The sequence below is a fragment of the Amycolatopsis sp. cmx-11-12 genome (genome assembly GCF_046269425.1).
GTDB lineage: Bacteria > Actinomycetota > Actinomycetes > Mycobacteriales > Pseudonocardiaceae > Amycolatopsis.
In genome coordinates this window covers 1-56,895 of record NZ_JADNQM010000008.1, presented here as the reverse complement: position 1 = coordinate 56,895, position 56,895 = coordinate 1, and the positions used below count along the sequence as shown (strand labels likewise).

Sequence of the window (56,895 nt, the reverse complement as noted above, 5' to 3'; positions counted from 1 at the left end):
CCAGCCCATGCGCTTCGCCCCGGACCGCAGCAGCGGCCAGTCCTCCACCGGCAGCAGGCTCGCCTCGTGCGCCCACGATTCGACCAGCAGCCGGGGTTTGCGCGCGGAATGGGACCAGGCCGCGTCGTCCACCAGTGTGGGCTCGTACGCGCCGAGACGCGAGAAGATCGGCATGTAGTGCGCGCGGACCGCGACGTTCACCGAATCCAGCTGTAGCAACTGGGTTCGCGACAGCACGCGTTGCAGATGCCGCCTGGTCACCGCGCCGCTGGGCCGCGCGTCGGCGAACCCTTGTGCGGCCAGGGCGATCCGGCGCGCGACCGGTCCGCTGATGGTCGTAGTGCTCATCGTCGGAATGGTGCCATCCGCCACCGACAGTTTCCGGCGACCCAGTAAGTTTCCCTGCATGGCCGCCGCCGAAGTCCGTCCCGCCGTCGTGTCCGACGCTCCCGAGATCGCCCGCATCCAGCGCGACACCTGGCGAAGCGCCTACACGGAACTGCTCGGCGAAGCAGCCGTCGCCGAGCTCGACGTCGTGGAGCTCGAAAAGACCTGGGCAGAGACGATCGAGTACCCGGGTACTCGCGTGTTCCTGGCCACCGAAGGCGAGTTCACTGTCGGCTTCTGTGTCGCGGGCAGGGCGCCGGAGAGCGAAGTGGCCGCCGCTGACGGATCGTTGCCCGACGACGCTTCGACGACCGGGCTCGTCGCCTCGCTGCTCGTCGAGCCGCGCTGGGGACGGCGCGGGCACGCGGGACGGCTGCTCGCGAACGCGTCCACCTGGCTGCGTGAGGACGGCGCCACGCGCGGGATCAGCTGGGTCGCCCAGACCGATCACGCGTCACTGGGCTTCTTCCGCCGCGCGGGCTGGTCCCCGGACGGAACCGTCCGCATCCTCGACACCGGAAGCACGAACGTGCGCGAAGTCCGGCTCACCGGCACCCTCGCCCTCGAGCTCACTCCCTGACTTCGCGAACACGACCCATCGCATCACCGAGTACATGAAGACGCCTTCGCACGCCCCGGCGATCAGCCGGGAGAGGCGATAGTCGACGCCCAACGCGGCAAGTCCCGCGCCGACGCCGAGCAGGAACGCCACGTAGTTGATGACGATCGCGACGACGTACAGCACCGCTTGCCTGCCCACGGGCGCGTGCGAGCGGAAATTCATGCTGCGGTTCAGCACGAAGCTCAGCCCGAACGCGACCCCGTACGCGAGCGTGATCGCCAGCCACACCGGCAGGCCGAGCCAGCCGCGGAGCAGGGTCAGCAGGAGCAGGTCGACCCCGAAGGTGAACCCGTTGATGAGCGCGAAACCGAGGAAACTCGGCGCCACCAGCCGGGAAAGCCCGAAGGGGAGGCGCCGGACCACGGCCGCGCAGAAGTCGGCGAAGCGATCCGCGAAACCTTTGCCGCGGACCGCGTCGTGCACGTCGGCCACGGCTCCAGCATGGCAGCGGCAGGTGGCCGTGAACCGACGAACAGGTGATCTTCTGGTGCGGCCCCGAAACCGGGAACGGGGGCTATCCCCAGTGCGTCCTGGTTTTCAGCTGATAGCTTGGAGAAGACGAAGATAACGGGGAGGCAACGATGGTGGGCTGGTTGCTCCTGTCGTTCGGCGTCGCCTTCGGCTCGGCGATCATTCCCATCTTCAGCATCGAGATGTTCCTCATCGGCCTGTGCGCGAGCCAGCCGACGCTGCCGTGGCTACTGCTCGGTGCCGTCGTCGCGGCCGGTCAGGTCGCCGGGAAGACGCTCTACTACCTCGCCGCGAAGGGCACGATCAAGCTGCCGAAACCCCTGCACGACCGCCTCCACCGGGAGCGGCCGCCCACGCCGCGCCGGGAAAGATGGCAGGCGCGCACCAAGAAGATGCGCGCCCGGCTCGACGCCCTTCGCGAACGCTGCCACCGGCATCCGCACTGGATGGCGGGCACGTACGGGGTGAGTTCGGTCGTCGGCCTGCCGCCGTACATGGCCACGAGCGTGCTCGCGGGGCTGGTGCGGATGCCGCTGGCGAGCTTCCTGGCCACCGGTTTCCTGGGCCGCTGGCTGCGGTTCAGCCTGCTGGCCGCCTCCCCCGCCCTGTTCGCCGGGTGGTTCCACTACTGACAACCCCGCAATTAGTCACCTACTTGCGTAAGGAAACCCCGCAAGTAGGTGACTAATTGCGTGGGGGGGGTTAGCGCGAGGTCGCTTCCAGTTCCACGGCGCGACGCATGGTCTCCCGGGCTCGTTTCCGGTCTCCGGCGATCTCGTAGGCGTAGGCCAGCCGGTACCAGACGCGCCAGTTCTCCTGGTCCGCCTCGACTTCGGCCCGGCGCTCGTCGAACCAGGAGTCCGCGGCGTCGCGATCCACCCGGCCCGAGGGACGACGGGGCAGGTCGGACACGTCGGGCAGGCCGCCTTCTTCGTCCAGCCGCCGCGAAAGCCGCTGGATCTGGACACCGGAGCGCCAGGTGGTCACGATGATCCAGATCCCGAGCAGCGGCAGCAGCAGGACGCCGATGCCGAAGATCACCGGCACCGTCTCGCCGGTGCGCAGCAACGCGATGCCCCGGCCGGCCAGCAGGACGACGTAGACCGCGAGCGCCGCCGTCATCACCAGCGCGAAATTGCGGGCCCTCACAGGTCGAGGATGTTCTCGAGACCGACCGTCAGGCCGGGTCGCGTGAGCACCGAGCGCACGCCGAGCAGCACACCCGGCATGAACGAGGTGCGGTGCAGCGAATCGTGCCGGATGGTGAGGGTCTCCCCCTCGCCGCCGAACAGGATCTCCTCGTGCGCCACCAGCCCGGGCAACCGGACGGAGTGCACGCGGACGTTCTCGACGAGCGCGCCGCGGGCACCGTCCACTTCGGACGTCGTCGCGTCTTCGCCCGGTTCGAGACCGGCCGCGGCACGGGCCTCGCCGATCAGCCGCGCGGTGTGCGCGGCGGTGCCGGAAGGCGCGTCGGCCTTGCGGTTGTGGTGCAGTTCGATGACCTCGGCCGAGTTGTAGAACCGCGCCGCCTGCTGGGCGAACCGCATCGCCAGCACCGCGCCGAGGGCGAAGTTCGGCGCGATGAGCACGCCAAGCGACGGGTCGGCGGCGAGCCACGTACGCAGCTTCTCCAGCCTGTCGTCGCTGAAGCCGGTGGTGCCGACGACCGCGTGGATCCCGTTGCCGGTCAGGAACTCCAGGTTGTCCATCACCGCGTCGGGATGAGTGAAGTCGACGACGACCTGTGCCTGCTTGAGCGCCGAGAAGTCGTCACCGGCGTCGAGCGCGGCGACGAGTTCCATGTCGGCGGCGCCGTTGACGGCGCCGACCACTTCCTGGCCCATCCGGCCGCGTGCGCCCAGCACGCCGACGCGAATTCCAGCGGTCATGATGCGATCACCTCGTGCAGATCGTCCGGAAGGTCGTCGGCGTGAGCGTACGGCCCGACCACCGCCGCCGCCGTCACGCCACCAGGGCGGTGCAGCAGAGTGCGAGCGAGCGCACAGACCTCTTCGGTGGTGACGGCGTCGATCCGCGCCACCGTGTCGTCGACGCCGAGGTACCGGCCGTAGTTCAGTTCGTTCTTGCCGATGCGCGACATCCGCGAAGAGGTGTCCTCCAGGCCGAGCACGAGTCCGCCCCGCAACTGCCCCTTCGCGCGCGCGACCTCGGCTTCGCTCAGCCCGTCCTTGCCGACGAGTTCGAGCACCTCGCGGATCACGCCGGCGACCTCGCCGAGCTTCTCCGGCTGGCAGCCCGCGTACACGGCCATGTGCCCGGCGTCGGCGTAGCTCGCGACGGACGAGTACACCTGGTACGCCAGCCCGCGCTTCTCGCGGACCTCCTGGAACAGGCGCGAACTCATCCCGCCGCCGAGGGCGGCGTTGAGCACCGACTGCGCGAACCGCCGGTCGTCGTGCCGTGACAGCGAACGCAGGCCGAGCATCACGTGCGCCTGCTCGGTGTCGTCGGTGTGCAGCGCGAGTTTCGGCACCATCGCGATCCGCGCCCGCCCGCCGCGCGGCGCCACGGGCGTCGCGGTCCCGGTCAGCCGGTTGCGCAAAGCCTTGCGCACCAGGCGAAGCACCTGGCCGTGCTCGATGTTCCCGGCGACGGCGAGCACCATCCGCGGCAGTGTGTAGCGGCGCCGGTAGAAGCCGCGCAGCGCCGACGCGGACATCTCGATGATGGACTTCTCGCTGCCGAGCACCGGACGGCCGAGCGCGTGATCGCCCAGGATCGCGCCGACGAACGTCTCGTGCAGCAGGTCTTCGGGATCGTCGTCGCGCATCGAGATCTCTTCGAGCACGACACTGCGCTCGGTCTCGACGTCCTTGTCCGTGCACAGGGCCTCGAACACGACGTCGGTGACGAGGTCCATCGCGAGCGGCAGGTCTTCGTCGAGCACCTGCGCGTAGTAGCAGGTGTGCTCCTTCGCGGTGAACGCGTTGAACTCCCCGCCGACCGCGTCGATCTCCTCGGCGATCTGGGTGGCGTCGCGGTTCGTGGTGCCCTTGAACAGCAGGTGTTCGAGGTAGTGCGCGGCGCCTTCGACCGACGACGGCTCGTCGCGCGATCCGACGCCGACCCACAGTCCGACCGTCGCCGACCGGGAGGCGGGAACGTGCTCGGTGATGACCCGGAGCCCCCCGGCGAGCACACTGCGCTTGACCACCGCACCGTCCGAAGTGGACTCCAGCGTGCGGGTGCTGCCGACGGGCTGTTCGTGCCCGGAGATCTGACGTGCCAACGGATCCCTTACTCACATGTCAGGAAAGGGTCGTTCAGGACGAAAATGTCCCGAACGACCCTTTCATGACGTTTCACACCGGTCTTGCCGGAACTGCTACGCGTCGGCCTTCGGAGCGTCGGCCTTGTCGTCCTCGGCGGGCTTGGCGTCCGCCGCGTCTTCTTCCTGGACCACGATCAGGCTGATCTTGCCGCGGTTGTCGATGTCGGCGATCTCGACGCGGAGCTTGTCGCCCACGTTGACCACGTCTTCGACCTTGGCGATCCGCTTGCCGTTGCCCAGCTTGGAGATGTGCACCAGGCCGTCCTTGCCCGGCAGCAGCGAGACGAACGCGCCGAACGCGGCCGTCTTCACCACGGTGCCGAGGAAGCGCTCGCCGACCTTGGGCAGCTGCGGGTTGGCGATGGCGTTGATCAGGTCGATCGCCGCCTCCGCCGACGGGCCGTCGGCCGCGCCCACGTAGATCGTGCCGTCGTCCTCGATGGAGATGTCGGCGCCGGTCTCCTCGGTGATCGAGTTGATCATCTTGCCCTTCGGGCCGATGACCTCGCCGATCTTGTCCACCGGGATCTTCACGCTGGTGACGCGCGGTGCGAACGGGCTCATCTCGTCCGGGCCGTCGATCGCCTCGGCGATGACCTCCAGGATGGTGAGGCGAGCGTCCTTCGCCTGCTTCAGCGCGGCCGCGAGGACCTCCGACGGGATGCCGTCGAGCTTCGTGTCGAGCTGCAGCGCGGTGATGATGTCCTTGGTGCCGGCGACCTTGAAGTCCATGTCGCCCATGGCGTCTTCGGCACCGAGGATGTCGGTCAGCGCGACGTAGCGGGTCTCACCGTCGACCTCGTCGGAGATGAGGCCCATGGCGATACCGGCGACCGGCGCCTTCAGCGGGACACCCGCGTTCAGCAGACCCATGGTCGACGCGCAGACCGAGCCCATCGAGGTGGAGCCGTTGGAGCCCAGCGCCTCGGAGACCTGGCGGATCGCGTACGGGAACTCGTCCCGCTTCGGCAGGACCGGGACCAGGGCGCGCTCGGCGAGCATGCCGTGGCCGATCTCGCGCCGCTTCGGCGAACCGACGCGGCCGGTCTCGCCGGTGGAGAACGGCGGGAAGTTGTAGTGGTGCAGGTACCGCTTGTGCGTCTCCGGGGAGAGCGAGTCGATCTGCTGCTCCATGCGGAGCATGTTCAGCGTGGTGACGCCCAGGATCTGCGTTTCCCCACGCTCAAAGAGGGCGGAACCGTGCGCCCGCGGGATCACGGCGACCTCGGCGGCGAGCGACCGGATGTCGGTCAGGCCGCGGCCGTCCATGCGGATCTTGTCCGTGAGGACGCGCTTGCGCATGATCTTCTTCGACAGGGCCTTGAACGCCGCGCCGATCTCCTTCTCGCGGCCCTGGAAGGCTTCGCCCTCGCCCAGGCCGATCTTCTCCAGCACCGCGGCTTTGACCTGGTCGGTCGCGTTGTCACGGTCCTGCTTGCCCGCGATGGTCAGGGCGTTGGCGAGGTCGTCGGTCGCGATGGCGGCGACGGCGTCGAACGCGTCCTGCTCGAAGGCGAGGAAGACGGGGAACTCACCGGTCGGCTTGGCGGCGACGTCGGCCAGCTGCTGCTGGGCCTCGCACAGCACCTTGATGAACGGCTTCGAGGCCTCGAGGCCCTCGGCGACGGCGATCTCGTCCGGCGACTTGCCGCCGTCGGCGATCAGGTCGAGCGTCTTGTCGGTGGCCTCGGCCTCGACCATCATGATCGCGACGTCGTCACCGACGATGCGGCCGGCGACCACCATGTTGAAGGTGGCGTCCTCGAGCTGCTTCCAGGTCGGGAACGCGACCCACTGGCCCTCGATCAGCGCGACGCGGACGCCGCCGACCGGGCCCGAGAACGGCAGGCCGGCGATCTGGGTCGAGGCCGAAGCCGCGTTGATCGCGAGCACGTCGTACGGGTCGTCCGGGTTGAGGCTCTGGACGGTGATGACGACCTGGATCTCGTTGCGGAGACCGTCGGTGAACGACGGGCGCAGCGGCCGGTCGATCAGGCGGCAGGTCAGGATCGCGTCGGTCGACGGACGGCCTTCACGACGGAAGAACGCGCCGGGGATGCGTCCGGCGGCGTACATCCGCTCCTCGACGTCCACGGTCAGCGGGAAGAAGTCGAAGTGGTCCTTCGGGTGCTTCGACGCGGTGGTCGCCGAGAGCAGCATGGTCTCTTCGTCGAGGTACGCGACGACGGCGCCGGCCGCCTGACGGGCCAGGCGGCCGGTCTCGAAGCGGACGGTGCGGGTGCCGAAACGGCCGTTGTCGATCACGGCTTCGGTTTCGTGCACGGTGACTCCGGTGGAGTCGGTCATAGGGTGTATCTCCTCTTTTGATCCTCTGTAACGGCGCGAGTCTCCCACCCTGGGACCTGTTTCGCCTGCGGACGCTCGAGGAGTGAGGCCGGTCTTCGATCGAAGCCCCCGGGCCGTTGCCCGGGAACCACTACCGAGGACCGGCGGACGGTTCCTCGTGCGCGCTCGCGCCTGTGTTCTTAGACCGAGGGGGAGCGACCGCTGTGGTCACTCCCCCTCGGGTTCAAGCTATCGGCGGAGGCCGAGACGCTGGATCAGCGCACGGTAACGCTCGATGTCCACCTTCATCACGTAGTTCAGCAGCCGGCGGCGGCGGCCGACCAGCAGCAGAAGCCCGCGACGGGAGTGGTGGTCGTGCTTGTGAGCCTTGAGGTGCTCGGTGAGGCCGACGATGCGCTTGGTCAGCAGCGCGACCTGGGCCTCGGGGGATCCGGTGTCCGAGTCGTGCACGCCGTACTCGGCAAGGATCGACTTCTTCTCTTCGGTGGACAAAGCCACAGTGGTGCTCCTAGATATTCTGTGCCGTGCGGCCCGGACGATGTCTTCACGCCGGGTGAGACGGTCACGGCCGCCACGGACTGCAGCCGGACCCAATCATCGAGGTTACCAGTCTCGTGATCAGCGGCTTCAGGCGCGGGCGTCGGCCAACTCGTACGACCGGATCACCCGGTAGTGCGAAACGTCCTGCTCACGGTCACTGCGGATCAGCACGGCTTCGGTGGCCGTCCAAGTTCTGCTGGTGAACCCGGCCAGCCGCTCCACCCACGCGCTCGCGGCTTCGGGCCGGTCGCGGGGGAAGCGGGCCAGTGTCAGGTGGGCCACGTACGGCCTGCCTTCGTTCTCCGCGCCGGCCTGCTTGGCCAGCTCGTGGAGCCCGGTTCCGAGAACACTCAACCACAGCACCCCGGGGAATGTCGCGGCCTTTTCCAGGGAGACGTCGATCGCGGACGCCCCCGCCAGCCGTCCGGCCAGCCAATCGCCTCGTTCTTCAGCGTCGTCCTCGCCGTGGAAACCGAGGGTGACATGCCAGTGTTCCCGCCGTGACCAGCGCAGATCGCCGTCTTCGGGAGTGCCCAGCGCCGTGGCGATCTCGTCGAGGACGTCGTCCGGCGGGACCAGGGCGCTGAAGAGGTTCATCAGGAGTTCTTGGCCGCCCGGCGCAGCAGGTCAGCCAGAGCGGGGAAATCGTCGTCGAGCACCTTCGCGGCTTCGTTGAGGTCTTCGTCCTCGCCGATGTCCCGCAGTGCGACGAGCACACCCTGGTCGTCGGCGACGGCGCCGACCGGGATGCTGTCGCGGCCCACCGTCGGCCGCGAGTCGCGGACGTCCTCGAGTGCCTCCTGCATGGCCTTGCGGTCGCCCGCGGCGACCGCCGGGACCAGCACCTTGCGCTCCAGCATGATCATCTTGGCGAGTACGACCGGGTTGCCGATCTTCGCGCGGCGGCCGCTCATCACCTGGCTGAGCATGGGCGCGCTGATCCCGAGGACCTCGGCGAGGAAGGCCTGGGAGATGTCGAACGCGACGACCAGTCTCCGCACGCGATCGCCGAGCGGCTCCCCGTACCACTCCCTCTGCAGCGCGATGTTCCGCTGGACGATCTTGTGGTCCTCCACCTGGTCCGCTCCCCTAACCCCATCGAACGCCTATGCGGTCCGTGACATCTTGCCACCGCGACACACCTTGACGGGCGTGTTTGCCGATTGTCGTCCGGCCGCGGCCGGGTGTCCGGTCAGCCCTGCTCGCCCAGCAGGTCCCTGGTACGGGCGACGTCCTCGTCGATCTGCTTCACCAGACCTTCCGACGTCGGGAACCGGACCTGGTCCCGCAGCTTGGCGACGAAATCGAGCGAGACGTGCTGCCCGTAGAAGTCTTCGTCGATGTCGAGGACGAAGGCCTCGACGGTGCGTTCCCGCCCCGAGAACGTCGGGTTCGTCCCGACCGAGACCGCGGCGCGCAGCCGTCGGCCAGGATCCGACGAACGGGTGAACCAAGCGCCGTAGACGCCGTCTGCGGGCACCGCCGCGAACCGCGGCGTCGACAGGTTCGCCGTCGGGTAACCGAGAACGTGCCCCCGGCCGTCGCCCCGGACGACGATGCCCTCCAGCCGGTGCGGCCTGCCGAGCGCTTCGGACGCCGCGACGACGTCCCCGGCGTCGATGCACGAGCGGACGTAGGTCGAGGAGAAGGTGATCTCGTTCTCCGACTGCTGCTGCGCGAGCAACCCCTGGAGTTCCGCGCCGTGCGCCACGAAACCGAACCGCTTCCCCAGCGTGCGCAGGAGGTTGACGTCACCGGCGGCCTTGGCGCCGAAGGTGAAGTTCTCCCCCACGATCACCGCGGCCGCGTGCAGCTTGTCCACCAGGACCTCGTGCACGAACTCGTGCGCCGTCAGCCGCGACAGTTCCAGCGTGAACGGCAGCACGCAGAAGACGTCCACACCCAGGCCCTCGACCAGTTCCGCCTTGCGGCGCAACGTGGTCAGCTGCGCGGGATGGCTGCCCGGCCGGATCACCTCCGACGGATGCGGGTCGAAGGTCAGCACCACGCTCGGCACACCGCGTTCGGCGGCGGCGCGGACCGTCCTCGAGATCAGCTCCTGATGTCCGCGGTGCACGCCGTCGAAGACGCCGATCGTCACCACGCACCGTCCCCAGCTCCCGGGAAGGTCACCCAAACCACGCCACCGCTGCACTTGTGCCCCGTCTCCTCCAGGCCCGCTTCGTGCACCACCCTAGGCCGTGTCCTGCAAGGCACGCTCGCGGGCTTCGCGCCCAGCTAGTGAGTGGTGAGGACGGTCAGTCCCCGGTGCCGACAGCGGTGCGCTGGTGGCGGTTTCGCGTGATCCGATGGGGATCACACGTGACTGGATGGAGAACACGCTGTTCTCCGTCCAGTCACGCGTGTTCTCCGTCCAGTCACGCGACACGGCCAGTCCCGTATCGCCTAGGCGGGCAGCAACACGACCACCGAACGGGCCAGTTCCCCTTCGTCGGCGGCGAGCGCGAGCACCCGGCCGTCCGGTCCGAACATCCCGTACGTGCCCTCGATCCCGGCCGAGGGCACCCTCTGTCCATATCGGACCGACTGCGCCATGCGGGCGTCCAGATCGCGGCGCGGGAACGCGGCGGCGACGGCGGCGTCGAGGTCCAGCGACAGTTCCGGCTTGTCCTCGAGCTGGTCGAGAGTGCGGGCCTTGGCGAGCGTGAACGGTCCGACCGTGGTGCGCCGCAACGCGAGCAGATGCCCGCCGACCTCCAGTCCCGCACCGAGGTCGCGGGCCAGTGCCCGGACGTAGGTCCCGGACGAACACTCGACGACGGCGTCGAGTTCGATCCGGCCCGCCTCGCGGCGGGTGGCGAGCAGATCGAAACGGTGCACGGTGACCGGACGCGGCGGGATCACGACCTCTTCACCGGCGCGGACACGGGCGTACGCGCGCTTCCCGTCGATCTTGACCGCGCTGACCGCGCTCGGCACCTGCTGGATGGCACCGCTCAGCGCGGCGATCCCGGCGGCGATCGCCTCGTCGGTGATCTTCTCGACGGCTTCCGGAGCGGCTTCGGCGATCGGCTCGCCCTCGGCGTCGTCGGTCGTGGTGGACAGTCCCAAGGAGAGGGTCGCGAGATAGGTCTTGCGGTCCAGTGCCAGATGGCCGAGGAGTTTCGTCGCGCGTTCGATGCCGAGCACCAGGACGCCGGTGGCCATCGGGTCCAATGTGCCGGCGTGCCCGACCTTGCGGGTGCCCATGAAGCGCCGGGCCCTGGCGACGACGTCGTGGGAGGTCATCCCGGACGGCTTGTCGACGATGACGAGGCCGGGCGGCGGGGCGGGACGTTTCTTGGCGGGGGTTTGATCGGAGCGCGACACGCGCCGAACCCTATCTTTCGGGTCTGTCCCTAGGACGAGACGGGCAGCGGCGCTTCGGCGTCCCAGCGACGGCGCCGGATCTGCACCGGGATCTCCTCGCCGCGCGCCTCGGCCTCGAACAGCACGGCGCGGGTGCGCCGCCACCACACGAGCATCCGGAAGGTGCCCAGCGCGAGCACCGCGATAATGGACAGCAGCGCCAGCCGGAACGCGCCGCCGGTCCACTCCAGCAGTACGCCGACCGCGAGCGCCGAGATCGTCGTGGCCACGAATCCGCCGACGTTCACCACACCGGTCGCGGTGCCGACGCGCGAGAGCGGGTTGTAGTCCCGCGCCAGCGCGAAGCCGATCATCGAGGCGGGGCCGCCGAGGGAAAGGAAGGCGAACGCGGGGACGAGGACCGCCATCGGAGTCGTCCCGCTCCAGCCGAGCAGGACCGCCCAGATCACCGCGGCGACACCGATGTACCCGCCGACCAGCGGCATCCGCAGCGACGGGCGCCGTCCGATCAGGCTGCCGACGAACGGGCCGCCGATCATCGAGCCGAACACGAACACGATCAGCAGCGAACTCGCGGTGGACTTCGGATAGCCCTGTCCCTGCACCAGGAACGGGACACCCCACAGCATGGTCAGCACGTTGGGCGCGAACATCGTGCTGAAGTGGACCCAGAACCCCAGCCTGGTCCCGGGGGTTCGCCACGCCTCGGCGACCTGGCGGCCCAGCAGCTTCGGGTGCACCCGTTCGCGCACGGGCACCGGCTCGCCGGGCGGGGTGTCCTTGACGCGAAGGGCGACGACGGCGGAGTACAGCGCGGTCACCAGGCCGACGGCGAGGAACGTCGGCGTCCAGCCGGGGCCGTCGAGCAGCAGGCCGAGCGGGACGGTCGCGGCGAGGTTGCCGACGTAACCGATGGCCGCGGTCAGCGCGACGAGCAGGGCGTACTGGCGGCCGGGGAAATGCGCGGCGATCAGCCGCATGATGCTCACGAACGTCAGCGCGTCGCCGAAGCCGACGACGGCGCGGGCGAGCAGGCCGAGCGGGTACGAATCGGCGACCGCGAGCAGGATCTGGCCGAGGCCGAGGAAGAACACGGCGGCGGTGAGCACGCGGCGCGGGCCGTAGCGGTCGACGAGGACGCCGGTGGGGATCTGCATCGCGGCGTAGACGCCGACCTGCAGGACGGTGAACGTGCCTAGAGCTGCCGCTCCGACGCCGAAACGGTCGGCGGCCTGGAGTCCGGCGACGCCGAACGACGTGCGGTGGAAGACGGCGAGGAGGTAGACGGTGACGGCGGCGAACCAGATGAACCAGGACCGGCGAGTGGCTCGGCCTGTCACAGTGTTTCCTCCTCGAGAACGGTTTCGGGCAAGAAGACGCCCCCGCTGCCGCCTCATATAGTTGTAGCTCCTAAGCAACGGCGAAACCTACCCGTTACATGGGTGCTTTTCGCCACAGCGCCGCCCGTCCACCCCCGCAATTAGTCACCTACTTGCGATGGTTCAGGGCCGCAAGTAGGTGACTAATTGCGGGGGTCGGTCAGGCCGTGCGGACGGCGCCTTCCACGGCCCACCGCCCCGACCGCCACCGCACCAGCAAGGTCGCCAGCCGCAGCACCATGAACAGCGAGAGCCCGGTCCAGATCCCGGCCAGTCCCCAGCCGAACGCGAGCGACAACCAGATCAGCGGCAGGAACCCCAGCGCCGCGCTCAGGAGGGTCGCGTTGCGCAGGAACGCGGCGTCGCCCGCGCCGAGCAGGACGCCGTCCAGCGCGAACACCACCCCGGCGATCGGTTGCAACGCGACGAAGAACCACCACGCGTGCGGGATCTCGCCGAGCACGCCTCCGTCCGAAGTGAACACTTGCGGCAGCACCCCGGCCAGCGACGCGAACACGACCCCGAGGAAGCAGCCGAACACCAGCCCGTAGCCGGTGATCTGGTTCGACACCCCCCGCGCCCGTTTGCTCGCACCGGCGCCGAGAGCGGCCCCCACGAGCGACTGCGCGGCGATCGCGAGCGAGTCCAGGACAAGCGCGAGGAACGTCCACAGCTGCAACACGACCTGGTGCGCGCCGACCGCCTCGGTGGACGTCCGCGCGGCGACCGCGGCGGCCGAGACGAAGCACGCCTGGAAGGCGAGACTGCGCAGGACCAGGTCCCGGCCGAGGCCGAGCTGGGCGCGCATCACCTTCGGCTCCGGGCGCAGCGGGACCCGTTCCCGCACCAGGGCCACGATGAACATCGACGCCGAAATCACCTGCGCGACGACGTTCGCGATCGCCGAGCCCTCCAGCCCCCAGTCCGCGCCGTACACCAGCACCGGGCACAGCACGGCCGAGATCCCGTTGCCCGCCAAGACATAACGCAGCGGTTTCGCGGAATCCTGCACGCCGCGCATCCAGCCGTTGCCCGCCATCGTGATCAGGATGAACGGCGTCCCGAACAGCGCGATCCGCAGCCAGGAGACGGCGGCGTCGGTGATCGCGGCGTCCCCGGAGAGGACCCGGGCGATGGGCGCGGCCAGCAGCTGTCCGGCGACGATCACCACCAGGCCGACGATCACCGCCAGCCAGGTCGCCTGGACACCTTCGCGGACCGCCTCGCCACGACGTCCGGCGCCGTGCAGCCGCGCCGTCCGCGACGTGGTGCCGTAGGAGAGGAACGTCAGCTGGCTCGAAACCTGCGACAGCACGACACCGCCGACGGCGAGCCCGGCCAGCGGCAACGCGCCGAGATGCCCGACGACGGCCGTGTCCACCAGGACGTACAGCGGCTCGGCGGCGAGCACGCCGAGCGCGGGCAGGGCGAGCCCGAGCACGCGTTTCGGCGGGAGGCGCTCGTCGGTTTCTGAAGCTTCAGGCACCACCGCAGACTAAAGGTCTGGTACGACAGTCCCATCCCCCGCTCAACGGAGGAACGGTTCGTAGCGTCGCTGCTGGCGTAGTGACTCGATCTGCCGCGTGGTGTCGAGCGCGACACTGACGAGGAAGACGAGGACCACCAGCAGGGTGACCCCGGCGACGGGAATCGTCGGGCTCGCGTCCAGCAGGGCCAAGCCGAGGGCCGGGATCAGCGCGACCACTCCGGAACAGAGCGCCCCGAAGGCGAGGATCCGGCGGTTCACGTAGTCGAGGTACTCGGCGGTCCACTGACCCGGCCGGATACCGGGGACGAAGCCGCCTGTCCGCACCAACTCGCCGGCCACCTTGTCCATGTCCTGCGACACGGCGGCCCTGATGAAGGCGAAGAGACACACCAGGACGAAGTAGACCGCGATCCGCCAGGGATCTCCCTCGTCGCGCAACCACCCCAGCCAGCTCACGCCGGGCCAGAGCACCGGCACGGACAGCAGCGCCGCGGCGAGGACGGCCGGGCTGTTCGCTTGGGGAAACCGAAGGGGAATGTAGGTCGGTGACCCGCCATAGACGCGCACGCCGATCATCCGCTTGGCGTACTGGATCGGGACGCGGCGCTGTCCCTGCGCGACGACGATCGTGATCACCGTGATCGACAGCGTCACCACGGCCATGACCACGATGGCGGTCCAGCCCGTCCTTTCGTACAGGCGCAGGAACTCCGGCGGCAGCACCGCCAGGACCTGTGCGAGCAGCAGGATCCGGACGCCGTCACCGAATCCCCGGTCGGTGATCACCTCGGTCAACCGCAGGACCAGCGCGGTGCCCGCGGTCAGGCACGCCACGGCGACGGCTCCACGTCCGTCGAGGACGTCCTGACCGCGGAACGTGAGCACACCGATGGCGCCCGCCAGCCCGAGTACGACGGTGAGCCGTCGCCGGTACCGCGTCAGCACCCTGGCGCCGGCTTCACCTTCGGCCCGGAGCGCGGCCAGCCGCGGGATCAGGACGATCAGGGCTCGCAGGAGACGCGGGGCGACCAGGCAGGGAAGGACGCCGAACGCGAACACCGGAAGCGTGAACAGGCCGCCGCCGGTGAGGAGGTCGAGGATCCAGCGCAGCGGATGATCGTCTTCCGGCGCGCGGACGGTCACGTAGGGAGCGGGCAGGCTCTGGCCAAGCCGGAACAGCACGATCACGCCCAGCGTGACCAGGATCCGGCGGCGGAGGGAGGCGTGAGCGTTCATCGTGGGGATCACGTTAGGAACCACGGATGAAATTCCGATGACACCGCCCACGCGGCCCGCCGGGGTCAGAGCAGCGGCGCCCTCGACAGTGCCGCCCTCAGCTTGTCGAGAACCTCGCCCGCCGTGCCCTCCGCGGTGCACCCGGCCGCCTGGCGATGACCGCCGCCGCCCAGTTCCCCGGCCGCGGCCGAGACGTCGACACCGCCCGCCGAGCGGAGGGAGACCGTCCACCGCTGCCGCGGCCCGACCGGTTCGGTTTCCTTGAGCACCACCGCGACCCCGGCCTCGCGAGTGGACCGGACGACGTCGATGACCGCTTCGACCTCCTCACCGCGCACGGTTCGCGCGGCGTCGAGCGTCACGACCGCGTACGCGAGCCCGAAGCCGCGCGCCTCGTCGGGTTCGAGCCGGGCCCCCGCGAGGACGTCGGAAAGCATCGGCAGCCACGCGAACGGGTGATCGTCGACGATCTCGCGGACCACCCTGTCCGGGTCGACACCGGCTTCGAGCAGCTTCGCGGCCATCAGGTGGGTGGACGGCCGGGCCCGGCGGAACCCGCTGGTGTCGGTGACGAGCCCCGCGTACAGGCAGCGCGCGATCGGCTCATCGATCTCGGAGCCGAGTTCTTGCAGCAACGCGAAAACGAGGACGGCGGTCGCCTCGGCGGTGACGTCGACGACGTGCTTGGTGCCGTAGAAGAGGTTGGACGCGTGGTGGTCGATCACCAGGACGTCACCCCCGGCCGCGCGGACGGCGTCCACGCGCGGCGCGAGTTTCCCGAGCCTGCCCGGTGTGGGTGTGTCGAGCGCGACCAGCAGCTGCTCACTCTCCGGAAGCTCGCTCGCGGGGACGAAGAGGCCGCCGGCGTCCAGGCCACGCAGGGTTTCGGGCATCTCCTCCGGCTCGCCTACCGAGACGCGGACCTTGACGCCTCCCCTCAGCTGAAGAGCCCTTCCGAGCGCCAGCGCGCTGCCCAGCGCGTCCGCGTCCGGTCGCACATGGCCGAGCAATGTCACGTCGTTCGCGCGCGCCAGCAGTGCGGCGGCGTCCTTGAGGTCCTGCGCCAAAGTGGTCGTCACAATCAGCCAAGCTACGCTCTGCGGGATGTCCGAGTACGCGATCCTGGTCTACCCGTCCGCCAACCGGGTGTACACCGATTCCACCCCGGCCCTGCTGCGGGCGGAGCTGGCGGTGTTCGGCCTGTCCGCTTTGGAGACCGAGATCTCCCGGATCGGGGAGACGGCACTCGGCGGCGTCGGCTACCTCACCTTCACCACGCCCGCCCCGCTGAGCGACCGCGATCTCGCGCTCCTGTCGAACCTTTCCGCGCTGTACGCGCTGTTCGAACTCGGCGACGGTGTCCTGAAGCCGGTCACGATCAGCCCGCTGGCGAACTTCGACTCGGATCTGCTGACCATCCAGAAGTACCCGGGCAAGACGAACGAACTGTTCACCAAACTCCTCGTCAACGTCACCCTGCTGGCGACGGCGGACCCGGCCGCGATGCTGGAGAAGCCGCTGCACCTGCTGGATCCGCTGTGCGGCCGCGGCACCACGCTGAACCAGGCGATGATGTACGGCTTCGACGCGACCGGCCTCGACGTCGACGGCAAGGACTTCGACTCGTACGAACTGTTCGTCAAGACCTGGCTGAAGCAGAAGCGGATCAAGCACACCGCCGAATCCGGCCAGGTGCGGCGCAACAAGGTCCGGCTCGGCAGGCGGCTCGACATCGGGTTCGGGATCACCAAGGAGCGGTACAAGGCGGGCGAGGTCCGCAGGCTGAGCTACCTCAACTGCGACACGCTCACCACGGACGAACTGCTGCGGCCGAACTCGGTCGACCTCATCGTCACCGACGCCCCGTACGGCGTACAGCACGGCAGCCACCGCACCCAGGACGCGTCGCTCGCGCGTAGCCCGCGGGACCTGCTCGCGGCCGCGGTCCCGGTGTGGACGCGGGTCCTGCGCCCCGGCGGCGCACTCGGCATCTCGTGGAACACCAACGTCGCGCCGCGCGAGGAACTCGCCGCGATCCTGGACAAGGCGGGGCTGGAAGTCCGGGAGGACGGCCCGTTCGCGGAGTTCTCGCACCGAGTGGACCAGGCGATCGTGCGGGACCTGATCGTCGCGGCCAAACCCGCCTGAGCCCTGCCCCTATCGCAAGTAGTCCTCTACTTGCGGTAGTTCGTGTCGCCAACCACCGCAAGTAGTCCTCTACTTGCGGCGGTCGGGCTTCCAGCATCTGGAACCGGCGCCGGGTTCGTTGACCGGAACGGGCACGCCTTCCTAAAGTCGGCTCGACGAGAACGCAATCGGCGATCAATGCCGCCTCGACGGCATTTCCTTTTCGATCTTCCCGCACGAGCCGGATTCATGCTGCCCATTTCCCGCGAGACAGGTGTCTTATGACCAGTGATCTAGACGCGCCTCCGGCGCCTGCCCGGCCGGAAGAGCGGCTGAAGATCGTGCCCGCCCGGCGGCCGTTGACCTGGCTGGCCGCGGCGGTCGTCGCCGTTCTGGTTGCCATGGCAGGACATGCGCTGGTGACCAACCAGGCATGGGAGTGGTCGGTAGTCGCCGATTACGTGTTCGCCGACGCCGTGCTCTCCTCGATCGTGCTGACGGTGGAATTGACGGTGTTCGGCGTGGTGTCGGGCTTCGTATTGGGCACGATTCTGGCACTCATGCGCATTTCCCGGAATCCGCTTCTGCGTTCGGTCAGCTGGACCTACACCTGGGTCTTCCGCTCGGTCCCGCTCATTCTCCAACTGCTTTTCTGGTACAACCTCGCCATTCTCTACAACGAGCTTTCCTTCGGGATCCCGTTCGGCCCGTCCTTCGTCTCGATCGACACGATGAGCCTGATCCCGCCGTTCCTCGCCGCGGGCCTCGGCCTCGGCCTGCACCAGGCCGCCTACTCCGGGGAGATCGTGCGCGCCGGATTCCTCGCCGTCGACCAGGGACAGCGGGAGGCGGCCGCGGCGCTCGGCATCCCGGCGGGCAGGCAGTTCCGCCGGATCGTGCTGCCGCAGGCGATGCGCTCGATCGTGCCGAACGCGGCCAACGAGATCATCGGCATGGTCAAGAACACCTCACAGGTGTACGTGATGGCGCTGCCGGAACTCTTCTACCAGGTCCAGGTGATCTACAGCCGGAACGGCAGGGTGATCCCGCTGCTGCTGGTGGCCACCGCCTGGTACCTGCTGCTGACCACGCTCCTTTCGGTGGCGCAGTTCTACGTCGAACGCCACTACGCCAAGGGCGCCTTGCGTACCGTCCCGCCCACTCCTCTCCAGAAGGCCCGCGCCGACTTGGCCAGACTCAAGGTGGCCCGATGAGCGACGACTTCAAGGTGGACGTCCGCGGCGTGCACAAGGCCTTCGGCACGCTGACCGTGCTCGACGGGGTCGACCTCCAGGTACGCCCCGGCGAGGTGACCGTGGTGCTGGGCCCGTCCGGCTCCGGCAAATCCACGTTGCTGCGGCTGATCAACCACCTCGACCGCGCCGATCGCGGGTTCATCAGCGTCGGCGGCGAATTGATGGGTTACCGGCGCGCGGGCGACAAGCTACACGAACTGCGCGAACGTGAAATCCTCAAGCAGCGTACCAAGATCGGGTTCGTGTTCCAGAACTTCAACCTGTTCGCGCATCTCACCGCGCTGGAGAACGTCGTCGAGGCACCGGTTTCCGCACAACGCCGGTCCCGTTCGGAAGCGACCCGCCACGCGCGCGAACTGCTCGCTCAGGTCGGCCTCGAAGACAAGGCCGACACTTATCCGCGGCAGCTTTCCGGCGGGCAACAGCAACGGGTCGCGATCGCCCGCGCGCTCGCCGTGCGGCCGGAAGTCCTGCTGTTCGACGAACCGACGTCCGCGCTCGACCCGGAACTGGTCGGCGAAGTGCTCGACGTGATCAAGAAGCTCGCGCACGACGGCACGACCATGATCGTCGTCACCCACGAAATCGGCTTCGCCAGGGAAGTGGCCGACACCGTGATGTTCATGGACGCCGGCCGTGTCGTCGAACAGGGCCCGCCCGCGCGGATCCTCGATTCGCCCGCCCATCCCCGCACCAAGGCGTTCCTCGAAAAAGTCCTTTAGAAAAGCTGGGAGTACCACCGTGAGAAAGCTCCTGTACCCGATCCTGCTCCTGTCCACGGTCGCGTTGGCCGCGTGCGGGACGACCGAGGCCGCCGCCCCCGCCGCGCCTCAGGCCGGCTCCGAGGGGATCAACATCACCGCGCAACAGAACCGGATCCGCGCGCAGAAGGTCGACGCCGTCGCGAACCTGGCGCCGAAGGCGGTGCGCGACACCGGCAAGCTGACCATCGGCACCACCGGCAACGGCACTCCCCCGCTGTCGTTCCGCGCCGACGACGACAAGACGGTGATCGGCGTCGAGGTCGACATCGCGCAACTGGTCGCGGACGTGCTGGGACTGGAACTCGACATCCAGGCCACGTCCTGGGAGAACCTCTTCCTCTCCGTGGAGACCGGCCAATACGCGGCCGGGTTCTCCAACATCACGGTGACCGAGGAACGCAAGGACAAGTACGACTTCGCGACCTACCGCAAGGACACCATCGCCTTCGAGGTCAAGAAGAACCGTGATCTCACGGTGAAGGAGCCCAACGACATCGCGGGTCTCAAGATCGGTGTGGGTTCCGGGACGAACCAGGAGCAGATCCTGGTGCGCTGGGACGAACAGAACAAGGCCGCGGGCCTGAAACCGGTGGAGTTCCAGTACTTCCAGAACACCACCGACTACTACCTCGCGCTGCAATCTGGCCGGATCGACTCCTACGCGGGCCCCAACCCGACGGCCGCGTACCACGTCGCCGTCGATGGGCAGACCAAGATCGTCGGCACGGTCTCCGGCGGCGGGCAGATCCCGGCAGACATCGCCGCGATGACCAAGAAGGGCAACGGCTTGGCCGAACCGCTGCGCCAGGCCATCCAGTCGGTCCTCACGAGCGGCCAGTACGCCGAGGTACTCAAGCGGTGGAACCTGGGGAACGAGGCGGTGGCGGCCTCGGAGATCAACCCCCAGGGCCTCCCCCGCAAGTAGTCCTCTAGTTGCGGGGATCCCACCTGGTCGTGAAGGCCTCCTTGCCTACCCTCAAGGTCAATGCCAGGAACTTAAGGGGCGGCGCCCGAGGTTCTCCGGCTGTCCACATAGGACGCCCGGCGAGTTGAATTGTCTGATTGACTATTGTTTGTCCGAGTTCTCTAGTACGTGAAGGCCCCTTTCCTTGCGCCTGGCGCAAGGAAAGGGGCCTTCACGTACTAGAGACAACCGAGCCGACGCGAGAGCACATTCGCTCCCCGCTGGCAACCCGTCCCGCCCTGCCGCTGCCCGGTCTGACCAGAGCAAACACGTCAGAAACACGCCCGCGCCATCAACCTTAAGTTCCTGGCATTGACCCTCAAGGTAGGGAAAGAGTCCTTCACTACCCCTGCCACTGTGATCCCTGATGACACTGGGACGGACGTGATTCCAGCGCCCGACCCGAAGTCCAGCGCGACCCGATCAGGCGATGCGTTCCCCCACGAACTTCATGACTTCGGGCATGATGCCGCGCCAGTAGTCGTCGTTGTGCTCGCCGGGGGACATCTTCGCGACGGCGGGGTCGAGCGCCTTGATGAGTTTGCGGTCGGCGCGAGCGAAGGGATCCGAGTTCCCGCACCACACCCCGGTCGACGACGCCGTGAGGTCGCCGGTGTGCAGCAGCGGCTCATGCGATTCCCATTGCCCACGATCCGCGAAAACCTTGCGGGACTTGGCATCGGGCCAGCTCACGAACAGCGCGGCGCTCGCGACGGCGACGGCTTTGAGCTCCTTGTGCTCGCGGGCGTAGCGCAGCGCGCCGAAACCGCCCATCGAGATCCCGAACATCGCCGACGGCGGCCGCAGCTGGCGCTGGGCGAGCCAGCCGGGCAGTTCGTCGGTCAGCATCCGCTGCGGGTCGTCGCCCTCGCCGACGTCCACCCAGTAGTTGTCACCGTCGACGGCGGCCACCGCGAAACCGGGCATACCGGCAGCGACGACCTGGTTCAGCGCTTCCTGTACCCCCAGGTTCAGGAACGTCCGGGCGTCCGCGCCGCGCCCGTGCAGGGCGACGCAGACCGGCAGCCCGACCCGCGACACGCGATCGGGCGCGATGATGACGAGGTTGACGTCCCGCTTCCGGGCCGCCGACCGCATCTTCTGCACCGTGACCGCTTCGGTCAGCGGCGTCGGGCTGTTCGGTGGGGCCACCGGCGGCGGCCCCACCAGCGGTGGTTTCTCCGTGCCGCACCCCGCGAGGAGCGTCAGCGCGGTGGCCCCCAGCAGCAGGCCACGCCGGCTCACGGCGTGGACCACCCCGTCAGCCCCGGGTCTCCTCATCGGCGAACTCATCGTCTTCGGCCTCTTCCCGCGGCGGCTTGTACGGGTCGGCTTCACCGGCGTGCTGTGCGCCGGTCGCCCGTCGGGCGACCTCCGCGTCAGCTTCCCTGGCCTTCGCGAGGAGGTCCTCGATGCGCTTGGCGTCCTCGGGAATGCTGTCGGCCACGAAGGCCAGCGTCGGCGTGTAGCGGACTCCCGTGCCCTGCCCGACCTTCGTGCGCAGAACGCCACGAGCGGATTCCAGCGCCGCCGCGGCACCGGCGTGATCGGGCTTGGACTCCAGGTTTTCGCCGAGCACGGTGTAGTAGACCGTGGCGTCGTGCAGATCCGCCGTGATCTTCGTGTCGGTGATCGTCACGTGGTTGAGCCGCGGATCCTTGATGTCGTGCTCGATCGCGTGCGCGACGATCTGTGAGATCCGCTTGGCGAGCTTACGAGCCCGAGCGGGGTCGGCCATGGGGATTCGTCTCCTCGAAAGGTCTTCTGCTAGTCATCCGGGCCGAGCAGCCGGCGGTGGGCGGAGAGCAGTTCGAACTCCGGCCTTCCGGCCACGAAGCGCTCACACGAGTCGAGCACGTCACGGACGTGCTCGCCAGTCGCCGCGACCACGGCCACACCGATCAGCGCCCGCCGATGCAGGTCTTGTCGACCGGCTTCGGCGACGGAGACGTCGAAACGCCTGCGTACCTCGGCCAGCACCGGCTTGATCACGGATCGCTTCTGCTTGAGCGAGTGGACGTCGCCCAGCAGGATGTCGAGCTCAAGAGCTCCTACGAACATGTGGGGTTCTGGGTTGGATAGCAGTGAAGCGGCGCTCCCCCGCCCAGATGCGAGGGAGCGCCGCCGTGTCACTTACGCACGCGGCTTTTCGCGCTGCTCGTACGTCTCGATGACGTCGCCGAGCTTCAAATCGCTGTAGTTACCCAAGGTGAGACCACACTCGAAGCCCTCGCGGACCTCGGTGACGTCGTCCTTTTCGCGCTTCAGCGAGTTGATCGGCAGGTTCTCGATGATGACGTTGCCGTCACGGAGGAGACGACCCTTGGCGTTACGCCGGATCTCGCCTGAGATGACCATGCAACCGGCGATCGTACCGACCTTCGACGACTTGAAGATCCCGCGGATCTCGGCCTTGCCAAGCTCGACCTCTTCGAAGATCGGCTTGAGCATGCCCTTGAGCGCGGCTTCGATTTCGTCGATCGCCTGGTAGATGACCGTGTAGTACCGGACGTCGACGCCCTCGCGGGTGGCCCGCTCGGTCGCCTTGCCCTGTGCCCGCACGTTGAAGCCGAGGACGATCGCGTTGGACGCGGTCGCCAGGTCGATGTCGGACTCCGTGACGCCACCGACACCGCGGTGGACCACGTTGAGCTCGACCTCTTCTTCGCCGACATCCAGCTGCATCAGCGAGGCTTCGAGGGCCTCGACCGTACCGGAGTTGTCACCCTTGATGATCAGGTTAAGGGTGCTCGTCTCCTTCAAGGCCTCATCGAGGTCTTCCAGGCTGACCCGCTTACGACGCGACGCGTTGAGCGCGTTGCGGGTACGGGCCGAACGCCGCTCGGCGATCTGCCGGGCGACCCTGTCCTCGTCGACGACGAGGAACGTGTCACCGGCGCCGGGCACCGAGGTGAACCCGATGACCTGGACCGGACGCGACGGGGTCGCTTCGGTGATGTTGACGTTGTGCTCGTCGACCATCTTCCGCACGCGGCCGTACGCGTCACCGGCGACGACGGAGTCACCGACGCGCAGCGTTCCGCGCTGGACCAGCACCGTGGCGACCGGACCGCGACCGCGGTCCAGGTGCGCCTCGATCGCGACACCCTGGGCCTCCATGTTCGGGTTGGCCCGCAGGTCCAGTGCGGCGTCCGCGGTCAGCAGGATCGCCTCGAGGAGACCATCGATGTTGATGTTCTCCCGCGCCGAGATCTCGACGAACATCGTGTCGCCGCCGTACTCCTCGGCCACGAGGTTGTACTCGGTGAGCTGCTGCCGGATCTTGTCCGGGTTCGCGCCCTCCTTGTCGATCTTGTTGATCGCGACCACGATCGGGGCCTTGGCGGCCTGCGCGTGGTTGATCGCCTCGACCGTCTGCGGCATGACGCCGTCGTCGGCCGCGACCACGATCACCGCGATGTCCGTGGCGTTCGCACCACGAGCACGCATGGCGGTGAACGCCTCGTGACCCGGGGTGTCGATGAACGTCACGAGACGCGGGTTGCCCTCGAGCTCGGTCTCGATCTGGTAAGCGCCGATGTGCTGGGTGATGCCACCGGCTTCGCCCTCGCGCACCTTCGTCTTGCGGATCGTGTCGAGCAGTCGGGTCTTACCGTGGTCGACGTGACCCATGATGGTCACGACCGGCGGACGGACCTGCAGATCCTCTTCCTCACCCGCGTCTTCGCCGTAGGTGATGTCGAAGGTCTCCAGCAGCTCGCGGTCTTCTTCCTCCGGGCTGACGACCTGGACGACGTAGTTCATCTCGCCGCCGAGCAGCTCGAGGATGTCGTCCGACACGGACTGCGTCGCCGTGACCATCTCACCGAGGTGGAAGAGCACCTGCACCAGCGAAGCCGGGTTGGCGTCGATCTTCTCGGCGAAGTCGGTCAGCGAAGCGCCACGCGGCAGGCGGATCGTTTCGCCGCTGCCCTTGGGCAGGCGAACGCCACCGACGCTGGGCGCCTGCATGTTGTCCATGTACTCCATGCGCTTCTGGCGCTTGGACTTCCGGCCCTTGCGAGCGGGACCACCGGGACGCCCGAAGGCACCCGCGGTACCGCCACGGCCACCGGGGCCACCACGGCCGCCGCCGCCACGGAAACCGCCGCCACCGGCCGGGGCACCGCCGCCGCCACCGGGGCCACCGCCACCGGGACGGAAACCGCCGCCACCGCCACCGCCGGGACGGAAACCGCCACCGCCGCCGCTACCGCCACCGGGACCGCCGCGGAAACCTCCGCCGCCGCCACCGGGACCGCCACGAGCGCCGCCGCCGGGGCCACCACGGGCTCCGCCGCCAGGACCACCACGGCCGGCGCCGGGGCCACCGGCCGGACGGGCCGGGCGGCCCGGCATCATGCCGGGGTTCGGACGCGGGGGCATGTTGCCCGGGTTCGGCCGGTTACCGCCGGGAGCGCCGCCGCCGGGACGCGGGGCCGGACGGTCGCCGCCCTGCCCGCCACCGGGACGCGGCGGACGGTTGTCGCCGCCCTGCTGGCCGCCACCGGGACGGGGACCGGACGGACGCTGGGCCGGGGAACCGGAACCCACACCGAACGGGTTGTTGCCGACACGCGGGGTGCGCGGGCCGGGCTTCGGGCCGCCGGGCTTGGGGCCCTGCGGCTTCGGCGGTACGACGGAACCCTGCGACGGCGTCGAGGACGCCGGCGGGGTGGCCGGTGCAGCCGGGGTTTCCTTGGTTTCGGACTGCTTCGGCTCGGCCGCCGGAGCGGCCTTCGCTGCCGGAGCCACCTCTTCCTTGGGCGCCGGCGGCCGGGGGCCGGGGCGCGGACCCGGGCGGACACCCGGGGTGGAGGGGCGGGACGGCTGCTGGGCCGGGGCCGACGGAGCGGACGCCGCGGGGGCGGAAGCCGCCGGAGCGGCCGGAGCCTCGGTCTTCGCCGCGGGCGCGGGCTGAGCCTGCTGCGCGGCCGGAGCCGGGGCAGCGGGCTTCGCCGGAGGCGCGGGCGAAGGGCGCGGGCCGGGGGTCGGAACCGACTTCTTCTTGCCGTCCTTGGACGGGTACGCGTCACGGAGACGGCGGGCGACCGGCGCCTCGACGGTGGACGACGCGGACTTCACGAACTCGCCCTGTTCCTTCAACTTGGCGAGAACTTCCTTGCTGGTGATGCCGAGCTCTTTCGCGAGCTCATGTACTCGGGCCTTGCCTGGCACAGCTCTCCTCATCTGGGGAGGCCGGCGGCAGACCCGCAGACCTCGTCCTATTGTCGCGCGTTCATTGATTCAGCTTCACGGCTGACTCATGACGGGTCGACCTGCTTCCTGATTCCATCCGGCACCGGGGATGTCCCGGCGCCCTTAGCCTTCGGCGAGTCGCTCCAGGCGTTCGTGGACACCCTGGGCGTCGAGCGACCCCGGAACACGAAGTGCTCGGGGGAACGCCCTGCGCCGCTCGGCCTTGGCCAGACAGTCCGGCACGGGGTGCAACCAGGCACCCCGGCCCGGCAACCGCCGACGTTCGTCGACGATCAGCCGTCCATCCGCCGCGACCACTCGCAGCAACTCGCCGATCAAGGCCCGCCGACGGCAACCCACACAGGTGCGGACCGGGGATTCCCGGTCATGCTGGAGGTCGGTTCCCGGCCGCGGGCTCTGAACCACTCGTAAGTCTACCGCTTCGACCTTCACTCAGCCGAACCGGTTGCCGCTGCGGGCCGCGCCTGCTCGGCGTGTGCTTCGTCACCCTGCTCAGGGGCGGCGTCGCTGCGGATGTCGATCCGCCATCCGGTGAGGCGCGCGGCGAGGCGGGCGTTCTGGCCCTCCTTGCCGATCGCGAGCGAAAGCTGGAAGTCCGGGACGACGACGCGAGCGGTCTTGGCCCGCTCGTCGACGACACGGACCGATACAACCTTCGCGGGCGACAGCGCATTCCCGACGAACCTCGCCGGGTCTTCGGAGAAGTCGATGATGTCGATCTTCTCGCCTGCCAGTTCGCTCATCACGTTGCGCACGCGGGCACCGACCGGGCCGATGCACGCGCCCTTGGCGTTGACGCCGGGCACCGTCGAGCGGACCGCGATCTTGGTGCGGTGCCCCGGTTCGCGCGCGACGGCCGCGATCTCGACCGTGCCGTCGGCGATTTCGGGGACCTCGAGGGCGAACAGCTTCTTCACCAGGTTCGGATGCGAACGCGACAGCGTGATCTGCGGGCCGCGGTTGCCGCGCGAGACGGTGACGACGTAGGCCTTGATCCGGCTGCCGTGCTCGTAGGACTCGCCTGCCACCTGCTCGATCGAGGGCAGCACGCCTTCGATGTCGCCGACCTGGATGACGACCATGCCGCGGGCGTTGGCGCGGGCGTCGCGCTGCACGACGCCGGCGACGATCTCGTTCTCCTTGGCGGAGAACTCGCCGAAGGTCTTCTCGTGCTCGGCGTCGCGCAGGCGCTGCAGGATGACCTGCCGGGCGGTGGTCGCGGCGATCCGCCCGAAGCCTTCGGGGGTGTCGTCCCATTCCTCGTCGGTCTGGCCGTCCGGGGTGAGGGTGTGGGCGAGGACGCGGACCAGCCCGCTCTTGTGATCGATGTCGATCCGTGCGTGCGGTTGGTGGCCCTCGGTGTGCTTGTACGCGGTGAGCAGCGCGGTCTCGATCGCTTCGATCACCGTCTCGAAGGGGATGTCCTTGTCCCGTTCGATCGCGCGCAGCGCGGCGATGTCGACGTTCACTTCGGCTCCTCCTTCGGTTCGGTGGTGGCGGCGTTCAGAGCCGACGCATCGGTTTCCAACAGTTTCAGGTCCTCGGCAGGTGGTTGCTTGAACTCGATCTCGATGACCGCCTTGGCCACCGAGGCGTAAACGACGTCCCGGATCTCGCCGTCGACGAGGACGCGCGCGGCCTTCTCGCCGGCGTGCCCCACGCGGCCGATGAAGGCGGTGCCCTCGGCCGGGGTGACCTTGACGAGACGGAACTTCGCGCGGCGCCAGTGCCTTTGCACGGACAGCGGCCGGTCGAGGCCCGGCGAGGTGACTTCGAGCGTGTACGCGCTGGCGATCACGTGCTCGTTCTCGTCGAGCGCGGCGGAGACGGCGCGGCTGACGCTCGCCACCTCGTCCAGCCCGACGCCGTCGTCCCCGTCGACGACGACCTTGACCAGCTGACGGCGGCCTGCTTGCTGGACCTCGAAGGAATCGAGGTCGAAACCCGCGGCCTTGACGGCTTCGGCCACGATGGGCTCCAGCCTGCTGGCGAGGTCGTTGGGCACGGTGGAGCGCTCCTGTTCGGCTGTGGGCGACCCGGCGGCGTGGATCCCGGGTTCGGTAGTGGACCAGCTTATCTGGTGACCCCCGCGTGACGCGCGAGCGGCGGCCCCGCACGGGGTACTGGCAGGATGGGGCGGCGTGACCGGAAGACCGACCGAGCCCACCATGCCGAGCCGTCGTACTTTCCTGCGAATGGGAGCGCTGGCCGCGTTGGCCGTGCCGCTGGCCGCCGCCTGCGGCCCCGGGTACGACGAAAGCCCCGATCCGCTGGGTCCGCTGCTGCGCGCGGCGGAGACCGACGCGGCGGGCGCGAAGGCGTTGACCGGCGCCGAAGCCGAGTCGGTCGCCACCGCGCGGGCCGCGCACGCGGCGGCGCTCAAGACCGAGGTGGACCGGCTCAACCGGCCCAAGCCGACGCAGGCCGGACCGGCGGAGAACCCGCCGTCGTCCGTCGAGGGGCTCAAGGAACGGCTCGCCCAGGCCCGCAAGCAGGCGGAGGGCCTCGTGCCGTCGCTGCCCCGCTACCGCGCCGGGATGGTCGCGTCGATCGCGGCGGGCTGCGCGGCCTTGCAGCAGAGTTCGGACAAACTCGGCCGGGGTGACGACGCCGGAGCCGTCGAAGTGCCCGCCGGTGCCACGCTGGGCCAGGAGACGGCGGAGGCCGTGCAGCAGGCGCTGGCGGCCGAGCACGCGGCGGTCTGGGTGTACGGACTGGTCAGTGCCTATCTGCCGGCCGCCTTCACCGGCGCCGTGGCGCGAGGGACGGCGGAGCACGTCAAGCGGCGGAACGTCTGCGAGCGGATGCTCTCCGCCGCGGGCCAGACGCCCACGGGACCGGAAGCCGCGTACGTACCGCCGAAGCCGGTGACCGACGCCAACACGGCGATGGAACTGGTCGCGACGGCCGAATCGGACGCGTCGGCCGCCTGGCTCGGCGTGATCGACCGGACCGACGACGCGGCTTTGCGGACGACGGCGTTGAACGCGCTGATCGGGTCGGCTCGGCGAGGGACGGCCTGGCGGGCGGAGTTCGGCGCTACGCCGGTGGCGATCGCGATGCCGGGTCAGGCTGCCTGACCCGGGGAGCTGAAGGGGACTTTCCCCGCGTGCGATGCGACGAAAGCGTCCTTCACCGCGTGAGATGCGGTGAAGGACGCTTTCGGCTCAAATCAGCGGCGCAGGTCGCCTGAGAGGCGCAAGGCGTCGGTCGCGATCCGCTCCAGCACCGGCTTGTCGGTCTTCTTGTCGTAGAAACCGGCCAGCACGATGGCCACCTCTGGCCCGGTGACATGGGAGTCGTAGGCCGCGTCCTGTCCCGAGATCTTCGGGACGCCCTGTCCCTTGAAGGTCCCGTCGCGCACCAGGTCGGACACGTTGCCCGTGCCGTCCTTGTCGGTGAGCGTCTTGAGCTGGGTCGCGGTGACCTCGCCGGGCATGGTGACCAGGACGACCGACACCAGCGCCTTCTTCCCGCCGGTCTCGGTCGTGTACAGCGCCCTCGACAGCCGTGTGCACGGCGTCTCGGTGAAGAACGCCTTGGTGTCGCCGTAGGACTTGCTCGCGCAGTCGGAGGTGACCTGCGGGCCCTCGATCAGCGTGTACTGGAACTGGCCGGTCTTCGACGGCGTGTCCGCGACCGGGGTCGTCTCCGGCTCGTGCCGGATCAGCCACCAGAGCAGGCACGAGACGACCGCGATGGCGACCAGTCCGGCGCCTTTCAGTGCCAGGCCCTTGGTGTCCCGCGGCGGCTTCGGCGCAGGCGGCGGCCCGCCCTGCCCTGCCGGTCGCACCGGCTGAAGCCGGGCCGTTTCCGTCGCTCCCGGGGTAAATTGCGCACCAACCACGGGAACATACGGTAGTTCACGCCGGTCCGGCGGTTCACCTGAACGTGCTTATCACCCGTTCGACGTCGTCAGCCGTGTTGTACAGATGGAACCCGAATCGCTGCCTTCCGGCCCGGGTACCGGCCACGATGCCCGCTTCCTTCACCCGGTCGGCGTCAACCGCGAGCGAGACGATCGCACTCCCCTGAGCGGGTGAACCGAGTGCTTCGAGGAGTGAGTCGGCGAGACCCACGCAGTGCGCGCGGACGGCGTCGAGGTCCAAGGATCCGAGATAGTCCAGTGAGGCGGCGGCACCGACGAACGAGAGCCAGGCCGGGGACAGGTCGAGCGACCGGACGCCCTCCGCGAGCCTCAGCGGGAGGCCGTAGACGGTCTGCCAGCGATCCTCCCCGGCGTACCAGTTCGCGGCCACCGGCAGCGCCCGCTCCAGCACCCGTGGATGCGCGGCCAGCCAGGCCGCTCCGCGCGGCGCGAGCAGCCATTTGTAGCCGGCCGCGACCACCCAGTCGGCCCAGCCGAGGTCGAGCGGCTGCCAGCCGGCGGCCTGGGTGGCGTCGAGCAGGACAGCCGCGCCCGCCGCCTCGGCCGCGGCGCGAAGCCTGTCGAGGTCGATCTGCGCGCCGTCCGCCGACTGGACGACGCTGACCGCCACGAGATCGTGCCCTTCGACACGTTCGGTCAGCTCGGCCAGCGGGACTTCGGTGACCTTCACCCCGCGGTGCGCTTGTGCCGCGAACGGGAAGGTGACGCTGGTGAAGTCGTTCCCGGCGACCAGCACGCTGGCGCCGTCGGGCAGCCCGGCCGCCACGTTCGCGATCAGCTGCGAGACGGACGCTCCGATCGCGACCCGGTCCGCCGGGACCCCGATCACCGCGCCGAACCCCGCCCGGGTCCGCGCGACAGGCTCGTCGAAGTCCGCCGGGTGGGCCTCGCCGCGCCGCCACCGCTCGACCGCCTCCGCCACCGCGTCGGCCACGTGCGACGGCGGGATGCCGATGCTCGGGGTGTTCAGATATCCGGGCGGGACGGCGAATTCGGCTCCGAAGGTCTGCATGCTCCCGAGGTTAACGAGCTTCCGGGAGCAAGGCCGCGACGTCGTCATAGGACGGCGGGGTCAGCGGGAGTTCGGCGCCGTCGCGGACGGCCTCGACCGTGCGCAGCGTGGCGGCCAGCGCCATCCGGTACGGCAGCGAGCCGAGGCTGATCCGCGCGACGCCGAGATCGGCCAGCCCCGCGACGGTGACCTTGCCGGGAAGGAACAGCAGGTTCAGCGGCTTGGCGGTGGCCTTCACCAGCCGCTCGACGTCGGCGGGTCCGGCGACTCCAGGGACGAATACGCCGTCGGCGCCTGCGTCCACATAGGACCGTGAGCGCTCGATCGCGGCCTCGATATCGGGCTCCCCCAGCCAATGCGTGTCGGTGCGCGCGTTGACGAACAGGCCAGGAGCGCGTTCCTTCGCCGCCGCGATCTTGGCCGCGTGCAGCGCCGGGTCACCCAAGGCGTCCTCGAGGTTGATGCCCGCGACACCGGCTTCGGCGAGTTCCGCGGCGAGTGCCCCCACCGCGCCCGGATCGTCGCTGAACCCGTCGGCGAGGTCGACACTGATCAGCGCGTCCAGCCCGGTGAGCCGCCGGGCCAGCCGGACGGTGGCGTCCTTCGAGGACGGGGCGCCGTCCGGCTCGCCCTCGGCGGCCGAGACGCCGAGGCTCGTCGTGCCGAGCGCGGGGAAGCCTTGCGCGGACAGGAAGGCGGCCGCGCCGAACTCCCAGACGTTCGGCAGGAGCAGCGGGGAACCGGGGACGTGCAGTGCGGCGAAGGCGGTCATGTCCTGACGGTAGCCAGTGGACACTTCGGTGACGGCCGAGGTGTCGGGCCCAAGTACATGAAGGACCCCTTCCTGTACCTAGGCGCAAGGTCCCGGCAAAGTCGAGATCTTGCAGGTCAGGCGACTATTCGCCGCCTGCGTGAGGCTGACGGTGAAGGAATGGGGACGTTCAGTGTCCCCATTCCTTCACCGTCACGGGTCACACCGGTTGCGGAGCCCCCTGAGCGGGGAGGATTCCGGACGTTCAACGTCCGGAATCCTCCCCGCTCGACCCTTGCGGGCACTAGCGATGTCAAGCCTGGATCAGCAGCTCTGCGACTTTGCCGGGACCCTGCGCCTAGCGCAAGGAAGGGGGCCTTCATGTACTTGGATGTGTCGTGGCGAGGCGCGAAGGGCGAGTTTCCTTCGCTGAGCGGGGGAAGGGGGCCTTCACGCGCCGTGGTTGTGACGCCTGAGGCCACTGTGACAGCTGTGGCTCATAACGGCGGCGTAGCGAAGGACTCCATCACTACCTTCAGGGTAGGCAAGGAGGCCTTCACGGCCAGGCGAGCGTGTCCGCCGGGTGACGCGACACGCCATCTCACGACCACCCCGGCCGACGTGTCAGGCCCGTTCCAGGAAAGGCGTCAGCAGCTCCGGAACGGACTCCTCGGCGAACAGCAGGCCCTGCTCCTCCCCCGCGTCGTACACCGAGTACGCCCCGACGCCGGCGGCCGTGGTCGCGACGACGGTCAGCAAACCCTTGCGCCGCTGGAAAATCGACTGCTTCACCGTCCAGCCGATCACGCCGTCGCGCTCGAGGGCGAACGTGCTCCGCCGCACGGTCCCGTGCCGCCCCACCAGGTACCGTCCGGTGATCCCGTGCCCGAGGTTGCGATAGGCGTCCAGCGCCAGCAGCACCGAAACCGGCAGCAGCACGACACCGAGCGCGGCGCCGATCACCAGCAGGACGTCGGTCAGCAGGAAGCCGAGGATCGCGCAGATCGCCAGCAGCACCACCACCGAGCCGACCCACCAGCGCAGCAGCCGTCCCCGCGCGGCACGCGGATGCCCGGTGAGCCGGACGGCTTCGGTCGGTGAGACCGGTTCGCGCAGGACTTCGGCGGCGATCCGGTTGGCCGTCGCGATCGGCGCCGCGGGCAGGAGCGTGTGGTAGTCGGTCTTGTCGTTGTCGTCGCTCTGCCGTGTGCCGGTGGCGATCGCGTCGACGCGGGCCGCGCCGGAGATCCGGTTCCCGAGCGGTTCGACGAGGTCGATGCCACGCAGGCGGCTTTCCTCGATCGAGATCGAGCGCGTGGTGAACAACCCGCGGCGCACTCGCAGGGTGCCGCCCGCCTCGCGGTCGAGCCGGTAGTTCCACCACATCTCGACCCACAGGCCCAGCGCGCCGACCAGGCCGACGACCATCGCGATCGCCAGCAGGATCAGGATCGCCACCACCAGCGGGATCCCGCGGAACAGGGCGATCACCCAGTCGATCAGGCCTTTCTGCAACCCCATCCACTCGGAGATCTGCATGAGCCCACCGCCCGCGGCCAGCCCCAGAGTCGGGGTCAGGAACGACATCGGTGCGTAGCGGATCCAGCGCCGGTCCAGTTCGGCGAGCGGCGCGTCCTCGTCGGTCTCCGCGATTTCCGCGCGGCGCACCAGGTCCGCGCGCAGCCGCTCGGCTTCGGCGCGCGAGACAGGGTTGAGCTTGATCCTGCCCTGCCCGCCCGATTCGTGCGATCCGGTGCCGATGGTCACCACGGCGACGCCGAGTAGGCGATGCACCGGGTTGGCCGTCAGGTCGACGTTGCGGATCCGTTCGCGTTGCAGGGACTTCCGCGAACGGAAGACCAGTGTGAACGCCGTCTCCAGCCGGTCCGGCGTGACCCGGTACCGCACCCCTTTCCAGTAGAACAGCTCCGCCAGCACGCCCCCGCCTACGAGCACCGCCCCACCGGCCACGACCCAGGCGAGCGCGACCCAGAACCTCGCGCCGCCACCGACGATCGCGACCGTGACCGGGATCGCGGCGCCGACGGCCGCGCCCGCGAACGTCAGCGCCGTGACGGCGAGCGTCCGCTTGTCGAGCCTGCTCCAGCCCTCGAACTCGCCCGAGGTCATGTCGCGTCCCCCGGCGTCGCCTGCGTCGTTTCGGTGAGCTGCTCCGCGAGGTTCGCGGCCAGTTCGTGGTCGAGCCCCCGGATCTTGACCGCGCCCCGCGAGGACGCCGTCGTGACCGTGACTGTCGCGAGCTTGAACACCTGCTGCAAGGGCCCGCGCAGGGTGTCCACGGTCTGGATCCGTGACATCGGCGCGACGCGCCACTCCTGCCAGAAGAACCCGGAACGCGTGTACACCGCGGTTTCCGTGACCTCCCAGCGGTGCACCTTGAACCACCACAGCGGCATCGCGATCACCCAGGCCAGGCCCAGCACCGCGAACACCGCCGCCGGCGTCAGCAGCCAGAACCGCGCGGGCTCGATGAGCAGCCCGAGAAGGGCCAGCACGAGTACCGGCGAGACCCAGAAGAGTGTTCCCTGCAAACGCCACCAGCCCACGACCCGCTGATCCAACGCGTTCCGTGGCGGCCTCAGCCGCACCTTCCCCCGATCGGCTTCCACCGATTTCACCCCCGACGGTCGTTTACAATGCGATCGCATCGTAATAGCCTGGGACCGTAGTGGCAATGCGATCGCATTGCAAACAGCGGAACGGATGGTGAAGGTGCCGAAGCAGGTGGATCACACCGCGCGCCGCGCGGAGATCGCCGAGGCGCTGACGCGGCTGACGGCCACACGCGGCCTCGAAGGGGTCAGCCTCCGCCACGTCGCCGCCGAAGCGGGCATGTCGATGGGCCTGGTGCAGCATTACTTCAAGACCAAGGACGAGATGCTGCTGTTCGCCATAGAACGCCGCTCACAGGTGTACGAGGAGCGCCTCAAAGCTCGGCTGGAAACGGGCGAAGTGCCTTCGACCCCCAAGTCCATCCTGCGCGCGATCATCGCCGAGATCCTGCCGCTCGACGAACGCCGCCGCGGCGACTGGCTGATGGGCGTCGCGTTCTTCATCCGTTCGATTTCCGACCCCTCCTTCGGGACCGCGCTCACCGAGGGCGTACCTCAGCTGTTCGAACTGTTCGCCATGCTGATCCGCCAGGGCCAGGAAGCGGGCGATGTCGACAAGTCGGCCGACGCGATGCACGAATCGACGATCCTCTGGGCGCTCGCGGATTCACAGGGCACCAACATCGTGATGAAGCACCGGACGCCGGACGAGGCGATGTCCACTGTGGACTACTACCTCGACCGGTTGTTCGGCTCAGCTCCCGCCGGATGAGGACGCCGCCGACGCCCGCACCGCCCGCAGTTCACGGAACAGCTTCCGCAACGCGGGAACCGCGTCCCCGCCCCGGTCGGTCAGTTCCTCGATCCGGTCCTTGTACTGGCGCCTGTCCCGGCCGGGAATGACGTCACGGAGTTCGACGGCGGCCACCAGCGCGGTGAGCGCGGCATCGCTCGCGTCCACATCGGACGATGGAGAAGGCCCGCGCAACGCCTGATCGACCAAGGCACGCAGCCTGTCGACGACGGCGGGATCCCGCACGATCGGGCGGCGCGACGGGAACAGGCCCAGCGTCCGGCCGGTCTTCATCTCGATCACGCCCGCCGCGTCGAGCTGGGACTCCACCGCCTCCAAGGTGCCACGCGCGTCCTTGCGCACCCACCATTTCCACTTGCGGGGGCGCTCCCCCGCGATCTCGGCGAGCAGTTCGTCGAGGAGGAGGTCGCCGGTCGGCCCGGCGCCCGACACCGCGACCCTGCCATCCGCGTCGGCGACCCGCCCGCGCAGCGCGAGGTCGGTCATCGCGGCGCCGCTGATGAGCAGGCTCGCGCGGTGCCTGTCCCGTAGTTTGCCCTTGCCGACGTCGCAGGCGAGCAGATATGCCTTGGCGGGTAAGGAAAGTTCGGTCATCGTCAGTGCCTTTCCAGCTTCGGCCAGATCTCGTCCCACGAACCCCGCCTGCCGTCATACCGCCACAGCAGCCCTTCCACCACCGGAGTCACCGTGGCGAAGTACGGCTTGAGCAGTCCCGGATCGAACCCGAGGAACAGCACGCTGTCCGCGGACCCCGGTGGCCGGTCGAAGTACCAGTAGCCGCGGTGGCCACTGTAGACGTGTTGGATGCCGTACCGCGGGCCGTAAAACTCCGTCGCGGCGGCGAACGGGTAGATCTCGGCGTAGACGGCGGTGCGTGCTCGCTGCTCCGGCGGCAGGGCGGCATAGCTCTCGCCGACCGCCTTGACCAGTTCCTGTTGCGGCAGTTCCCCACCGGCGAAGGAGCTGCCGAGGACGATCGGCCCGAGGCTGGTCCGCGTCATGCCCGCCGGGTAGAACGGCAGGCCGGCGAGGGTGATCACCGCCGAAAGCACCATCGCGGGCCAGGCGATCAGCCGCCACCGGGGAACGTGCTTCACGAAACCCGTCGCCGCGGCGGCGAACGGCAGCGCGAAGACGCTCATCAGATAGTAGGAACGCCCGTGCAGCAGCAGGAACGCGACGATGAGCGCGGCTATCGCTACCCCCAGGAAGCGATAGCCGCGAAGTTCACGGGAAAAGTTCAGCCGAACGAGACCGTAGACGAACGCGAGCACCCCCGCCCCGACGCCCGCAGTCAGGAAGCCGTCGCGCAGAAAAGCCCACGTGCCGGGGAATTCCGCAGCCACGACGTCGTTCATGATCAGGTACGGCCAGCCGTTGCCCGCCTGCCAGAGCAACGTCGGCACGGTGACGACGACGGCGATCCCCGCGCCCAGCCACAATTTCGGGCGCCCCAGGAGTTCCCTCGGCCCGAGCACCAGAGCGCTCAGGAGGGCCAGTGCCCAGAACGCGGGGATGAGGAACTTCGTCTCCAGGGAGATCGCGGTGACGACACCCGCCCAGACCAGCAGCCCGTCACGGCGGGTGCGGACCCAGCGGACGACCAGCCAGACGATCACCGTCCAGAGGAACGGATCGAGGACGTAAGTACCGGTCCAGTGGCTGACGATGATCACCCCGGACGCCGCGTAGAACCCGGCCGCGAGCACCTGCGCACCGCGTCCACCGCCCAGTTCCCTGGCGATCAGGGCGGTGACGACCACCCCCGCCGCTGCGGCCAGCGTCATCGGCAGGCGCAGCATCACCAGCGAACCGGGGAACAGCGAGTCCATCGCCCCGGCCAACGCCGGGATCAGCGGCGGCTGGTCGAAATAGCCCCACGCCAGGTGTTCCCGGCCCGCCATCAGGAAGTACAGCTCGTCGAAACCGTGCGCGTACCGGCCGCTCGTGGCCAGTAGCGCGGCTCCGGCCAGCGCGGCGACGACGAACACCGGCAGGCGGGCGAAAGCCGTCTCCCGTTCCTGTCCTGTTTGGACTGTCTGAGTCGCGTTGCTCATGCTCCCTAGTCCACCGCGGACAGCCACCGGCGGGAAACCGGGTAAGGAGGGTGACCGGATAGACGAAAGTTGCGGATCCTCCGGCGATGTCGTCCCCGGCTGGTTACCGTCATCGCGTGGAGAAAAGCAGGCCGTTCCGGCCCGGTCCGGTCGACACCTTGTGGCTCACGCTGGCGGCGCTCGCGTTCGCGGGCCTGGACATCTCGCTGTACGTGTTCGGCGAACCGACGACCGGCTGGGCTGGGCCCGCCGCGGGTGTCACCATGCAGGTGCTGTTCGATCTTTCGCTGATCCTGCTGTTCCGGTTCCCTCGGCTGGTCGGGGGCCTGATCACCGCGGGTGCGCTGCTGATGCTCGCCTCCGACCTGTTCTCCCCCGGGCTGCTGGTGCCGGAGCGGCAGCTGACGCTGATGACCGTCCCGACGATCACCCCGGTGGTACTGAGCCAGCTGGCCCGGCTGATGGACCGGCGGACCCTCCTCTGGCTGACCGCGATCCTGGTGATCTGCGCGTCACGGCCGTGGGACGCGCAGTGGAACACCACCCCGTTCGGCCTGCTCAGCACGGCGTTCCCCACCGCGATTTCGCTGTATTTCGAGGCGCGGCGCCAGTTGCTGCGCTCGCTGCGGGACCGTGCCGAACGCGCCGAACGCGAGCAGCACCTGCTCGCCGAACGCGCCCGCGCCGAGGAACGGCGGAAGCTGGCCGAGGAGATGCACGACGTCGTCACGCACCGGCTGAGCCTGATGGTGCTGCACGCCGGCGCGCTCGGCGTCGTCTCGGCCGACGAGGCGGTGCGGACCTCCGCCGAGGACATCCGGCGCGAGGGCGCACTGGCCCTGGACGAACTGCGCGACCTCGTCGGCGTGCTGCGCAACGGCGCGAACGCCGAGCCGCGCACGCTCACCGACGGCGCGGCGGGCGATCCGGCGACGCTGGTCGCGGAATCGGCGTCGGTGGGCATCCCGACCGAGCTGACCGTGCACGGCGATCCCGGGCGGATCTCCCCGACCATCGCCCGCACGGCGTACCGCGTCGTGCAGGAAGCGCTGACGAACGTCCGCAAGCACGCGCCCGGGTCTGCCGCGACCGTCGAACTCCGCTATCACGCGGACGGTCTGGACGTCACGGTGGAGAACACGCGACGCGGCGCCACACCGGATCCGGCGCTGGCGGGCAGCGGGTCCGGCGCGGGGCTTGCCGGGCTGCGGCAACGCGTCGAGCTGATCGGCGGCCGGTTCGACGCGGGCACGATGGCGGGCGGCGGGTACCGCGTCAGTGCGATACTGCCCGCCTACGTCCCGACGACGGAGGGGAATGCGTGATCCGGGTGGTCGTCGTCGACGATGAACCGATGGTCTGCGCGCATCTGCGGACGATCCTCGGTTCCGCGGCCGACATCGAGGTGGTGGCGCAGGCACAGGACGGCGCCGAGGCGGTCGAAGCCGTGGTCCGGCACCGGCCGCGGGTGGTGCTGATGGACCTGCGGATGCCCGGCGTCGACGGGCTGACCGCCATCGAACGGATCGCGAAACTCCCGGAACCGCCCGCCGTCGTCGCGCTGACGACGTTCGACGCGGACACCTACGTCATCCGCGCGCTGCGGGCGGGCGCGGCCGGGTTCCTGGTGAAGTCGACGCCGCCGGAGGACCTCATCGGGCTGGTCCGCGTCGCCGCCGACGGGCACACCGTCCTGTCCCCGGAGGCCGCGCAACGACTGGTCGCGATGTCGGCCGACGGACGGCGTCGGGGCGACGACGCGCGCCGGAAGACCGAAGGGCTGACGGAACGGGAAACGGACGTCTTGGCCTGTCTCGGCGAAGGACTGTCCAATGCGGACATCGCGGCGCGGCTGCATCTGGCCGAGGCGACGGTGAAGAGCTACGTGTCGCGGATGCTGGTCAAACTGGACTGCGCGAACCGGACCCAGGCGGGGCTGCTGGCGCACGAGGCCGGTCTGGTCAAGCGCTGAGCTGCCCGTCGTAGCTCTTGCGGGAGTCGAGGACTTCGCCCATGTGGACGCGAGCCCACCGATCGAGCATCTCCAGCGGTTCGGCGAGGTTGCGGCCGAGCGCGGTCAGCTCGTACTCGACGTGCGGTGGGATCTCCGGGTACGCGGTGCGGGTCAGGATGCCGTCGCGGACGAGGCTGCGGAGCGTCTGGGTGAGGACCTTCTGCGAGATACCGCGCACGCGTTTGCCGATCTCGGTGAACCGGAGCGGGCCGTCGCCGAGAACGCCGACGATCAGCACGGTCCACTGGTCGCCGATGCGATCGAGCAGCGCGCGGGTGGGGCAGTCGGGGTCGTACGGGTTTCCGAGCACGTGACCTCCTCACTCTCCCCGGGAGAGTAACATGCCTAACGAGAGGGAGCAGGCTGCATGAGCACCTCGAACAGCAGGATCAGGTGACGGCGGCCGCGCTCCCAGCGCGCGTCCAGTTCGGCCTGGTCGCGGGTCGCCCAGCTGGCGATGAGGATGCCGCGGACGACGTCCATCGCCGTGTACACCGCGTGCAGGAACTCCGGATGCGCCGAATGGTCCGGGAGCAGCGCCTTGCCGAACTCGACCAGGCTGCTCGTCGCGATCGGCTCGACCACCGCCATCTGCGCGCGCAGCTCCGGGTCGGTGCGCGAGGCCACCCACAGCTCGACGGTCGCCGAGAAGACCGGGCCCTGGTGCATCTCCCACATCAGCTGCAACGCGTCCCCGATCGGATCGGCCGACGCCTTGAGCCTGTCGATCTCCGCCATCGCGACCTCGGTGCGCCTGGCCGCGAGATGCCGGATCGCGGAGGTGACGAGGTCGGTCTTGGTCGGGAAGTGGTGCACCTGCGCACCGCGGGTCACCCCGGCGAGGTCCGCGACGCGAGTGGTCGTGGTGCCCGCGTAGCCGTATTCGACGAGACAGTCGATCGTGGCGTCGAGCAGCCTGACGCGCATCGCGGCGCTGCGTTCCTCCTGCGTACGTCGTGGGGCTGGCATGCGCCTACTTTATGGGGCGCCGCGCGAGGCGCGTGTCACGAGGCTCTCGACCATCCGCCCGAGGAAGCGGCCGAGGAAACGGCGGAAGAACCAGCCGGTGCCGGGGATCTTGGCGGTGAACGTCGAGTGCCAGTGGACGTCGGTGCCGCCCATGGACGGGGTGAGGTCGACGTAGGCGCGATAGTCGCGAAGCGGCATGCCCTTGTTCAGGGAGTAGCCGAAGCGTTTGCCGGGTTCGAGCGCGATGACCTCTTCGCAGCTGTTGACGCCGTTGGTACTGAAGACGCCGACGGCGCCGAGACCGTTCTCGTCACCCTTCTTGAGGAGGCGGAAGTCGCCCATGGGTGACCAGTCGGGCCAGTGCTCTCGGTCTTCGAGGAGGGCGTAGACGGCTTCGGGGCTCGCGCTCGTGTGGCCGTGGACGGAAATGCGCTGGATCTTCGCCATTGTGGGCTCCTTCTTTCCCGCGTTTCGTCCTCTGGTTGCGGTAGTTCGAGGGCGAACTACCGCAACTAGACGGTTGATTCCGTGAAAATCACGTGAAGCACTATGACTGTCCACAGAGGACGCTTTTCGAGTCGAATCATCCGATTGGATGCCGTATGTCCGTATCGCCAAGGTTGTGAAGGCCTCCTTGCCTACCTTGAGGGTAAGCAAGGAGGCCTTCACGACCTTGGTTCGCACTGAAGGGGCGACCGAGACGGCCACGGCCACCTGAGCATGTCGAGTCCTTGAGGGGCCTCGCAGATCCGGTAATACGGGCAATCGATGATCAATCGGATAATTCGGCCCCAACCAGTGTCCTTTATGACGGTCAAGGGAAGGATTCCTTCGCGGGGTTGCACTTCACGCGATCTTCACGGAATCACTCATCTAGAGGACTAAACGCGGAGACGTCCGGGGGCCGTCCACCCCGACGCGAACTGCGGCCCTGCGGTCGTAACCCGCGTGAAGGCCACCTTCCCTCGGCTCAGCGAGGGAAGGGGGCCTTCACGCGACATGGCGCCTGCCGCAACCAGAGGACTAGTTGCGGCCAACAACCGGTACCGACAGCGAAGTTCCGGCAAGGTCGAAGGTCACCCGGGCGCCTGGTGCGGGAAGGGCCGGGTCGAACATGTCCGCGTCCGTCCCGCCGAGGACGAGCGCCAGCCGGTGCCCGGCCGGGACGACGTGGTCGAGGCTGCTCAACCGGAACGTCATCGTGTACGCCTTGCCGGGCTCCAGAAGTTCGCCCCGCCAGAGCGAGCGGTGGTGGCCGAGGTCGGCCCAGCCGGTCGCCACGATCCTTGTGTCCACTGTGGTCAGATCGGCGACGGTGTCGAGGAAGCATCCGGTGTCCGCGGCCGTTCCCGCGCCCCAGCAGGATCGGGACGTCAGGTTCTTGAGACCGAGCGCGGGGAACTGGGTGTTCCGCACCGTCGCGGGACCGTAGTCGACCAGCACCGCGCCGAGCCGCGCGCTGGGCTTGTCCGAACGGGCGATCACCGTCACCGTCGCGGTTCCGGCGACGCGGGTGTCCGCGCGCACCGGCTCACCTGCGAAGACGAGGCGCTCCGGGCTGGACTGCGACGGGTTCTTCACCCATTGGGACGCCCCGCGCGCCGGGTCGTCGGTCAGCGAAGCCGCACCAGAGGCAGGACGCGCCCCCAGCCCACCCGCCGCGGAAGGCCACAGCGTGCTCGACCTCGAAGCAGGCGGCCAGCGGCGTTCGTCCGCCCACCGGTCCGGGGTGTGCTCGATCCGGATCGCCGGTTCGGCCTCGACGCCGTTGCGGACGCCGAGCAGCCACCGGTCGAACCAGCGGTGCAGCGTCTTCACGAACAGTGACCGGTCGAGGTCGAACGGGTCGACGTGCGCCGCCTGGTGCAGCCACGCCTTGCGCGGCACGCCGTACGCGTTCAGCGCCTCCCACCAGGGCCCGAACTGGATCGGGTTGACGTTGAGATCGTGGAAGCCCATCGACGCGAAAACGCTTGCGCGCACCTTCCCGGTCTTCGCCACGTAGTCGAGCCCACGCCAGTACTCGTTGAAGTTCCCGTCCGTCCCCGCGCGCCGCGCGTTGTCCTCCTCGAACGGCTGACAGAGCTTCTGCGCCCGCTCGTTGTACAGGCCCGGCCCACCCGCCCAGCCGAAATACGCGCCGTGCGAGTTATGGACCTCGTAGTACGAACTGACCCCGGCGATCGGCACGATGGTCTTGAGACCGTCGATCCCGGACGCCGCCATCCCGATCGCCGTCGCCCCGTCCTGCGACTTCCCGATCGCGCCGACCGACCCGTTCGCCCAGCTCGCGCGGACCCGCTCCGGCCCGAACGGAGTCCGGAAGGCCTGAGCACGCCCGTTGAGCCAGTTCACGACCCCGTTGCCGGAGGCGACGTCGTCGAAACACCCGGAGGAGCGATTGGTGCCCCCGACGTCGACCAGCACGACCGCGTACCCGCGTGGCACGAAGTAGTTGTCGTAAAACAGCGGGAACTGCGACGGCGTGCCGTCGGGGAGGTACGTCTTCGGCTGGCGCTCGTTGCCGCGCCCGATCTTCTCGAAGTACGGGCTGACGTCCATGATCACCGGAACGCGTCCGGCCGGTTCCGACGGGCGGATGATGTCGGCGGCGACCCGGTCGACCTGTCCGTCGCGATCCAGGTCTTGGCCTGTTTCGACCCAGGCGGTCTCGCGGATCGCCTTGTCGTAGGAGTACACCGGCTGGCTGACGCCGTCACGCAGGACGAACGCGGGTGCGGCGACAGCGGGTGTGGCGGCGAACAGCAACGTCGCCACCACGGTGGCGGTCAAAGTCTTCAGCCCCATCAACCGAGTATCGCTTACAAAACCCGAACATCGCCCCCACACTTCTCGTATCTGTCCACGCGACGCTCTTCGCATGCTGAAACACACCATCGCCGTCTGCCTGACCGCGGCCGGTCTCATCGCCCTCGCCCCGGCCGCCTCTGCCCAAACCGCTCCGATCACTCTCAGCCCCGAAGAATCCCAGCAATTGTGTGCCGACTGGCTGCCCAAGCTCACCCAGCGCACCACGAAGCTCACCGACCGCATCAACGGCGGGCCCGAGATCCGCGGTTCCGTCGCGAACCTCAAGGCCAGGGCCGAGGGCCAGCGCAAGAAGAATCACAACGACTTCGCCGACAAGCTCCAGAAGCGGGCCGACAAGCGCAGCGGACGTCTTCCCGAACTCACCGCGGCGAAGCAGAAGCTGGACGCGTTCGCGGGCGCGCACTGCAAGGCGGGGAAGTGAAGCGCCTACTGGCCGTGACCCTCACCGCGTTCGCGCTGTTCGGCGCGGCCGCGTGCACCGACGAAAAGCCGGCATCGAGTCGCGCGCCGGGCGAACTCAGCGACGTCCAGCGCACCCTCGACTCGATAGAGCAGGACATGGCCGGCGACCCGGCCCCGTGACAGGATCGGCCGGTGACGACGCAACCGGGACGCGGGCTGGTACTGGTCGTCGAGGACGACCCCGCGATCGCCGAACTCGCCTCGCTGTATCTGAAGCGGGACGGGTTCGGCGTGCGGATCGAGGCGGACGGCGGCGCGGCGCTGGCCACGATCCAGCGGCTGCGCCCGGTCGCGATCGTCCTCGACATCGGACTGTCCGGAATGGACGGTATCGAGATCTGCCGGACGCTGCGCGCGGACGGCGACTGGACGCCGGTGCTATTCGTGACGGCCCGCGACGACGAACTGGATCGCTTGCTCGGCCTGGAGATCGGCGCGGATGACTATCTGACGAAACCGTTCAGCCCTCGTGAACTCTCGGCCAGGGTCCGGACCGTCCTGCGCAGGGCCGCCGGGGCCACGCCGCCCGCCGAGACCTACGTGGCGGGTTCCATCCGCGTCGACGTCACCCAGCGCCGGGTCTGGGCCGCCGACACCGAAATAGCGTTGACCTCGACCGAATTCGACCTGCTCACCCATCTGGTGCGGCGCCCCGGTCAGGTGTTCAGCCGCGAGCAGTTGCTCAGCTCGGTCTGGGGCTACGCCGCGTCGGCGGGCACGCGGACCGTCGACGTCCACATCGCCCAGCTGCGCGGGAAACTGGGCGGCCACAGTCCGATCAGGACGGTCCGCGGGATCGGTTACGCGGCGGACGCCGGATGAAACGGACCTCGCTCGCGCTGCGGATCACCGTGGTGTGCCTGGCGATCGCCGCGGTCGCGGTGGTGGTGGCCGGGCTGGTCGCGGCCCGGTTGATCCGCACGGCTGGGACCGAGGTGCTCCGGCAGTCGCTGTCCTCGCAGGCCGACGTGGTCGCGAGCCAGCTCGACGACACCGGCATCGGCAACCGGCTCGGCGTGGGCAAGGTCGCGGAAGTCGTTCGCGGGCAAGGGATCGACGTCGTCGTCCGCCGTCCGAACGGGACACTCGACGGCGCCGGGACGGTCGCCGCGATCGCCGCCACCAAGACGGGGTTCACCCGCTCGGGCAAGGTGCTCGTCGAGGGGCAGCAGTACCTTGTCGAGGCCCGCACCGTCGGCGCGCGGGGTGCCGCGTTCGCGCTCGTCCAGTCGACCAAGACCGGCGAGGCGCGCGGGCGGATGCTGGTGCGCAACACCGTGCTCGCGCTCGGCGCCGGGCTGGCGGTCGCCGCGATCGCCGGGCTGGTGCTGAGCCGGATGCTGTCCCGGCCGCTGCGGCGGGCCGCGTCGGTGGCGAACGGCATGCGGTCCGGGCGCCGTGACCTGCGGGTTCCGGTCGAAGGGCCGTCCGAGGTCGCGGACGTGGCGAAGTCGGTCAACGAGCTGGCCGACGCCCTCCAGTACAGCGAGGCGCGGCAACGGGAGTTCCTGCTTTCGGTGTCGCACGAACTGCGGACGCCGCTGACCGCCGTCACCGGGTTCGCCGAGGCGATCAGCGACGGCGTGGCCGAAGGCGAGGACGCGCGCCGTGCCGGTGAGACCATCCACCGCGAGGCTCAGCGCCTGGAACGCCTGGTCAGCGACCTGCTGGAGCTGGCAAGACTCGGCGCCGACGAATTCCCCCTCGATCCCGCGCGGCTCGACCTCGCCGCGCTCGTCGACGAATGCGCCGAGGTCTGGCGGCTGCGCTGCGCTCAGCGGAAGGTGACGCTGCTGGTCGAGCGGCCGCCCGCCGAGGTCCCGGTCATCGCCGATCCGCGACGGCTTCGCCAGGTCGTCGACGGGCTGGCCGAGAACGCCCTTCGAGTGACTCCGGCGGGCGCCCCGATCGTGTTCTCCCTGACGTCCTTCGAGGGACAGGCTCTGCTGGCGGTCCGCGACGGCGGCCCGGGGCTGGCGCCGGAGGACTACCCGGTCGCGTTCGACCGCGGGGTGCTGCACAAGCGGTACCGCGACAGCCGTCCGGTCGGTTCGGGCATCGGGCTCGCGCTGGCCCATGGCCTGGTCACCCGGATGGGCGGCACGCTGACCGCCGGTCCGGCGCCGGAAGGCGGAGCCGCGTTCACCGTGGCGCTGCGGTTAGGGTGATCACGTGGAGATGTTGCACCTGCGGTATTTCGTGGCCGTCGCGGAGGAGCTGAACTTCTCCCAGGCGGCCAGGAAGCTGCACATGGCCGCCTCCCCGCTGAGCCAGCGCATCAAGGATCTCGAACACGAACTCGGCCACAAACTGTTCGACCGCAGCACACACCACGTGACGCTCACCGCGGCGGGTGCGGCGCTGCTGCCGATCGCGCGGGACGTCCTCGACCAGGTCAACGCGATTCCCTGGCGGTTGCAGGAGGCGGTGAAGCCGCGGCGGAGCACCGTGTTCATCGGCATGCCCGCCGGGGTGCATCCGGCACTGCGGGAGCGGGTCAAACGGCTCGAAGAACGCTGCCACGACCGGTTCGAACTCAAACGCTGGCCGGGGACGACACCCGATCTGGTCGCCGCGGTGCACGAGGGCAAACTCGCGTTGTCACTCGTCCGGATGCCGGTGACGGATCCCGCGCTGGAGATCATCCCGGTGCAGGTCGAGCGGCTCGGTGCCGTCGTGCCCGCCGACCGGTTCTCCGTCCGGGAAACGGTCGACATCGCCGAATTGAGTGATCTGTCCTACATCCCGTCCGCCTCGGAAAGCATTCCGGCCTATTCGGACGATATGGACCGGAAATTGTCCAACGCGGGCATCAAGAAAAGGCTCAAAGTCGGCGGAACCGAATATTCGGGCATCTCGGAATTGGTGGCGAACGGTTCGTCGTTCTCGATCACCATGCTCGATCCGGCCAGTCCGATGCACCTGTTCCTCGTCGACGGCGCCACCATCCTGCCGTTCGCGGATTTCCGTCCTCAGCTGGAGACCGCCCTGGTCTGGCGCCGCGACCGCGCCGAGGACGGCGACCTCGCCGGGCTCATCGAAGGCGTCCGCGAGATCTTCGCCGAACCGCTTTCGACCTGAACAGGGGTGACACCGCACCGCACTCGCGTGCTCAGAGCACACAAATCACGCCTTCGACCACTTTCCAAGGGAACCCAATTCGGACACCAGAATGGTATGACCACCGTGGTCATACCATTCTTCTTTTCTTGATCATTCCCTTTATCGCTATTCGCGCCTAACTTCGAAGTTAGAGCGAACAACGGCGAAGGGAAAGCAAATGACTCAGACCGCCACCGGACCACTGGACGGCGTTCGCGTGATCGACCTCTCGACGGTGGTCATGGGCCCGTACGCCGCGCAGATCCTGGGCGACCTCGGCGCCGACGTGATCAAGATCGAGTCCCCCGCCGACACCGTCCGGGTGGGCAAGTTCCGCACGACGCCGGGCATGACCGCGCTCAACCTGAACGTGAACCGCAACAAGCGCAGCGTCGCCCTCAACCTCAAGGACGAGGAGCAGCGCGAGCAGGCACTCGAGCTGATCGACACCGCCGACGTCCTGATCACCAACATGCGACCGGGCGCGCTGAGCAGGCTCGGCATGAACTACGCCGACGTCGCCGCGCGCAACCCCGGCCTGGTCTACGCCCACGCGCAGGGCTTCCGCAGTGATTCCGACCGCGCGGGCCACGCCGCCTACGACGAGACGGTGCAGGCCGCGTCCGGACTGGTCGACGTCGCGAACCGCGCGCTGGGCGAGCCGGTCTACCTGCCTACGATCATCGGCGACAAGGTCTCCTCCCTGACCATCGCCTACACCGTGCTCGCGGCGCTGGTGCACCGCGACAAGACCGGCGAGGGTCAGCGCGTCGAGATCCCGATGACCGACACGCTGATCGCGTTCAACCTCGTCGAACACCTGGCCGGGCACGTTTTCGAGCCCGCGGAGAGCCCGACCGGCTTCGGCCCGTCGATGAACCCCGGACACAAGGCCGTGCACACCAAGGACGGCATGGCCTGCGTGATCCCCTACAACCCGCGGAACTTCCGCGACTTCTTCCAGGCCGCGGGACGGCCGGACCTGGCCGAGGACCCGCGGGTCAACGGCGACGCCATCGACGGCGCCGACCACGAAGCCCTCGCCGAGATGATCGCCGACTGCGCCCCGGCACTGACCACCGAAGAGTGGACCGAGGTCTGCGCGAAGCACAGCATCCCGATGGCCCCGGTCCTGGAACTGGACACCGCGCAGGACGACGAGTACGTCCGCGACGGACACCTGCTCGACGTCGTCGAGCACCCGAGCGAGGGCTCGATTCGCACCATCGGCATCCCGGTGAAGTTCTCCGCGACCCCCGGTTCCGTGCGGCGCCTGGCACCCCTGCCGGGCCAGGACACCGAAGACGTCCTGCGCGAACTCGTCACCACCCGCTGAGGAAGAAGCATGAGCACCACAGAAGTAAGGACAGAACGGGTCGGCGGCACCCTGCTGATCACGATCGACCGGCCGCAGGCCCGCAACGCGGTGAACGCCGCCGTCGCGGCAGGCCTGGCCGAAGCGCTCGACCTCCTGGAAGCCGATCCCACGCTGCGGGCCGGGGTCCTGACCGGCGCGGACGGTTCGTTCAGCGCGGGCATGGATCTGAAGGCCGCACTGAAGGGCGAGTCGCCCGAGGTCCCCGGCCGCGGTTTCGGCGGGCTGACCGAGGCCGAGTTGTCGAAACCGCTGATCGCGGCCGTCGAAGGCTGGGCCATGGGCGGCGGTTTCGAACTGGCGCTGGGCTGCGACCTGATCGTCGCCGCCGAGGACGCGAAGTTCGGGCTGCCCGAGGTGAAGCGCGGTCTGATCGCCGCGGGCGGTGGTGTGATCCGGCTGCCGAAGCGGATCCCGCACCACCTGGCGATGGAGTTCCTGCTCACCGGCGAGCCGATCAGCGCCGAGCGCGCCGGAAACCTCGGCCTGGTGAACCGCGCCGTCCCGGCCGGTGAGGCCGCCGCCGTCGCGTTGCAACTCGCCGAACAGGTCGCCGCCAACGCACCCCTGGCGCTGGCACTGGTCAAGAAGATCGTCCGCGCCGCCGACGGCGTCCCGGACGCGCAAGCGTTTGCCACCCAGCGTTCGGAACTGCCGGCGCTGATGAAGTCGGCCGACGTCCGCGAGGGCATGCAGGCCTTCGCCGAGCGCCGGACTCCACAGTGGACAGGTGAGTGACATGAAGCAGCAAGAAGTCCTCCAGCACGTGACCACCCCGCTCACCAACCCGGCGTACGCGCCGGTGGTGCCGCGGTTCACGAACCGCGAGTACCTGAACATCGTCTACCGCACCCACGCCGACGCACTGCGCGCCGTCGTCCCGGAGCCCCTGGAAATCGACGAGCCGCTGGTGCGGTTCGAGGTGATGAAGATGGGCGATGTCAGCAGTTACGGGCCGTACACCGAGTCCGGCCAGGCGATTCCGGTGAATTTCGAGGGCGAGCGCGGCGAGTACCTGCACGCGATGTACCTCGACAACTTCCCGGCCACCGCGTCCGGCCGCGAGATCAGCGCCTACCCGAAAACGATCGGTTCGCCGGAGTTGTTCGCCGAGAACGGCGCGCTCGTCGGGACACTCGACTACGGCAGCCAGCGGGTCGCGACCGCGACCATGGGCTACAAGCACCACCGGCTGGACGTCCGCGAGGCCGAAGCGCAGATCACCGTGCCGACGTTCATGCTCAAGACCATCCCGGACTACGACGGTTCGCCGCGGGTCTTCGAACTGGTCCGCACCGAGATCACCGACGTGGTGGTCAAGGAGGCGTGGACCGGACCCGCGCGGCTGCAACTGTTCCAGCACGTCCTGGCCCCGCTCGCCGATCTCCCGGTGCTGGAGGTCGTTTCCGCGAGCCACATCCTCACCGACCTGACGCTCGCCCCGGTCAAGCCGGTCTTCGACTACCTGAAGGGAGCGCAGTCATGACTTTTCGCTCTGCCGCGGTGATCGGCGCGGGAACGATCGGCCTTTCGTGGACGGCGTTGTTCGCCTCGCACGGGATGGACGTCTGGGTCACGGACCCGCGGCCGGACCTCGCCGACGCCGTCAACGGCGCACTGGAGGCCTTCGCCCCGCACCTCGGCCAGGACGCCGCGGACCTCGCCCCTCGTGTCCACCTCGCCGTGGGCGTCTCCGAGGCCGTCCGGAACGCGGATGTCGTGCAGGAGAACGGACCCGAGGACGTCGAGTTCAAAAAGGACCTGTTCGCGACCCTGGTCCGCGAGGCGCCGTCGCACGCACTGCTGCTCAGCTCGTCTTCGGCGATCCCTTCGACGGCCTTCGCCGCGGACCTCGATGACGCGTCGCGTGTCCTGATCGGACACCCGTTCAACCCGCCGCACCTGATCCCGCTGGTCGAGGTCGTACCCGGTGAGCGCACCAGTGCCGAATCGGTCGACCGCGCTGTCGAGTTCTACCGGTTCGTCGGCCGTACTCCGGTGGTGGAGCGCAAGGAGATCCCCGGGTTCGTCGGCAACCGGTTGCAGAACGCGCTGAGCCGCGAAGCGATCTACCTGGTGGAACAGGGCGTCGTGTCACCGTCCGAATTGGACGCCGTGATGACGAACTCGCTCGGCATCCGCTGGTCGACCGTCGGGCCGTTCCTCGGCTCGCATCTGGGCGGCGGTCCCGGCGGCTACCGGCATATGGCCGAGCACATCGGCAAGTCGATGAAGAAGATGTGGGCGGGCCTCGGCCAGCCCTCGCAGAACCCGGAAGAACAGGAACGGCTCATCGAAGCCGTGGAATCCGCTTACGGCTCCTCCACGTACTCGGAACTCGCCGAGGCGCGCGACCGCAAGCAGCTCGCGGTGCTGTCCGCTTTGGACAGTGCCCGTACGGAGGAGAACTGACATGACCGCCGACTTCTACGACTACGAGGCCCTGCTGCCGGAGGAGGAGCGCAAGCTGCTACTCAAGGCTCGCGACTTCATGCGCACCGAGGTCAAGCCGCTCGTGAACGAGTACTGGGCGAAGGGCGAGTTCCCACACGAACTCGTCGGCAAGTTCCGCGAACAGGGCCTCGCCGGGTTGCCCTACGAGGGCTACGGCGAACACCTTCCGGCCACGAGCCACCTGCTCAGCGGCATGATGGCGATGGAGATGACCCGCACGGATCCTTCCGTGGCCACGTTCTTCGGTGTCCACAACGGACTCGCGATGTACAGCATCTACTCGGGTGGCGACCAGGAACAGCGTGACCGCTGGCTCCCGTCGATGGCGGCGATGGACAAGATCGGCGCGTTCGCGATGACCGAGCCGCTCGGCGGCTCCGACGTCGCGGGCGGCATGCGCACCACCGCTCGACGCGATGGTGACACCTGGATCCTCAACGGTGCCAAGAAGTGGATCGGGAACGCGACCTTCGCCGACCTGGTCATCGTGTGGGCCCGCGACGAGGAAGACAACAACGTCAAGGGTTTCGTGGTCGAGAAGGACTCCCCCGGATTCGTCCCGGTGAAGATCGAGAACAAATTCGCGTTCCGGATCGTGGAGAACGCGGAGATCACGCTGACCGACGTCCGGGTTCCGGAAGCCAACCGGCTGCAAGGCATCGACTCGTTCCGCGACGTCGCGGAGATCCTCCGCGCGACCCGCGGTGGCGTGGCGTGGCAGGGGCTGGGCGTGATGATCGGCGCCTACGAACTCGCGTTGGACTACGCCAAGGAGCGCAAGCAGTTCGGCCGTCCGATCGCGCGATTCCAGATGGTGCAGGACATGCTGGTGAAAAGCCTCGGCAACATCACCGCTTCGTGGGGCATGCTCGTGCAGCTCGCCCGGTTGCAGGACGCGGGGATCTTCAAGGACGAGCACTCGTCGCTGGCCAAGGCGTTCGTGACGTCACGGATGCGTGAGGTCGTCGCCTGGGGCCGGGAGATCTTCGGCGGCAACGGGATCGTGCTGGACAACGACATCATGCGGTTCTTCACCGACGCCGAGGCGATCTACTCGTTCGAAGGCACACGGGAGATGAACACGCTGATCGTCGGCAAGGCCATCACCGGGCAAAGCGCCTTCGTGTAAGCACTGTTCCGTGAAGGCCTCCTTGCCTACTTTGAGGGTCAATGCCAGGAACTTAAAGGTCGGCGCCCGAGGTTCTCGGACTGTCTACATAGGACGCCCGGCGGGGTTGAATTGTCTGATTTGATATTGTTTGTCCGAGTTCTCTAGTACGTGAAGGCCCCTTTCCTTGCGCCTGGCGCAAGGAAAGGGGCCTTCACGTACTAGAGACAACCGAGCCGACGCGAGAGCACGTTCACCCCCGTCGGCGACCCGTCCGGGTCCTGCCGTTGCCCATCTGACCAGAGCAAAAACGTCAGAAACACGCCCGCGCCATCAACCTTAAGTTCCTGGCATTGACCCTCAAGGTACGGAAGGAGGCCTTCACGCGCATTCCTAGCGGTACTTCTCGCCGCAGGTCTCCTGGCTCCCGGAAGAGAAGCCGTCCCGGAAGGCGGCGACCCTGGCGAAGCCCGCCGGGAGCGTCCGGCCCCGGACGTCCGCGGCGATCAGGCTGTTCCGCGTCAGCATCTCGGCGATGGCCTCGTCGAGGTCGCCCGGCGACAACGTGAGCGAACCGCGTTTACCGTCCACAATGGTCGATGCCCAGAATCCGGTGAGGCACGCCGTGCGCTGCGCGGCCACCGGACCGTCGAGCCGGAACCCGCCTTCCTGCTGAACGGCGAGGGTGTAGCGCGACGCGACCTCGGCGAACGCGGCGAAGTCACCGATTCCGCGTGGGCGTCCCCTTTGCGGCGGCGTCCCGATGCGGACGAGGCCGTCGAGGTCGAGGTTGATCTGGTTGGATTCCGAGCAGTACGACGCGAGCGCGTCCTCCGTCGTCACGCCACACGCGGCGCCGGTGGTCAGCGTCGGCGGGGTGGCCGCGAGCCGGAACGCCTGCCGGAGGCTGGTGGTGAGGTCGGCCAAGGCCTCCCGGTTGTCGAGCCGGACGTTCTCCGCCGCCGCCTGCTCGTTCGCCGCGGCGGAGCCGAAACCGCCTTGTGTACTGCGGCCTTCGATCTCCCGTTCGTCGATCATCGCGCACCGGGCGGGCCCGTCGGTGAAGCCGAATTGGAACGCCGAAACGCGGTCGAACGCGTTGCCGTGCGCGCCGTCGTCGTCGAAGGCGACCCCGGCGGAGTCGCGGATCTGGAACAGCGCGGTGAGCACCTCGTTCAGCCCGCGCCCGGTGGAGACCTGGAACATCGGAGACTTGCCCTCGGCGACCCAGCGGAGGTACGCCCCGGTGTAGCAGTCGGCCTGCTGTTCCTTGACGATCGACGGCGTCGCGGCCGGGAGGCCCAGCCGGAACTGGACGGCGTGGCCGATCTCGTGGGCGAGTACGGCCATCACCGCCGCCGGGCCGATCGAGTCGTTGAGCATCGGCAGCAGTTCGCCGCGATCCCAGGCGACGACGTCGTCGGCCGAGCAGTAGAACGCGTTGACCAGCCCTGCCGTGGAGGCTCCGCAGATCACGCGGCCACGGCCGCCCGAGTCGTACGAGACGAGGTTGGCCAGCGGCCGGAACTCGCGTTCGAAGATCGCGGGCAGATGCTCTTGCCAGTATCGCTGGACGTCGGCGACGGCGTTGGCCGCGAGCTTGTCGATCTCGCCGTCGTCCCCGCCGGTGACCGGGAGTCCCGCGTCGAGCACGCCGGGCTTGAGCCCACTGGGCCCGTCGGTGATCCCGAGCCCGGCGACCCGGGTGGGGTCCACCGGTTGTGCCGCTCCTCCTACGGTCGCGGCACAACCGGCGAGGAACAGAGACAGGCTCACCAGGATCGCCCAACCGGATCGACGCTTCATCACGCCATCGACACGGACGGCGGACCGACGCGGTTCAAAAGAATCTTGGAGATCTTCAAACCCGCAAGTAGAGGACTACTTGCAGCCTTAGTCGAGCAGCGCGGCGCGGTGGGCGAGCAGGGCCGCCTGGACGCGATTGGTGCACGCGAGTTTCGCGAGAATACGACTGACGTGGGTTTTCACCGTGGCCTCGCTGAGATGGAACTCGGCGGCGATATCGACGTTGGACAGCCCGCGGGCGACAGCGACGAGCACTTCGCGTTCCTTGCCGGTCAAGACCTCGAGCCGCCGTTCGGCGTCGGCCCGCGGCCCGGTGACGGGTTCGGTGAACCGGGTGAGCAGGCGACGGGTGATCCGGGGAGAGAGCATCGCGTCGCCGCCGGCGGCGGACCGGACCGCGGTGAGCATGTCGTTCGCGGTCGCGTCCTTGAGCAGGAAGCCGACGGCTCCGGCACGCAGCGCGGTGTCGACGTACTCGTCCAGGTCGAAGGTGGTCAAGACCACGACCTTCGGTGGATCCACCAGTCCGCGAAGCCGCCGGGCGGCGTCGAGGCCGTCGACACGGGGCATCCTGATGTCGAGCAGGACCACGTCGGGCCGGGTGGATCGAGCCAGGCTCACCGCTTCGGCACCATCGGCGGCCTCACCGGTGACGGTGATGTCGTCGGCGGACTCCATGATCGTGCGCAGCATGGACCGCACCATCCACTCGTCGTCGGCGATGAGAACGCGGATCACCGGCCGGACTCCCTGTCGATGGGGACGACGGCCTCGACGAGGTACCCGCCGTCCGCGGTGGGCTCGGCGGTCAGCTCGCCCCCGACGAGACGGATCCGTTCGGCGATACCGAGCAGGCCGTGCCCGCCACCGGGCAGTCCACTGCCGCGGTCGGCCGCGGTACCGCCACGGTTGTGCACGACGAGCCGGAGCAGGTCCGGTTCCCGGCGCACGCGGACTTGGGTCGCGGCGTCGCCGGCATGCTTGCGGACGTTGGTGAGCGCCTCCTGGACCACGCGGTATACCGCGTGCTGGACCAGCGCGGGCGTCGGCGTGCCGGTGTCCACGTCGAGGACGACCGGAACCCCGAGCGCGCGGGTCTGGTCCACCAGGTCGGCGAGGTCGGCCAGGCCCGGTTGCGGTGCCAGCGGAGCCGCACTGTCGGCCCGCAGCACGGACACCACGGAACGCAGTTCGTCGAGCGCGGCTCGCCCGATCTTCCCTATCCGCCCGGCGACCGCGGTGGCGTCGCGACCATGGGTGGCCTCCAGCGCGGTCGCGTGCAGCACCATCAGCGAAACGCGGTGGGTGACGACGTCGTGCATGTCGCGGGCGATCTGGGCACGTTCGTCGCTGCGGGCCTGCCGGACCCTCAGGTCCCGTTCCTGCTCTGCCTGTTCGACCCGTTCACGCATTTCGGAGATCAGCTCGCGCCGGGTGCCGACGTAGAGGCCGAGCAGCGCGGGGGCCACGCAGACGGCGACACAGTGCGGAAGGCTCGCGTCGAAACCGCCCAGCCGCCAGATCGGCAGGCCGACCACGATCAGCGTGCCGACGGTGCTGAGCGCGGTGAGCCGCCACGAGCGGGTGCGTTCGGCCACGGTGTACTGGGCGAGCATGACCGCGAAGATCCCCGACAGCGCCACCCAGCCCGCGAGCGCGACCACGGCGAACCACGACGGGCGGCCCCGCCGGAACCAGGCCGTGACCCCCACCAGCGTTACGACCGGGAGCCAGAACCACAACGGTGGGTACCAGCGAAAGTAGCCGTAGATGAGACCCGACGCCGCGAACGGGGTGGTCGCCACCGCGCAGCAGACCGCCAGCGCACCATCGGCCACCCGGGCCGGCACGGAGATCGCAGACAGGTCCACGGGGCGCATACCGATCAACCTAATCCGATCGCCGCCGATCGACATCGGTGAAAAGTTGTAGACGGCGACCGCGGATATCCCTCCATCGGCGCGCGGTCCGCGTCGTTGTGCCGACGCGACCGGCCGGTGGCGGCCACGACGCTTGGTCCCATGAAGGAAACCCGATCCCCGTCTTGGCGAACGATGACACCGCGAGCACACCAGCGGTGGTGGCAGCTCGGCTTCGCCGGGTTCTCCGTGGCCGCGATCCTGATCCTGTTCCCCGGCGAGAACGCCGTACTGCCGACGATCCGCACGATGGGGGTGGTCGGCTACGCGGTGGCGGCAGCCGTGTCCCTCGGATGCGCCGCCGCCCTTCCGAAACCGGGGGCGCGACGGCTGCTCATCGGCTTCCATCTCGCGTTCGTGCCTCTGCAGTTCCTGTTCGCCTTCCCGAACCCGGTGCCGAACCTCGGGATGGGACTTTCGGTGGTGATGCTGATCGGACTGCGGCCGCGATTCCCCCGGCTTTCGCGGCGGGCCAGGAAAGTCTGGCTCATCCTGCACATCGGCGTCAGCGTGGGATGGCTGGGCCTTTCGCTGGGGATGCTCGTGCTCGCGCTCACCGGGCTCCTCGCCGCGACGCACGCCGGACGGCACGGCGCCTACGAGATCTTCCACCTGTTCGACCTCGTGATCGTGATCCCCAGTGTGGTGCTGACGATCGTCACCGGTCTCGTCCTCGCACTCGGCACGCCTTGGGGACTGGTCAAGCACCGGTGGGTGCTGGCGAAATTCCTGATCTCCCTGAGCATCCCGGCCGCGGCGGCCGTGGAAAGCAGGTGGGTCACCGAACTGGTCGCACGCACCGAAGACCCAGCGGCCGAACCGGGGGCTCTCGGTGTCGCGCTCGTATCCACCGTCGGCTGCTTCACGATCTTGTTGTGGACCGCCACCATCCTGTCCGTCCTGAAACCGTGGGGCAGGACCAGATGGGGCCGTGACAACGGTTCTGCGCCCGCCATCGCGGTCACTGTCACCGACCGGCGACGGGTCGCCGACGACACCGTCGAGCTGACCCTGGTGCCGGCAGGCGACCATGACCTGCCGCGGTGGGAGCCAGGCGCGCACGTCGACTTGGTTCTGCCGTCGGGTCTGGTCCGCCAATATTCGCTGTGCGGCGACCCTGCCGGGACAAGTGGCTACCGGCTCGCCGTGCTGCGCGAGCCCGCGGGCCGCGGCGGTTCCGTCGAGGCACACGCCCTGCGGCCCGGTGCCCGGGTGGAGATCCGCGGTCCCCGCAACAACTTTCCGATCGTCGACGCTCCGGAACACCTGTTGATCGCCGGCGGGATCGGGATCACGCCCTTCCTGCCGATGCTTCCCCGGCTCACCGCGGCCGGTATCCCGTGGCAGCTGGTCTATCGAGGGCGTTCACTCGACCGGATGGCCTACGCCGCCCCGCTCGCGGCGGACTATCCGGGCAAGGTCTCGTTGTACCCTGCCGACACCTGTCGACGCCCGAATCTCGCCGAACTGGTGCGACGCCTTCCCGACGGGGCCGCGGTCTACTGCTGTGGCCCGGCGGAGCTGATCGAAGCGGTGACCGTGGCGATGACGCACGACTGTCCACACGGGACACTGCACGTCGAAAGATTCGCCTCCACATCGAGGACAAGGGCAGGCCACCCGTTCGACGCGGAACTGCGCCGCAGCGGACGGACCGTGCGGGTGCCCGCGGACGGCACCCTGCTGGACGCCATCCACGAGGTCAACCCCGCGGTGCCCGCTTCCTGTACCGACGGGGTGTGCGGCAGCTGCCGCGTCCCGGTACTCGCCGGTGCCCCCGACCATCGCGACGACGTGCTGCAACCGCACGAACAAGACCGGACCGACGTGATCTACCCCTGTGTCTCGCGCGCCCGCGGCGGCAAGATCGTGCTCGACGCTTGAGTCGCGAGTAGGCGACTACTCGCCCGCTCTCCTCAACAGTCTGGGAAGCCGTGCAATGAAGGGCTCCTTCCCTACCCTCAAGGTCAGGGTCCCGGCAAAGTCGCAGAGCTGCTGATCTGCGCTGCTCTTGGTAATCCGGGCTTGGCATCGCTAGTGCCCGCAAGGGTCGAGCGGGGAGGATTTCGGACGTTGAACGTCCGGATTCTTCCCCGCTCAGGGGGCTCCGCAACCGGTGTGCCCACTGACGGTGAAGGAATGGGGACACTGAACCTGGATCCACCGGTGTGATGTGGGTGTTTGGGGTGTGTCCGGGTACGCAAATGCCCTCTGGCTTGGGATGATTGTTCTTGCGACGGAACAAAAACCACTGAGCGAGAGGGCATCTGCTGGATGCGATCATCTCATACTGCCGGATCGGTGTCGGTGAGGTTCGATGATGAAAGTCTCGTGTCGTGCGCGGGGCTGGTGCCGGTGCTGCGGCTGGCCG

The 56,895-nt window shown here is 68.7% G+C and carries 56 protein-coding genes and 1 pseudogene (1 of these 57 only partly in view); 21 read left to right on the top strand and 36 right to left on the bottom strand.

All coding sequences use genetic code 11. The annotated features are described in order from the left end of the window. Positions 1-348, bottom strand: partial view of a winged helix-turn-helix domain-containing protein gene (locus tag ACLARN_RS13190; RefSeq protein ID WP_409491656.1) — the 5' portion only. 873 nt of this gene lie to the left of the window's left edge; 348 of the gene's 1,221 nt are visible here — the first part of the coding sequence; the start codon lies at positions 346-348; the stop codon falls past the left edge of the window. Between the two features lie 58 nt (positions 349-406). Between ACLARN_RS13190 and ACLARN_RS13185 the strand changes: the two genes are divergently transcribed. Then, a complete protein-coding gene (locus ACLARN_RS13185; RefSeq protein WP_409491655.1) occupies positions 407-967 on the top strand; it encodes an N-acetyltransferase family protein in 561 nt (186 codons plus the stop codon). Positions 968-1,033: 66 nt separating this feature from the next. Here the strand turns inward: ACLARN_RS13185 and ACLARN_RS13180 are convergent. Then, a pseudogene (locus ACLARN_RS13180) lies at positions 1,034-1,336 on the bottom strand (GtrA family protein); the annotation flags it as partial. 254 nt (positions 1,337-1,590) lie between these two features. On the opposite strand from ACLARN_RS13180, the gene ACLARN_RS13175 reads away from it, so the two are divergent. Next, a complete protein-coding gene (locus ACLARN_RS13175) occupies positions 1,591-2,112 on the top strand; it encodes a YqaA family protein (protein ID WP_409491654.1) in 522 nt (173 codons plus the stop codon). Between the two features lie 70 nt (positions 2,113-2,182). On the opposite strand, the gene ACLARN_RS13170 is transcribed toward ACLARN_RS13175, so the two are convergent. The 13 genes from ACLARN_RS13170 to ACLARN_RS13110 form a co-directional block, all read right to left on the bottom strand. Beyond that, positions 2,183-2,629, bottom strand: a complete 447-nt coding sequence (locus ACLARN_RS13170) for a tetratricopeptide repeat protein (RefSeq protein ID WP_409491653.1) — start codon at positions 2,627-2,629, stop codon at positions 2,183-2,185. After that, entirely contained in the window at positions 2,626-3,372 is a 747-nt protein-coding gene (dapB, locus tag ACLARN_RS13165) for a 4-hydroxy-tetrahydrodipicolinate reductase (RefSeq protein ID WP_409491652.1), read from the bottom strand. The genes ACLARN_RS13170 and dapB overlap by 4 nt, the downstream gene beginning before the upstream one ends. Next, positions 3,369-4,733 carry a M16 family metallopeptidase gene (locus ACLARN_RS13160; protein ID WP_409491651.1) on the bottom strand — a complete coding sequence of 455 codons (1,365 nt, stop codon included), beginning with the start codon at positions 4,731-4,733 and terminating at the stop codon, positions 3,369-3,371. The genes dapB and ACLARN_RS13160 overlap by 4 nt, the downstream gene beginning before the upstream one ends. 96 nt (positions 4,734-4,829) lie before the next feature. Continuing rightward, entirely contained in the window at positions 4,830-7,082 is a 2,253-nt protein-coding gene (locus ACLARN_RS13155; RefSeq protein ID WP_409491650.1) for a polyribonucleotide nucleotidyltransferase, read from the bottom strand. Positions 7,083-7,310: 228 nt separating this feature from the next. After that, the gene (gene rpsO / locus ACLARN_RS13150) at positions 7,311-7,580 is read right to left on the bottom strand and encodes a 30S ribosomal protein S15 (protein WP_003084034.1); all 270 of its coding nucleotides are present in this window, start codon (positions 7,578-7,580) and stop codon (positions 7,311-7,313) included. 129 nt (positions 7,581-7,709) lie between these two features. Continuing rightward, positions 7,710-8,219 carry an RNA 2',3'-cyclic phosphodiesterase gene (gene thpR, locus ACLARN_RS13145; RefSeq protein ID WP_409491649.1) on the bottom strand — a complete coding sequence of 170 codons (510 nt, stop codon included), beginning with the start codon at positions 8,217-8,219 and terminating at the stop codon, positions 7,710-7,712. Continuing rightward, positions 8,219-8,698, bottom strand: coding sequence for an XRE family transcriptional regulator (locus tag ACLARN_RS13140; protein ID WP_409491648.1), 480 nt, complete (start codon positions 8,696-8,698; stop codon positions 8,219-8,221). Before ACLARN_RS13140 ends, thpR begins: the two co-directional genes overlap by 1 nt. A gap of 116 nt (positions 8,699-8,814) precedes the next feature. Further along, entirely contained in the window at positions 8,815-9,777 is a 963-nt protein-coding gene (locus tag ACLARN_RS13135) for a bifunctional riboflavin kinase/FAD synthetase (protein ID WP_409491647.1), read from the bottom strand. Between the two features lie 251 nt (positions 9,778-10,028). Next, the gene (gene truB / locus ACLARN_RS13130; RefSeq protein ID WP_409491646.1) at positions 10,029-10,952 is read right to left on the bottom strand and encodes a tRNA pseudouridine(55) synthase TruB; all 924 of its coding nucleotides are present in this window, start codon (positions 10,950-10,952) and stop codon (positions 10,029-10,031) included. Between the two features lie 29 nt (positions 10,953-10,981). Further along, positions 10,982-12,292 (bottom strand): MFS transporter, encoded by a 1,311-nt coding sequence (locus ACLARN_RS13125; protein WP_409491645.1) that lies wholly within the window; start codon positions 12,290-12,292, stop codon positions 10,982-10,984. Positions 12,293-12,491: 199 nt separating this feature from the next. Continuing rightward, positions 12,492-13,817, bottom strand: coding sequence for an MATE family efflux transporter (locus ACLARN_RS13120; RefSeq protein ID WP_409491644.1), 1,326 nt, complete (start codon positions 13,815-13,817; stop codon positions 12,492-12,494). A gap of 42 nt (positions 13,818-13,859) precedes the next feature. Continuing rightward, positions 13,860-15,056, bottom strand: coding sequence for a preprotein translocase subunit SecY (locus ACLARN_RS13115; RefSeq protein WP_409491643.1), 1,197 nt, complete (start codon positions 15,054-15,056; stop codon positions 13,860-13,862). 65 nt (positions 15,057-15,121) lie between these two features. Then, positions 15,122-16,135 carry a DHH family phosphoesterase gene (locus ACLARN_RS13110; protein WP_409491642.1) on the bottom strand — a complete coding sequence of 338 codons (1,014 nt, stop codon included), beginning with the start codon at positions 16,133-16,135 and terminating at the stop codon, positions 15,122-15,124. A gap of 25 nt (positions 16,136-16,160) precedes the next feature. Here ACLARN_RS13110 and ACLARN_RS13105 point away from each other — a divergent pair, with 25 nt between their 5' ends. The 4 genes from ACLARN_RS13105 (at position 16,161) to ACLARN_RS13090 (ending at position 20,128) form a co-directional block, all read left to right on the top strand. Beyond that, positions 16,161-17,204: a TRM11 family SAM-dependent methyltransferase gene (locus ACLARN_RS13105; RefSeq protein ID WP_409491641.1), complete on the top strand. Its 1,044-nt coding sequence runs from the start codon at positions 16,161-16,163 to the stop codon at positions 17,202-17,204. 260 nt (positions 17,205-17,464) lie between these two features. After that, entirely contained in the window at positions 17,465-18,397 is a 933-nt protein-coding gene (locus ACLARN_RS13100) for an amino acid ABC transporter permease (protein WP_409491640.1), read from the top strand. Next, positions 18,394-19,161, top strand: coding sequence for an amino acid ABC transporter ATP-binding protein (locus ACLARN_RS13095; protein ID WP_409491639.1), 768 nt, complete (start codon positions 18,394-18,396; stop codon positions 19,159-19,161). The genes ACLARN_RS13100 and ACLARN_RS13095 overlap by 4 nt, the downstream gene beginning before the upstream one ends. Before the next feature lie 19 nt (positions 19,162-19,180). Next, entirely contained in the window at positions 19,181-20,128 is a 948-nt protein-coding gene (locus ACLARN_RS13090; protein ID WP_409491638.1) for an ABC transporter substrate-binding protein, read from the top strand. Positions 20,129-20,590: 462 nt separating this feature from the next. Here ACLARN_RS13090 and ACLARN_RS13085 read toward each other — a convergent pair whose 3' ends face one another. From ACLARN_RS13085 to rimP, 7 genes are all read right to left on the bottom strand, one after another. Beyond that, positions 20,591-21,448 carry an alpha/beta hydrolase gene (locus ACLARN_RS13085; protein ID WP_409491637.1) on the bottom strand — a complete coding sequence of 286 codons (858 nt, stop codon included), beginning with the start codon at positions 21,446-21,448 and terminating at the stop codon, positions 20,591-20,593. Further along, positions 21,429-21,905 (bottom strand): 30S ribosome-binding factor RbfA, encoded by a 477-nt coding sequence (rbfA, locus tag ACLARN_RS13080; protein ID WP_409491636.1) that lies wholly within the window; start codon positions 21,903-21,905, stop codon positions 21,429-21,431. The genes ACLARN_RS13085 and rbfA overlap by 20 nt, the downstream gene beginning before the upstream one ends. A gap of 29 nt (positions 21,906-21,934) precedes the next feature. Next, a complete protein-coding gene (locus ACLARN_RS13075; RefSeq protein WP_409491635.1) occupies positions 21,935-22,228 on the bottom strand; it encodes a DUF503 domain-containing protein in 294 nt (97 codons plus the stop codon). Positions 22,229-22,300: 72 nt separating this feature from the next. Beyond that, positions 22,301-25,345, bottom strand: a complete 3,045-nt coding sequence (infB, locus tag ACLARN_RS13070) for a translation initiation factor IF-2 (RefSeq protein ID WP_409491634.1) — start codon at positions 25,343-25,345, stop codon at positions 22,301-22,303. 144 nt (positions 25,346-25,489) lie between these two features. Beyond that, positions 25,490-25,792, bottom strand: a complete 303-nt coding sequence (locus ACLARN_RS13065) for a YlxR family protein (RefSeq protein WP_409491633.1) — start codon at positions 25,790-25,792, stop codon at positions 25,490-25,492. Between the two features lie 23 nt (positions 25,793-25,815). Continuing rightward, positions 25,816-26,856 (bottom strand): transcription termination factor NusA, encoded by a 1,041-nt coding sequence (gene nusA, locus ACLARN_RS13060; RefSeq protein ID WP_409491632.1) that lies wholly within the window; start codon positions 26,854-26,856, stop codon positions 25,816-25,818. Further along, positions 26,853-27,392, bottom strand: a complete 540-nt coding sequence (rimP, locus tag ACLARN_RS13055; RefSeq protein ID WP_409491631.1) for a ribosome maturation factor RimP — start codon at positions 27,390-27,392, stop codon at positions 26,853-26,855. The genes nusA and rimP overlap by 4 nt, the downstream gene beginning before the upstream one ends. A 136-nt stretch (positions 27,393-27,528) precedes the next feature. Between rimP and ACLARN_RS13050 the strand changes: the two genes are divergently transcribed. After that, positions 27,529-28,467, top strand: coding sequence for a ferritin-like domain-containing protein (locus tag ACLARN_RS13050; protein ID WP_409491630.1), 939 nt, complete (start codon positions 27,529-27,531; stop codon positions 28,465-28,467). Positions 28,468-28,559: 92 nt separating this feature from the next. Here ACLARN_RS13050 and ACLARN_RS13045 read toward each other — a convergent pair whose 3' ends face one another. From ACLARN_RS13045 to ACLARN_RS13025, 5 genes are all read right to left on the bottom strand, one after another. Beyond that, complete coding sequence (locus tag ACLARN_RS13045; RefSeq protein WP_409491629.1) at positions 28,560-29,180, bottom strand: hypothetical protein; 621 nt, start codon at positions 29,178-29,180, stop codon at positions 28,560-28,562. Positions 29,181-29,268: 88 nt separating this feature from the next. Continuing rightward, on the bottom strand, positions 29,269-30,288 hold the full coding sequence (locus ACLARN_RS13040) for an aminotransferase class V-fold PLP-dependent enzyme (protein ID WP_409491628.1): 1,020 nt from the start codon (positions 30,286-30,288) through the stop codon (positions 29,269-29,271). Positions 30,289-30,298: 10 nt separating this feature from the next. Further along, positions 30,299-31,060, bottom strand: a complete 762-nt coding sequence (locus ACLARN_RS13035; RefSeq protein ID WP_409491627.1) for an isocitrate lyase/phosphoenolpyruvate mutase family protein — start codon at positions 31,058-31,060, stop codon at positions 30,299-30,301. Positions 31,061-31,663: 603 nt separating this feature from the next. Further along, a complete protein-coding gene (locus tag ACLARN_RS13030) occupies positions 31,664-33,169 on the bottom strand; it encodes a PH domain-containing protein (protein ID WP_409491626.1) in 1,506 nt (501 codons plus the stop codon). Next, complete coding sequence (locus ACLARN_RS13025; RefSeq protein WP_409491625.1) at positions 33,166-33,708, bottom strand: PH domain-containing protein; 543 nt, start codon at positions 33,706-33,708, stop codon at positions 33,166-33,168. The genes ACLARN_RS13030 and ACLARN_RS13025 overlap by 4 nt, the downstream gene beginning before the upstream one ends. Positions 33,709-33,763: 55 nt before the next feature. On the opposite strand from ACLARN_RS13025, the gene ACLARN_RS13020 reads away from it, so the two are divergent. Next, entirely contained in the window at positions 33,764-34,384 is a 621-nt protein-coding gene (locus tag ACLARN_RS13020) for a TetR/AcrR family transcriptional regulator (RefSeq protein WP_409491624.1), read from the top strand. Here ACLARN_RS13020 and ACLARN_RS13015 read toward each other — a convergent pair. Continuing rightward, complete coding sequence (locus ACLARN_RS13015) at positions 34,367-35,020, bottom strand: GOLPH3/VPS74 family protein (RefSeq protein WP_409491623.1); 654 nt, start codon at positions 35,018-35,020, stop codon at positions 34,367-34,369. The two genes, ACLARN_RS13020 and ACLARN_RS13015, sit on opposite strands and share 18 nt — an antisense overlap. A gap of 2 nt (positions 35,021-35,022) precedes the next feature. Then, a complete protein-coding gene (locus ACLARN_RS13010; protein ID WP_409491622.1) occupies positions 35,023-36,483 on the bottom strand; it encodes an ArnT family glycosyltransferase in 1,461 nt (486 codons plus the stop codon). A gap of 116 nt (positions 36,484-36,599) precedes the next feature. Here ACLARN_RS13010 and ACLARN_RS13005 point away from each other — a divergent pair, with 116 nt between their 5' ends. Continuing rightward, on the top strand, positions 36,600-37,808 hold the full coding sequence (locus tag ACLARN_RS13005) for a sensor histidine kinase (protein WP_409491621.1): 1,209 nt from the start codon (positions 36,600-36,602) through the stop codon (positions 37,806-37,808). Further along, positions 37,805-38,455 carry a response regulator transcription factor gene (locus ACLARN_RS13000; protein WP_409491620.1) on the top strand — a complete coding sequence of 217 codons (651 nt, stop codon included), beginning with the start codon at positions 37,805-37,807 and terminating at the stop codon, positions 38,453-38,455. The genes ACLARN_RS13005 and ACLARN_RS13000 overlap by 4 nt, the downstream gene beginning before the upstream one ends. Here the strand turns inward: ACLARN_RS13000 and ACLARN_RS12995 are convergent. The 4 genes from ACLARN_RS12995 to ACLARN_RS12980 all read right to left on the bottom strand — a co-directional run bounded on the left by ACLARN_RS12995 (position 38,445) and on the right by ACLARN_RS12980 (position 42,274). Continuing rightward, entirely contained in the window at positions 38,445-38,807 is a 363-nt protein-coding gene (locus ACLARN_RS12995) for a winged helix-turn-helix transcriptional regulator (protein ID WP_409491619.1), read from the bottom strand. The genes ACLARN_RS13000 and ACLARN_RS12995 overlap by 11 nt on opposite strands. 35 nt (positions 38,808-38,842) lie before the next feature. Continuing rightward, complete coding sequence (locus tag ACLARN_RS12990; protein ID WP_409491886.1) at positions 38,843-39,424, bottom strand: TetR/AcrR family transcriptional regulator; 582 nt, start codon at positions 39,422-39,424, stop codon at positions 38,843-38,845. A 51-nt stretch (positions 39,425-39,475) separates the two neighbouring features. Then, a complete protein-coding gene (locus tag ACLARN_RS12985; RefSeq protein WP_409491618.1) occupies positions 39,476-39,913 on the bottom strand; it encodes an SRPBCC family protein in 438 nt (145 codons plus the stop codon). Between the two features lie 576 nt (positions 39,914-40,489). After that, positions 40,490-42,274, bottom strand: coding sequence for a CocE/NonD family hydrolase (locus ACLARN_RS12980; protein WP_409491617.1), 1,785 nt, complete (start codon positions 42,272-42,274; stop codon positions 40,490-40,492). A 73-nt stretch (positions 42,275-42,347) separates the two neighbouring features. Here ACLARN_RS12980 and ACLARN_RS12975 point away from each other — a divergent pair, with 73 nt between their 5' ends. The 10 genes from ACLARN_RS12975 (at position 42,348) to ACLARN_RS12930 (ending at position 50,820) form a co-directional block, all read left to right on the top strand. Beyond that, a complete protein-coding gene (locus ACLARN_RS12975; protein WP_409491616.1) occupies positions 42,348-42,719 on the top strand; it encodes a hypothetical protein in 372 nt (123 codons plus the stop codon). Next, on the top strand, positions 42,716-42,880 hold the full coding sequence (locus ACLARN_RS12970; RefSeq protein WP_409491615.1) for a hypothetical protein: 165 nt from the start codon (positions 42,716-42,718) through the stop codon (positions 42,878-42,880). The genes ACLARN_RS12975 and ACLARN_RS12970 overlap by 4 nt, the downstream gene beginning before the upstream one ends. Positions 42,881-42,892: 12 nt before the next feature. Further along, positions 42,893-43,582, top strand: coding sequence for a response regulator (locus ACLARN_RS12965; RefSeq protein WP_409491614.1), 690 nt, complete (start codon positions 42,893-42,895; stop codon positions 43,580-43,582). After that, positions 43,579-44,928, top strand: coding sequence for a histidine kinase dimerization/phospho-acceptor domain-containing protein (locus ACLARN_RS12960; RefSeq protein WP_409491613.1), 1,350 nt, complete (start codon positions 43,579-43,581; stop codon positions 44,926-44,928). Before ACLARN_RS12965 ends, ACLARN_RS12960 begins: the two co-directional genes overlap by 4 nt. Positions 44,929-44,932: 4 nt before the next feature. Continuing rightward, a complete protein-coding gene (locus tag ACLARN_RS12955; RefSeq protein WP_409491612.1) occupies positions 44,933-45,841 on the top strand; it encodes a LysR family transcriptional regulator in 909 nt (302 codons plus the stop codon). Positions 45,842-46,040: 199 nt separating this feature from the next. Continuing rightward, a complete protein-coding gene (locus tag ACLARN_RS12950; RefSeq protein WP_409491611.1) occupies positions 46,041-47,198 on the top strand; it encodes a CaiB/BaiF CoA transferase family protein in 1,158 nt (385 codons plus the stop codon). Positions 47,199-47,207: 9 nt separating this feature from the next. After that, positions 47,208-47,975: a crotonase/enoyl-CoA hydratase family protein gene (locus ACLARN_RS12945; protein WP_409491610.1), complete on the top strand. Its 768-nt coding sequence runs from the start codon at positions 47,208-47,210 to the stop codon at positions 47,973-47,975. A 1-nt stretch (position 47,976) separates the two neighbouring features. Then, positions 47,977-48,723, top strand: coding sequence for an acetoacetate decarboxylase (locus ACLARN_RS12940; protein ID WP_409491609.1), 747 nt, complete (start codon positions 47,977-47,979; stop codon positions 48,721-48,723). After that, positions 48,720-49,649, top strand: a complete 930-nt coding sequence (locus ACLARN_RS12935) for a 3-hydroxyacyl-CoA dehydrogenase NAD-binding domain-containing protein (RefSeq protein ID WP_409491608.1) — start codon at positions 48,720-48,722, stop codon at positions 49,647-49,649. The genes ACLARN_RS12940 and ACLARN_RS12935 overlap by 4 nt, the downstream gene beginning before the upstream one ends. 1 nt (position 49,650) lies before the next feature. After that, the gene (locus tag ACLARN_RS12930; RefSeq protein WP_409491607.1) at positions 49,651-50,820 is read left to right on the top strand and encodes an acyl-CoA dehydrogenase family protein; all 1,170 of its coding nucleotides are present in this window, start codon (positions 49,651-49,653) and stop codon (positions 50,818-50,820) included. A 372-nt stretch (positions 50,821-51,192) separates the two neighbouring features. Here ACLARN_RS12930 and ACLARN_RS12925 read toward each other — a convergent pair whose 3' ends face one another. From ACLARN_RS12925 to ACLARN_RS12915, 3 genes are all read right to left on the bottom strand, one after another. Continuing rightward, entirely contained in the window at positions 51,193-52,605 is a 1,413-nt protein-coding gene (locus ACLARN_RS12925; RefSeq protein ID WP_409491606.1) for a neutral zinc metallopeptidase, read from the bottom strand. 87 nt (positions 52,606-52,692) lie between these two features. Next, positions 52,693-53,343, bottom strand: coding sequence for a response regulator (locus ACLARN_RS12920; RefSeq protein ID WP_409491605.1), 651 nt, complete (start codon positions 53,341-53,343; stop codon positions 52,693-52,695). Next, positions 53,340-54,485: a sensor histidine kinase gene (locus tag ACLARN_RS12915; protein ID WP_409491604.1), complete on the bottom strand. Its 1,146-nt coding sequence runs from the start codon at positions 54,483-54,485 to the stop codon at positions 53,340-53,342. Before ACLARN_RS12915 ends, ACLARN_RS12920 begins: the two co-directional genes overlap by 4 nt. A 174-nt stretch (positions 54,486-54,659) precedes the next feature. Here ACLARN_RS12915 and ACLARN_RS12910 point away from each other — a divergent pair, with 174 nt between their 5' ends. Beyond that, complete coding sequence (locus tag ACLARN_RS12910) at positions 54,660-56,408, top strand: PDR/VanB family oxidoreductase (protein ID WP_409491603.1); 1,749 nt, start codon at positions 54,660-54,662, stop codon at positions 56,406-56,408. Positions 56,409-56,895: the final 487 nt, after the last annotated feature.

Excerpts from the sequence above, each read along its gene's own strand:
- ACLARN_RS13185 (WP_409491655.1), top strand. The coding sequence starts at position 407 with ATGGCCGCCGCCGAAGTCCGTCCCGCCGTCGTGTCCGACGCTCCCGAG.
- ACLARN_RS13175 (WP_409491654.1), top strand. The coding sequence starts at position 1,591 with ATGGTGGGCTGGTTGCTCCTGTCGTTCGGCGTCGCCTTCGGCTCGGCG.
- dapB (WP_409491652.1), bottom strand. The coding sequence starts at position 3,372 with ATGACCGCTGGAATTCGCGTCGGCGTGCTGGGCGCACGCGGCCGGATG.
- ACLARN_RS13155 (WP_409491650.1), bottom strand. The coding sequence starts at position 7,082 with ATGACCGACTCCACCGGAGTCACCGTGCACGAAACCGAAGCCGTGATC.
- thpR (WP_409491649.1), bottom strand. The coding sequence starts at position 8,219 with ATGAACCTCTTCAGCGCCCTGGTCCCGCCGGACGACGTCCTCGACGAG.
- ACLARN_RS13115 (WP_409491643.1), bottom strand. The coding sequence starts at position 15,056 with ATGAACGCTCACGCCTCCCTCCGCCGCCGGATCCTGGTCACGCTGGGC.
- ACLARN_RS13105 (WP_409491641.1), top strand. The coding sequence starts at position 16,161 with ATGTCCGAGTACGCGATCCTGGTCTACCCGTCCGCCAACCGGGTGTAC.
- ACLARN_RS13100 (WP_409491640.1), top strand. The coding sequence starts at position 17,465 with ATGACCAGTGATCTAGACGCGCCTCCGGCGCCTGCCCGGCCGGAAGAG.
- ACLARN_RS13095 (WP_409491639.1), top strand. The coding sequence starts at position 18,394 with ATGAGCGACGACTTCAAGGTGGACGTCCGCGGCGTGCACAAGGCCTTC.
- ACLARN_RS13085 (WP_409491637.1), bottom strand. The coding sequence starts at position 21,448 with ATGAGGAGACCCGGGGCTGACGGGGTGGTCCACGCCGTGAGCCGGCGT.
- rbfA (WP_409491636.1), bottom strand. The coding sequence starts at position 21,905 with ATGGCCGACCCCGCTCGGGCTCGTAAGCTCGCCAAGCGGATCTCACAG.
- ACLARN_RS13075 (WP_409491635.1), bottom strand. The coding sequence starts at position 22,228 with ATGTTCGTAGGAGCTCTTGAGCTCGACATCCTGCTGGGCGACGTCCAC.
- ACLARN_RS13040 (WP_409491628.1), bottom strand. The coding sequence starts at position 30,288 with ATGCAGACCTTCGGAGCCGAATTCGCCGTCCCGCCCGGATATCTGAAC.
- ACLARN_RS13035 (WP_409491627.1), bottom strand. The coding sequence starts at position 31,060 with ATGACCGCCTTCGCCGCACTGCACGTCCCCGGTTCCCCGCTGCTCCTG.
- ACLARN_RS13030 (WP_409491626.1), bottom strand. The coding sequence starts at position 33,169 with ATGACCTCGGGCGAGTTCGAGGGCTGGAGCAGGCTCGACAAGCGGACG.
- ACLARN_RS13025 (WP_409491625.1), bottom strand. The coding sequence starts at position 33,708 with ATGCGATCGCATTGTAAACGACCGTCGGGGGTGAAATCGGTGGAAGCC.
- ACLARN_RS13020 (WP_409491624.1), top strand. The coding sequence starts at position 33,764 with ATGGTGAAGGTGCCGAAGCAGGTGGATCACACCGCGCGCCGCGCGGAG.
- ACLARN_RS13015 (WP_409491623.1), bottom strand. The coding sequence starts at position 35,020 with ATGACCGAACTTTCCTTACCCGCCAAGGCATATCTGCTCGCCTGCGAC.
- ACLARN_RS13010 (WP_409491622.1), bottom strand. The coding sequence starts at position 36,483 with ATGAGCAACGCGACTCAGACAGTCCAAACAGGACAGGAACGGGAGACG.
- ACLARN_RS12990 (WP_409491886.1), bottom strand. The coding sequence starts at position 39,424 with ATGCGCGTCAGGCTGCTCGACGCCACGATCGACTGTCTCGTCGAATAC.
- ACLARN_RS12985 (WP_409491618.1), bottom strand. The coding sequence starts at position 39,913 with ATGGCGAAGATCCAGCGCATTTCCGTCCACGGCCACACGAGCGCGAGC.
- ACLARN_RS12980 (WP_409491617.1), bottom strand. The coding sequence starts at position 42,274 with ATGGGGCTGAAGACTTTGACCGCCACCGTGGTGGCGACGTTGCTGTTC.
- ACLARN_RS12975 (WP_409491616.1), top strand. The coding sequence starts at position 42,348 with ATGCTGAAACACACCATCGCCGTCTGCCTGACCGCGGCCGGTCTCATC.
- ACLARN_RS12960 (WP_409491613.1), top strand. The coding sequence starts at position 43,579 with ATGAAACGGACCTCGCTCGCGCTGCGGATCACCGTGGTGTGCCTGGCG.
- ACLARN_RS12950 (WP_409491611.1), top strand. The coding sequence starts at position 46,041 with ATGACTCAGACCGCCACCGGACCACTGGACGGCGTTCGCGTGATCGAC.
- ACLARN_RS12945 (WP_409491610.1), top strand. The coding sequence starts at position 47,208 with ATGAGCACCACAGAAGTAAGGACAGAACGGGTCGGCGGCACCCTGCTG.
- ACLARN_RS12940 (WP_409491609.1), top strand. The coding sequence starts at position 47,977 with ATGAAGCAGCAAGAAGTCCTCCAGCACGTGACCACCCCGCTCACCAAC.
- ACLARN_RS12935 (WP_409491608.1), top strand. The coding sequence starts at position 48,720 with ATGACTTTTCGCTCTGCCGCGGTGATCGGCGCGGGAACGATCGGCCTT.
- ACLARN_RS12930 (WP_409491607.1), top strand. The coding sequence starts at position 49,651 with ATGACCGCCGACTTCTACGACTACGAGGCCCTGCTGCCGGAGGAGGAG.
- ACLARN_RS12925 (WP_409491606.1), bottom strand. The coding sequence starts at position 52,605 with ATGAAGCGTCGATCCGGTTGGGCGATCCTGGTGAGCCTGTCTCTGTTC.
- ACLARN_RS12915 (WP_409491604.1), bottom strand. The coding sequence starts at position 54,485 with ATGCGCCCCGTGGACCTGTCTGCGATCTCCGTGCCGGCCCGGGTGGCC.
- ACLARN_RS12910 (WP_409491603.1), top strand. The coding sequence starts at position 54,660 with ATGACACCGCGAGCACACCAGCGGTGGTGGCAGCTCGGCTTCGCCGGG.